The organism is Photorhabdus sp. CRCIA-P01 (assembly GCF_003545805.1).
In the GTDB taxonomy this organism is placed as follows: domain Bacteria; phylum Pseudomonadota; class Gammaproteobacteria; order Enterobacterales; family Enterobacteriaceae; genus Photorhabdus; species Photorhabdus antumapuensis.
Genome location: NZ_NMQR01000021.1, coordinates 1 through 57,671 on the forward strand (window position 1 = coordinate 1; position 57,671 = coordinate 57,671).

General features: G+C 44.6%; 40 protein-coding genes, 1 pseudogene and 1 other annotated feature (1 of these 42 running past the window's edge). Of the genes and pseudogenes, 24 read left to right on the forward strand and 17 right to left on the reverse strand.

Annotation, left to right across the window (positions count from 1 at the left end):
- Together D3222_RS26740 and D3222_RS13480 are read right to left on the reverse strand one after the other, a co-directional pair.
- Positions 1–221: DUF6572 domain-containing protein (locus tag D3222_RS26740; RefSeq protein WP_369973520.1), on the reverse strand; the 221-nt coding region annotated here is incomplete at its 3' end.
- Positions 222–315: 94 nt separating this feature from the next.
- Positions 316–1,344, reverse strand: a complete 1,029-nt coding sequence (locus D3222_RS13480; protein ID WP_232832520.1) for a hypothetical protein — start codon at positions 1,342–1,344, stop codon at positions 316–318.
- On the opposite strand from D3222_RS13480, the gene D3222_RS26005 reads away from it, so the two are divergent.
- Entirely contained in the window at positions 1,316–1,387 is a 72-nt protein-coding gene (locus D3222_RS26005; protein WP_232832519.1) for a hypothetical protein, read from the forward strand. The genes D3222_RS13480 and D3222_RS26005 overlap by 29 nt on opposite strands.
- A gap of 50 nt (positions 1,388–1,437) precedes the next feature.
- Here the strand turns inward: D3222_RS26005 and D3222_RS13490 are convergent, their stop codons facing one another.
- Together D3222_RS13490 and D3222_RS26010 are read right to left on the reverse strand one after the other, a co-directional pair.
- On the reverse strand, positions 1,438–1,755 hold the full coding sequence (locus D3222_RS13490) for a hypothetical protein (RefSeq protein WP_049584805.1): 318 nt from the start codon (positions 1,753–1,755) through the stop codon (positions 1,438–1,440).
- Between the two features lie 265 nt (positions 1,756–2,020).
- Entirely contained in the window at positions 2,021–2,434 is a 414-nt protein-coding gene (locus tag D3222_RS26010) for a hypothetical protein (RefSeq protein WP_232832517.1), read from the reverse strand.
- On the opposite strand from D3222_RS26010, the pseudogene D3222_RS26745 reads away from it, so the two are divergent.
- Together D3222_RS26745 and D3222_RS26015 are read left to right on the forward strand one after the other, a co-directional pair.
- Positions 2,369–2,578, forward strand: a pseudogene (locus D3222_RS26745) (reverse transcriptase domain-containing protein); the annotation flags it as partial. The gene D3222_RS26010 and the pseudogene D3222_RS26745 sit on opposite strands and share 66 nt — an antisense overlap.
- Positions 2,579–2,634: 56 nt before the next feature.
- Entirely contained in the window at positions 2,635–2,805 is a 171-nt protein-coding gene (locus D3222_RS26015) for a hypothetical protein (RefSeq protein WP_157975396.1), read from the forward strand.
- Between the two features lie 243 nt (positions 2,806–3,048).
- On the opposite strand, the gene D3222_RS13505 is transcribed toward D3222_RS26015, so the two are convergent.
- The 4 genes from D3222_RS13505 to D3222_RS13580 form a co-directional block, all read right to left on the reverse strand.
- Positions 3,049–3,387: a DUF6572 domain-containing protein gene (locus D3222_RS13505; protein ID WP_049582794.1), complete on the reverse strand. Its 339-nt coding sequence runs from the start codon at positions 3,385–3,387 to the stop codon at positions 3,049–3,051.
- A gap of 13 nt (positions 3,388–3,400) precedes the next feature.
- Positions 3,401–18,313: a hemagglutinin repeat-containing protein gene (locus D3222_RS26750; protein ID WP_157975328.1), complete on the reverse strand. Its 14,913-nt coding sequence runs from the start codon at positions 18,311–18,313 to the stop codon at positions 3,401–3,403.
- 58 nt (positions 18,314–18,371) lie between these two features.
- A complete protein-coding gene (locus D3222_RS13575) occupies positions 18,372–20,036 on the reverse strand; it encodes a ShlB/FhaC/HecB family hemolysin secretion/activation protein (protein WP_118986636.1) in 1,665 nt (554 codons plus the stop codon).
- A gap of 549 nt (positions 20,037–20,585) precedes the next feature.
- Positions 20,586–21,230, reverse strand: coding sequence for a YtjB family periplasmic protein (locus D3222_RS13580; RefSeq protein ID WP_118986637.1), 645 nt, complete (start codon positions 21,228–21,230; stop codon positions 20,586–20,588).
- Positions 21,231–21,345: 115 nt separating this feature from the next.
- Here D3222_RS13580 and serB point away from each other — a divergent pair, with 115 nt between their 5' ends.
- The 4 genes from serB (at position 21,346) to D3222_RS13600 (ending at position 26,398) form a co-directional block, all read left to right on the forward strand.
- Positions 21,346–22,323, forward strand: coding sequence for a phosphoserine phosphatase (gene serB, locus D3222_RS13585; RefSeq protein ID WP_118986638.1), 978 nt, complete (start codon positions 21,346–21,348; stop codon positions 22,321–22,323).
- 21 nt (positions 22,324–22,344) lie between these two features.
- Positions 22,345–23,727 carry a DNA repair protein RadA gene (gene radA / locus D3222_RS13590; protein WP_118986639.1) on the forward strand — a complete coding sequence of 461 codons (1,383 nt, stop codon included), beginning with the start codon at positions 22,345–22,347 and terminating at the stop codon, positions 23,725–23,727.
- Positions 23,728–23,740: 13 nt separating this feature from the next.
- Positions 23,741–24,976, forward strand: a complete 1,236-nt coding sequence (gene nadR, locus D3222_RS13595) for a multifunctional transcriptional regulator/nicotinamide-nucleotide adenylyltransferase/ribosylnicotinamide kinase NadR (RefSeq protein ID WP_118986640.1) — start codon at positions 23,741–23,743, stop codon at positions 24,974–24,976.
- A 675-nt stretch (positions 24,977–25,651) separates the two neighbouring features.
- Positions 25,652–26,398 carry an ABC transporter ATP-binding protein gene (locus tag D3222_RS13600; protein ID WP_118986641.1) on the forward strand — a complete coding sequence of 249 codons (747 nt, stop codon included), beginning with the start codon at positions 25,652–25,654 and terminating at the stop codon, positions 26,396–26,398.
- 38 nt (positions 26,399–26,436) lie between these two features.
- Here D3222_RS13600 and ettA read toward each other — a convergent pair whose 3' ends face one another.
- Complete coding sequence (gene ettA / locus D3222_RS13605) at positions 26,437–28,104, reverse strand: energy-dependent translational throttle protein EttA (protein WP_118986642.1); 1,668 nt, start codon at positions 28,102–28,104, stop codon at positions 26,437–26,439.
- Between the two features lie 371 nt (positions 28,105–28,475).
- Here ettA and sltY point away from each other — a divergent pair, with 371 nt between their 5' ends.
- Both sltY and trpR read left to right on the forward strand, forming a co-directional pair.
- Entirely contained in the window at positions 28,476–30,392 is a 1,917-nt protein-coding gene (sltY, locus tag D3222_RS13610; protein WP_118986643.1) for a murein transglycosylase, read from the forward strand.
- A 55-nt stretch (positions 30,393–30,447) separates the two neighbouring features.
- Entirely contained in the window at positions 30,448–30,768 is a 321-nt protein-coding gene (trpR, locus tag D3222_RS13615; RefSeq protein ID WP_118986644.1) for a trp operon repressor, read from the forward strand.
- Positions 30,769–30,803: 35 nt separating this feature from the next.
- Here trpR and yjjX read toward each other — a convergent pair whose 3' ends face one another.
- A complete protein-coding gene (gene yjjX, locus D3222_RS13620; RefSeq protein WP_118986645.1) occupies positions 30,804–31,334 on the reverse strand; it encodes an inosine/xanthosine triphosphatase in 531 nt (176 codons plus the stop codon).
- Positions 31,335–31,388: 54 nt separating this feature from the next.
- Here yjjX and gpmB point away from each other — a divergent pair, with 54 nt between their 5' ends.
- Positions 31,389–32,036 (forward strand): 2,3-diphosphoglycerate-dependent phosphoglycerate mutase GpmB, encoded by a 648-nt coding sequence (gene gpmB / locus D3222_RS13625; protein WP_118986646.1) that lies wholly within the window; start codon positions 31,389–31,391, stop codon positions 32,034–32,036.
- Here gpmB and robA read toward each other — a convergent pair.
- Positions 32,033–32,908 (reverse strand): MDR efflux pump AcrAB transcriptional activator RobA, encoded by an 876-nt coding sequence (robA, locus tag D3222_RS13630; RefSeq protein WP_118986647.1) that lies wholly within the window; start codon positions 32,906–32,908, stop codon positions 32,033–32,035. The two genes, gpmB and robA, sit on opposite strands and share 4 nt — an antisense overlap.
- A gap of 383 nt (positions 32,909–33,291) precedes the next feature.
- Between robA and creA the strand changes: the two genes are divergently transcribed.
- Complete coding sequence (creA, locus tag D3222_RS13635; protein ID WP_118986648.1) at positions 33,292–33,777, forward strand: protein CreA; 486 nt, start codon at positions 33,292–33,294, stop codon at positions 33,775–33,777.
- Positions 33,778–33,844: 67 nt separating this feature from the next.
- Here the strand turns inward: creA and arcA are convergent, their stop codons facing one another.
- Positions 33,845–34,561, reverse strand: a complete 717-nt coding sequence (gene arcA, locus D3222_RS13640) for a two-component system response regulator ArcA (RefSeq protein ID WP_118986649.1) — start codon at positions 34,559–34,561, stop codon at positions 33,845–33,847.
- Between the two features lie 657 nt (positions 34,562–35,218).
- Here arcA and thrL point away from each other — a divergent pair.
- The 4 genes from thrL to thrC all read left to right on the forward strand — a co-directional run bounded on the left by thrL (position 35,219) and on the right by thrC (position 40,064).
- Positions 35,219–35,287, forward strand: coding sequence for a thr operon leader peptide (gene thrL / locus D3222_RS13645; RefSeq protein WP_118986686.1), 69 nt, complete (start codon positions 35,219–35,221; stop codon positions 35,285–35,287).
- Positions 35,226–35,345 (forward strand) — a sequence feature (Thr leader region). (Overlaps the previous gene by 62 nt.)
- A 25-nt stretch (positions 35,346–35,370) precedes the next feature.
- Entirely contained in the window at positions 35,371–37,830 is a 2,460-nt protein-coding gene (gene thrA, locus D3222_RS13650; protein WP_118986685.1) for a bifunctional aspartate kinase/homoserine dehydrogenase I, read from the forward strand.
- Between the two features lie 2 nt (positions 37,831–37,832).
- Complete coding sequence (gene thrB / locus D3222_RS13655; RefSeq protein WP_118986650.1) at positions 37,833–38,762, forward strand: homoserine kinase; 930 nt, start codon at positions 37,833–37,835, stop codon at positions 38,760–38,762.
- Positions 38,763–38,765: 3 nt separating this feature from the next.
- Positions 38,766–40,064 (forward strand): threonine synthase, encoded by a 1,299-nt coding sequence (gene thrC, locus D3222_RS13660; RefSeq protein WP_118986651.1) that lies wholly within the window; start codon positions 38,766–38,768, stop codon positions 40,062–40,064.
- Positions 40,065–40,112: 48 nt separating this feature from the next.
- Here thrC and yaaA read toward each other — a convergent pair whose 3' ends face one another.
- A complete protein-coding gene (gene yaaA / locus D3222_RS13665; protein WP_118986652.1) occupies positions 40,113–40,889 on the reverse strand; it encodes a peroxide stress protein YaaA in 777 nt (258 codons plus the stop codon).
- Positions 40,890–41,395: 506 nt separating this feature from the next.
- Here yaaA and D3222_RS13675 point away from each other — a divergent pair.
- The 3 genes from D3222_RS13675 (at position 41,396) to mog (ending at position 44,484) form a co-directional block, all read left to right on the forward strand.
- Complete coding sequence (locus D3222_RS13675; RefSeq protein ID WP_118986653.1) at positions 41,396–42,607, forward strand: MFS transporter; 1,212 nt, start codon at positions 41,396–41,398, stop codon at positions 42,605–42,607.
- A gap of 267 nt (positions 42,608–42,874) precedes the next feature.
- On the forward strand, positions 42,875–43,828 hold the full coding sequence (gene tal / locus D3222_RS13680; RefSeq protein ID WP_118986654.1) for a transaldolase: 954 nt from the start codon (positions 42,875–42,877) through the stop codon (positions 43,826–43,828).
- Between the two features lie 80 nt (positions 43,829–43,908).
- Positions 43,909–44,484, forward strand: coding sequence for a molybdopterin adenylyltransferase (gene mog, locus D3222_RS13685; RefSeq protein ID WP_118986655.1), 576 nt, complete (start codon positions 43,909–43,911; stop codon positions 44,482–44,484).
- Positions 44,485–44,522: 38 nt separating this feature from the next.
- On the opposite strand, the gene D3222_RS13690 is transcribed toward mog, so the two are convergent.
- Positions 44,523–44,855: a sodium:solute symporter family transporter gene (locus D3222_RS13690; RefSeq protein ID WP_232832518.1), complete on the reverse strand. Its 333-nt coding sequence runs from the start codon at positions 44,853–44,855 to the stop codon at positions 44,523–44,525.
- A 188-nt stretch (positions 44,856–45,043) separates the two neighbouring features.
- Between D3222_RS13690 and D3222_RS13695 the strand changes: the two genes are divergently transcribed.
- Together D3222_RS13695 and galK are read left to right on the forward strand one after the other, a co-directional pair.
- Positions 45,044–46,096, forward strand: coding sequence for a UDP-glucose--hexose-1-phosphate uridylyltransferase (locus D3222_RS13695; RefSeq protein WP_118986656.1), 1,053 nt, complete (start codon positions 45,044–45,046; stop codon positions 46,094–46,096).
- A 61-nt stretch (positions 46,097–46,157) separates the two neighbouring features.
- Complete coding sequence (gene galK / locus D3222_RS13700; RefSeq protein WP_118986688.1) at positions 46,158–47,318, forward strand: galactokinase; 1,161 nt, start codon at positions 46,158–46,160, stop codon at positions 47,316–47,318.
- A gap of 122 nt (positions 47,319–47,440) precedes the next feature.
- Here galK and satP read toward each other — a convergent pair whose 3' ends face one another.
- The gene (satP, locus tag D3222_RS13705; protein ID WP_118986689.1) at positions 47,441–48,010 is read right to left on the reverse strand and encodes an acetate uptake transporter; all 570 of its coding nucleotides are present in this window, start codon (positions 48,008–48,010) and stop codon (positions 47,441–47,443) included.
- Between the two features lie 313 nt (positions 48,011–48,323).
- Here satP and dnaK point away from each other — a divergent pair, with 313 nt between their 5' ends.
- Positions 48,324–50,234 (forward strand): molecular chaperone DnaK, encoded by a 1,911-nt coding sequence (gene dnaK, locus D3222_RS13710; RefSeq protein ID WP_118986657.1) that lies wholly within the window; start codon positions 48,324–48,326, stop codon positions 50,232–50,234.
- 113 nt (positions 50,235–50,347) lie between these two features.
- On the forward strand, positions 50,348–51,463 hold the full coding sequence (dnaJ, locus tag D3222_RS13715) for a molecular chaperone DnaJ (RefSeq protein WP_118986658.1): 1,116 nt from the start codon (positions 50,348–50,350) through the stop codon (positions 51,461–51,463).
- A 320-nt stretch (positions 51,464–51,783) separates the two neighbouring features.
- Here dnaJ and D3222_RS13725 read toward each other — a convergent pair whose 3' ends face one another.
- Together D3222_RS13725 and D3222_RS13730 are read right to left on the reverse strand one after the other, a co-directional pair.
- Positions 51,784–53,205 (reverse strand): glycoside hydrolase family 1 protein, encoded by a 1,422-nt coding sequence (locus D3222_RS13725; RefSeq protein WP_118986660.1) that lies wholly within the window; start codon positions 53,203–53,205, stop codon positions 51,784–51,786.
- 75 nt (positions 53,206–53,280) lie between these two features.
- A complete protein-coding gene (locus D3222_RS13730) occupies positions 53,281–54,723 on the reverse strand; it encodes a PTS transporter subunit EIIC (protein WP_118986661.1) in 1,443 nt (480 codons plus the stop codon).
- A 443-nt stretch (positions 54,724–55,166) separates the two neighbouring features.
- Here D3222_RS13730 and D3222_RS13735 point away from each other — a divergent pair, with 443 nt between their 5' ends.
- The gene (locus D3222_RS13735; protein ID WP_118986662.1) at positions 55,167–56,021 is read left to right on the forward strand and encodes a PRD domain-containing protein; all 855 of its coding nucleotides are present in this window, start codon (positions 55,167–55,169) and stop codon (positions 56,019–56,021) included.
- Between the two features lie 104 nt (positions 56,022–56,125).
- Positions 56,126–57,671: the 5' portion of a beta-glucoside-specific PTS transporter subunit IIABC gene (locus D3222_RS13740; RefSeq protein ID WP_118986663.1), read on the forward strand. It continues 302 nt past the right edge of the window; the window shows 1,546 of its 1,848 coding nt (coding positions 1–1,546); its start codon is at positions 56,126–56,128; its stop codon lies off the right edge, out of view.

Sequence of the window (57,671 nt, forward strand, 5' to 3'; positions counted from 1 at the left end):
CAGTTAATGGAAGATAATATTTCGTTTACTCTCTCCATAAAATCAATACATTCCTGAGGAATCTTGTACTGGAAAAACACTTTAAACGTTATATTCCTACCCTGAGCGTCTGGGAGTTTTTCGTATATTTCTCCGCTTTCAACAAATGCAATATATCTATTAATTTTTTCTTGCAATTTAAAGAGGTGTTCATTAATACAAGATGACCTGCAAATGATCAGTTATAACCAAGATTACCTGCTGGGAARCTATATCCTCTTGGGTCATTGTAATTAAATCAATTTTATTTATATCTTCTACAGACATATAGCCTCCTTAATCATCCTTTGCTTTTGGCCTTACTATTTCAACTTCTGTCGGTGGTATCTTAGTTCCACTTTCAAATCCCGGCCTACCTTTCCCAACAACTGTACCTCCGCCCTCTTTGAGTTCTGGAAAACCTGTCTTTTGATTCTTTGTTAATGGTGCAGTTTGAGAGCTTTTACATTCTATGCACTTGATAGATCCATCTCTATCTTTAGCCATAATATCAACCCTAACTTTTGTCCCTTTGTTTGTCTCTATGGTAACTTCCCTAACCGGGGTTTTTAATTTAGGGTCTTGTTTTAACTTATCGTAAACAGATTGTTCAAACTCCTTACCTTTCTCATAATTCTGCCGTATTTGTGAATCAGAGTTAGGTGATTGAACTTTTGTTTTCACGCCATTTTCAAACGTATAGTACCCACCGTTGTTACTATAAATCGTGTTTCCTGAGGCATCTACTTTTCCTGTATTGCCATAAACACTACCTTTTGGCCTGATAACTGAATTCCCTTTTGGGGTATAACCAGTAGGTAATATTGCGCCTTTTCCGACTATATTTATAGAAGTTCTATTAGCTTTTGCCCCAATAATCCCGGTCGCAGTCTCTAGCAACATCAGGTTCCGCTGCTCTTCCTTAACGTACTGTGCCGCATCCGCTTTAGATAATCCGGCGTTCTCCAGCTCTTTCTGCCTCAATTCCGTGTTGAAGAACCCGGAGAGTGGCCCACCGCCGCCATTTAGCCAACTACTCTGCTCTGAACGACCTAGCTTGTCATTGGCACGATAGCCCGAGACCGCCAGTTCTTTACCCAGTTTATGGTTGATAAAGGCCAGCTCTTCGCGACTCAACTCCATTTGTTTCAGGGTGTTGATGGTGGCATCACTGGCCTGCCGATATTCCGTCCAGACCCCTTTACGGCAGCTGTCATCCTGACAAGAGGCCAGTTTTTCCCGCTGTGCCCTTGTCAGTGTGCATCTTAAGGGCAACTGGCTGGAAGAGGCGGGATTTGTGACTGGGCAGCCGGGGCGGGTCAGCATTGAGCACGGGCTGTTGATTATCCGGCTTGTTGAGAACAGTTGACAGCTAAAAGAAGGAAGATCCCGGCCATTTCAACTGACCGGGACGCCTAATTAACAAAAATCCTGTTCTATATTGCCTTCCGCCTTTAGGATTTCCAAAAAGCGTTGATAAGCTGTTTCATCTAACTCAAGTAGATCATCCAATAATTGTTCTTCTATTAATGCCCAATGATGCACACTTTTAGCATCATCATTCGAGAAAAAAATAGTTCTAAAATCTATCGTTGTATCAATAACTGAGACTTCATTAGATTTATATGCCTGTAGACCTCCATAATTTGGTGGTAACCCATAAAAATATGTTTCATCACCAAACCAATATATGGCAAAAACATCAACCATAGAGCCATCTGATTCTTTTATTTTCATTTAACATTATCCTTTATTGAATCTATTACCTTTTTTGGATCCTGTTGGATTCTCTGAGGAGTAGTAATTTTCATGTCATAGGCTTTACCAGTATTTGAGTTGTACTGGTAATGTATAGTTATTGTTTGTCCATTAGGGAGCCTATGTTTCGCCTCCATTTTCTGAAAACCAGCTGCTGTCGGAAAACGGGGATCTTTATTCATACCTAACAATTTACTTCCCTGTAACGGATTTGATTTAACTTGTTTCCAGAAAGTTTGTTCATTCAGCTCCCTTGGTGCGGCAACTTGTTGTCCTGGTTTTGCCGTTGATATCTTCTCAGTATTTTTAATAAACTGCTGATGATAAACAGTATTAGCCGATTTATCACCCAGATTCGTTGTTTTTGCCCAATCTTTTTCAGCGCCGCTTTCTCTGTATTAACAACCGCATCTGTGGTCCCTTTTGTCGTTGGCGATGATTTCGGCCCTTTGCTGCCTTCAACAATAACAGGCAGCGTCATCGTCATCGCAGCGGCAGTCTCCTTACTCATGCCCATCGCTTCAAAGCGTTTTGTCCAGCCGAGTTTGCCTACTTTGCCTGTGGCCGCCTGGACGCGCTGAATGTGGCAATTATGGAGAGGAAAGTCAATTGGGTGCTGGATCTGGACATCAGTCGGTTCTTCGATACCGTGGAGCATGACTGGCTCATCCGGTTTATTCAGCACAGGATAAGGGACGGTCGGATGTTGCGATTAATCAGGCAGTGGGTCACGGTGGGGATAGTTGATGAACACGGTCACCGACAGAAGTCGCATTGTGGCACGCCGCAAGGTGCTGTCATATCGCCACTGCTGGCGAATATCTATCTGCACTACAGCTTTGACCTTTGGCTCAACGCATGGCTGAAACGAGTGATAGAAGGGCACATCAATTACTATGGCGTCCCCTTCAACAGCAGAGCATTGTGTCAATTTGTGGAAGAAGTGAAGCGGATGTGGTTGAAGTCACTGAGACGGCGAAGCCAGCGGCACAAAATGACGTGGTCGCGTTACAGTCAGTTGGTGACTAAATGGATACCGTCCCCCCGAATTGTACATCCTTATCTTTTGCAGCGCTTTTACGCCAAACACCCGAGGTAGGAGCCGGATGCGTTAGTAGCGCACGTCCGGATCTGTGCGGGGGGTAGCCGGTAACGGCTATTCCTACCGCGACCAGTTTGCAGCTGGAAAGTTAAAAAGGATCGAAATTAGCGCAGTGAGCAAGCCTTCTGCGCTAATTTAGTCATTGAGATCACATAGTTAATACATCTATTTTAAGCAATATCACCTTCTTCATATCTTAACTGAATATTAACAGGTGCAAGAATTTCCCCAACCTTTTCCAAAAAATCAGCACATTCATGTGGGATATAATACTTAAAATAAACTTCTATTAATATTTCACTTTTTCCACAAGAAGCAGGAAAGCTTTCGTATATCTCTCCGCTTTCAATAAAACGAATATAACTATTTATTTTTTCTTGTAGTTTTAGTAAATGTTCTTCTATCGAACCACTCCACGATAAATGATCAGTTAATCCCAGAACAACTAAGTTTTCATTGTCATTAGGTATACCTATCATATCTATTTTGTTCACATCTTCTATAGACATATTAACTCCTTACTTAATCTTTAGAAGTGGGCCTGATAATGTCAACCTTGGTTGGCGGTATTTTGCTCCCTTCTTCAAAACCCGGTTTTCCTTTTCCAACGACAGTGCCCCCCTTGGTTTCAAGTTCAGGAAAACCTTTCTTTTGATTTGTTGTTAATGGAGCAGTTGATGAGCTTTTACATTCAACACAGATAATGTTTCCTTCTTTATCTTTGCCTATCATGTCAACCCTTATTTTTGTATTACTATCTGTTTTGACAGTAATTTCTCGTGCTGATTCAACTTTATCAACTTTGAATTTATCGTAAGTAGATTGTTCAAATTCTTTACCCTTCTCATAATTCTGCCGTATTTGTGAATCAGAGTTAGGTGATTGAACTTTTGTTTTCACGCCATTTTCAAACGTATAGTACCCACCGTTGTTACTATAAATCGTGTTTCCTGAGGCATCTGCTTTTCCTGTATTGCCATAAACACTACCTTTTGGTCCGATAACTGAATTCCCTTTTGGAGCATAACCAGTAGGTAATGTTGCGCCTTTTCCGACTATATTTATAGAAGTTCTATTAGCTTTTGCCCCAATAATTCCCGTCGCTGTTTCCAGCAACATCAGGTTCCGCTGCTCTTCCTTAACGTACTGTGCCGCATCCGCTTTAGATAATCCGGCGCTCTCCAGCTCTTTTTGCCTCAATTCCGTATTAAAGAACCCGGAGAGTGGTCCACCGCCACCATTTAACCAACTGCTCTGCTCTGAACGACCTAGCTTATCATTGGCACGATAGCCCGATACTGCCAGTTCTTTACCCAGCTCGTGGTTGATAAAGGCCAGTTCTTCACGGCTCAACTCGCCATTCAACGCCATCTGTTTCAGGGTGTTGATGGTCGCATCACTGGCCTGCCGGTATTCCGTCCAGACCCCTTTACGGCAGCTGTCATCCTGACACGATGCCAGTTTACCGCGCATGTCCTCCACTGACGGCAGACCTTTATCCAGAATACGCTGGCTCAGTTCTTTGGCCTTGCCACAGGCTTCCGGTGACAGCGTACTGCAATCCCCCAGATTTCGGGAAGCCAGCGCATTATTCTCCACCGCATTCTTCCCGGCCTGGGCTCCGGTGACGGCGCTGCCGGTGGAGTCACCGGTAATCCCACCGGCTAGTCCCGCTGCTAGGGTAGAAAGAGTGCTGATGGTCTGTTTTTCTTCTTCACTTAAGTCACTGACTTTAGCATTTTCGCCGTGAATGTGCTTCATCAGTTCCCTGGCGGCCAATTCCCCGCCCGCCGCACCTGCTGCACCGGCTAGCGCATTGTTACCACTGACTTCAGCGGCCACTGCCCCCAGAATCGCATGGGCCAGGGTATTGCTCACGACATCCACTTGATGGGTTTTCGGGTCGGTGGTCAGGTCTTTAATCACTCCGGCGAGGTAAGGGGAAGCGCCGCCCGCCAGTGCCTGACCAATGTTCCCGCCCGCAAGTCCCTGAATGGCGGCAGTGGCCGCCTGTAAAGCGGTGTGGTATTTCCCACCGGTGCCAAGGCCAGATTCATTCAACGCCTGATTATAGGCGGTTTTGTAAATCTGGTCTTGAATGAGTTCCGGGGTGATGTCGGTTTTACCTTTATCCTCCAGGACTTTTATGGCCGCTTTTCTGTCCGGTTCACTGATGTTCTCCAGTTTAGCGTTAGCCGCCTTGGTGGCGATAATGGCCCCTTCGGTACTGGCGATGTCAATCACCTGCGCACTGATTTCGCCAATTAGTTGGGCCTGTTTCAGTCGTTGTTGCTCTTTCTCTTTGTCAAAGATAGGGCTGAGAGCATTGTTAGCATGGTCGGTATCCCGGCTCAGGGGGGTGATGTCCTGCTGCTGGTTGTCTTTATCCCGGATAATCAGGGCGCCGTCACTGACTGCGGCATGGGTGGTGCTTTGAGCATGGCCTTCCCGGTTAGCGCCACCCAGGGTATTGGCCGCCATGTTACTGAGCAACATACCGCCTGCTGAACCCCCGGTGCTGATACTGACGCTGTGGTGTTCGGTTTTAAAATCCGCTTTGTTTTTTATATCGCCAAAGCCGAGAGTGCCGGTATCGAGGGTGTTTTTGTCTTTGTCTGCGGTACTGGCGATAACCGCGCCATCAAGTTGAGTATGTTCACCCACTTTCACTTGATAGCCGCCTTTGCCGGCAAACAGTCCGGTTTGTTCCTGTACGGAATCAAAGTTGCTGTGGATTTTGTCGCGGCTGGCGCTGAGGTTTAATGAACCGCCTGAACCGAGGCCGACAGTGGCACTGATGCCGGCACTGACGTTCTGTTGCTTCATATCGTAGCGGTTGCTGTCCTGCTCGCTACTGAGCGTCAGGTGACGTTTCACGTCGGCGGTAATCTGTTCGCCGCTGACCTGAGCGCCTTTGAGCGTGGCATCCCGGCCGGCGCTGAGGGTGAGGGTTTGCCCCGCATCCAGCGTGGTTTCGTTATGGCTGACGCCGTTGCCGCTTTCACGGCCTTTGCCGTGGTTAACACTGGCGGAGAGATTGAGGCCCGTGCCTCCCGGTCCGGCGGTGAAACCGACCCCCAGTGAGCCTCCGCGACTGCTGTTTTTGCCGGTGGTCTGTTCGGTGTTCTGGCTGGATGAGAGCTGGATATCCCGGCTGGCATTGAGTTGCAGGTTTTTACCTGCCTGCAACTGGCCGCCCTGAATACGGATATCGCCGTTCTGGTCTGGTGTGCCGGCAGCGGTGAGGGTGAGATTATCCCCGGTCATCAGGCTGCTGCCCTGTTGAGTGGTCTGGTGCTGTTTCTGCTCTGACCGGGAGGACTGGCTGCCGTAGGAGAGATTGACCCCTACCAGATTGTTGTTGGCTTTGTCATCGCCGCCTTTAGCATCGGCCAGACGGGCTGCCTGAACCGCCTGTACCCCGCTCAGGGCGGCTTTGGTGCCTTGTAAAGCTTTAATACGGCTGTCACTTTCATTGCTGGCGGCTTGAACCGTTTGAACGGCATTATTCAGGGCCCCGCCTGCGGTGCCGGACAGGGCCACGGTCAGGCCGCTTTGTTTCTGTTCGGTTTTGGTGATAGCGGTGTGATTGTTTTCCGCACTGGTGATGTTAATGTTTTGGCCGGAAAGTTGCGTATCGCGGCCCGCCACGACATCACTGCCGTGAAGGTTAAGCTGTTGTCCGGCGCTGAATGTCACATTGCCCTGGCTGCTGCCCACGGTGCTGCCTTTGTTGAGGTTACCGTCGATGTCGGTGGTGGATTTTTGGCTGGCTTTGCCGACGGTGAAGCCGATACCCCCGGTGCCCATCAGACCGGATTTTTTCTCTTGTTTGAAGTGCGTTTCATGACGGGCTTCATCCGCGGTAGTGATGGTGAGCTGATTGCCCGCGGCCAGATTAACATCCTGAGTGCCGGCCACGTTACTGCCGATGATATTCAGGTCATTCCCGGTTTGTACGGTCACCCGGTCGCCACTGAGCGTGGTGCTCTGTGCCCGGCGTTCATGCACTTCATCGTGGGTTTCAACGGAGGATTTGGAGAGTAAGCCTTTACTGGTCTGTTTGCTGTGTTCTATCAGGTCTGATGAAGCGGTACCGGCATCCAGGGTGATGTTGTTCCCGGCTTGGGCGGTCAGTTGTTGACCGGCATTGACAGTAGCGGCGGTAGCGTTCAGGTTATTGCCTGCCCGGAGTGCCAGGTTACCGGCGGTGGTTATCTGGCTGCCAGTGTCACGCTCCTGAGTGAGATGGCGATAGTTGTCGCTCCCCCAGTCACTGTTTTCCGTGCGATGAGTGCGCAGGGTGTCCAGAGTCAGGTCGAGGCCCGCGGTTATCTCTGTCTGACTGTCTTTACCCGCGTTATCTACTTCACTGGCAGTGAGATGGATGTTGTTGAGGGCTTTCAGCGACAAGGTGCCGTTGTCATTCTGGACATAAATGCCCGCCGGCCGATCCAGCCAGCGGTCAATATTATCTCCGCGCAGGGTAGAGGCGCTGGTGATATCCCGGTTTGCCCGTGCAGAAACGCGGTCACGGCCCTGAATTTGTCCGCCGAGGTTGGTGATGTTCTGCCGGGCGGTTAAATCCACTTTGCCGCTTTGGATAAAGCCGCTATTGGTCAGATTGTTCGCTGTCAATTGGGTGACTTCACGTCCGCGGATAGTGCCGCTGTTGGTGATATCGCCCCGGCTATTTATTGTCACGTTTTTACCGGAGAGCAGGGCACCGTCACCGGTCAGGTCGCCTTTATTCACGCGAGCGTAGACTTGCGGCACGGCGACCACCTGCGTTGTGCCGTTCGGCAGGGTCACGGTGCGGTTGGTCAGCCAGATAATGTCCGAGGTGAGCAGCGCCATTTGCGATGGGCTTAAGGCAATGCCGGGGGTGAGTTGTTGCTGTTTGCTGAAAGCAACGCCGGCTTCCATGAGCGCTTTGAATTGGGTTTCATCATTGTTGTGGCTGGCCAGATAACGCTGACCGGTCAGTTGGGTAATTTGATCGCGCACCAGACGCTGTTCGTAGAACCCATCTCCCAGGCGTTTGTGTGCCAGTGCCGGGTCGCGGGTTAACTGTTGTTGCATGTAATCCGTGCCCAGCCACTTTTTATACTGAGTAAATTGAGGGTCGGTCTCCACTAAATAATGGCTGTCACTGCCCGGCTGTACGACAAACAGGCTGTTGTCCGGCAGGCGGGTATCTGGAGCAACGATGCGGATAAGGGGTTCGATGCGTTGACCTTTGACGGTATCAGACGGTAGCGTCAGTTCAAATTGTTGGCCTGTCGGTAACACCAGCGGGCGATCATCTAATGTGCCACTGTTTGGTAAGCTGACAGGGGCAGGAGGCAGCACCCGTTCAGTTTGTTGAGCCGGTGAAAGTACCGGGTGTTCAGTCAGTGCATCTCTGTTTGGTAGTGCCACTGTGCCGGAGGGTAATACCTGCTCGGTTTGTTGGCCCGTAGGAGAAAGTAATGGGTGTTCAGTCAGTGCGTCTCTGTTTGGTAGAGCCACTGTGCCGGAGGGTAATATCTGCTCAGTTTGTTGGCCCGTAGGAGAAAGTAATGGGCGATCAATCGGTATGTCCCTGTTCGGTAGTGTGATGGTCTCTGTAGGGATAGCGACAGTAGTTCCTGGGCCATTAACCTGCAATGACCGGTCGTCAGTCCGCGTTGGAACGTTGAGAGGGATGGCGTTAATAGTGGCGTTTGTCAGCATGACATCACCTGCTTCCGCCATTCTTGAGAACAGGCTAATTCCGGCAGGTGCACTCTGAACACTGCTTTCCTGCCGGTCACCTATCGTTATGCCGGTGGCGTCAGGACGGGTATTGCCTTTCCAGGCCAAGGCTTTCAGGTCGATGGTTTCGGTTATCGGTGCCGGGTTATAATCGTCCCAATCTTTTCCCTGGGAGGTTTTGGTTCCTCTGAATCGACGTTTTTTCTTTTTGGCATACCAGCGGATTTCACTGCCTTCATCCGTGATAATACGTTCGCCTTTGGTGGCGTTATTGTGCAGTTCGTCAATATCACCGCCCAGGGTTGCGCCTGCCACGATTTGGCTGTCGTTGTTGGTCAGTATTGTGCTGTTCAGGGTCATATTACCCCCGGCCAGGATTTTACCCGGATCACTCTCTTTTATCTGGGTTTCATTGATGGTGCGGGTATATCGGTACTCGTAAAACTCATCATCGCCGTTACCATCCGGCATAACAGCGGTGTGTACGCCGTATTTGTTGCTGTAGGAAGTGTCTACTTGTGACCAGTCATAGCGGGTGGTGTAGCCGCTCAATACCCCTTCATGCCGCTGGGATTTTTCTGTTTCCACGATGTGTGTCACTAGGCGGTCGTTGGTATTTTTGATAATAGCGGCATCAATGCTTAGGTTACCCCCGGCCTCAATGGTGGCCGCGTGGTTGCTGAGTCGGCCAGCTTGACTCGTCGCCGTCAGGTTCTCATCCAGTTGTCCGCCGATGCGCATATCACCCACGCTGTAAATCTGGGCATGGTGACTGTTGTTGAGGGTTCCGGTGCCAATATCTAATCGGTCCCGGGCAGCAATGACGGCGGCTTTGCCATCTTGCGCCGTGTTATTGAGAGTCCCTGTTTCGAGGGCTATTTGATCACCGTAAATACGTCCGGTGCCGGTATTGTTCAGTGTCTTAGTGGTGAGATGGGTGAGATCACCGTCAATGAGTCCCGTGTTGGTCAGTGTGTCTCGGATGCTGACCTCGGTTTTCTTGGCACTGATTTTTGCTGTTTGGGTGTTAGTGAGGTTTTTGGCCTCCAGATGTAATGTTTGCCCGGTTTTTATTGTATTGTCGTTGGTGATATTGCCCGCGGTTTTTAGGGATAAATGACCGTTGGCAGTGATCTTGCCGGTGTTGTGGAAGTCCTGTTTTAAGGCGATCGCCATATCGCCTTGCGATAATACCGGTCCGCTACCACCCAGGGTGCCCGCTTTGATGTGGGCATTTTCCCCCGCAATCAGGGTGCCTTGTTGATTGTCAATGGACAGTTGTTGTGTTTCGTCCTCGATAATGAGCTGTTTGCCACCCGAGATCAGCCCTTGTGTATTATTCAGCGTTTGGCTGACATGAGTTCGCAGGCTGTTGTCTCCCCGTAATGCGCCCTGGGTGTTATCCACCTGTTGAGCTTCAATTATCAGGTTTTGGGCTTCGGTACCTTGGTCGGGGTGATGAGTCTCCCGGTTAATGAGTTCTGCTGTTTTGAGTGTCAGTTGCTGATTACTGTGGATAAAGCCGCCGGTATTGTCGGTTTTTGTCTGGATATTGAGCGTGGCATCCCCAAAGGCTTTGACCTGCCCGCGGCGGTTGTCGAGCTGTTGGGTATTCAGGTGCATGGTGTCTGTTGACAACAATTTACCGTCTTGGTTATCCGTATCGGCTTGCCCGGTGTTGATGGTGAGTTTTTTACCCTGAATATGTCCGTGTTGGTTATTCAGTTTGCCGCTGGTGACGGTAGTGTTGTCATCGCCAAGAATACGGCCATGCTGGTTGTCCAGTCGCTGCCCGTTGGTGTCAATATTGACGGTTTTCGCTGACTGTAATGCACCATTGTGGTTGGTGAGCTTCTGGCTATGAATGTCCAGTCCACTGTTGCCGGCAATTTTTCCCTTGTTATTGGTGAGGGTTGTGCTGGTTATGTCGGTTTTGCCGTCAGCGGCGATAAAACCGGTATCGTTATTTAATTCACCGATATCTAGCGTTAAATCTCCCTGGGCAGAGAATTCACCTGATTTATCTTTGTCACCGTTGTTATCCAGGCGTTGACCTTGGGTATTGAGGTTCAGATTGCCATCAGCGTGGACGGTGCCTTGTTGGTTGTTGAATGCCTGGGTGATCAGTTTTATCTGTTGAGTGCCAACGATGGTGTCCTGGGTGTTATTCACGGCGTCGGTGTTTAGGGGAGCGATTTTACGACTGGCAATCGTGCCCGCTTGATTATGTAAATCACCGCTGGTAATCAGCATATCGCCCTGGCTGTGGATACCGCCTTTATCACCACTGTTTTTATTAGTCAGGGCATGGCCGTGCGTATCGAGAGTCAGTTTGCCCGCGGATTGCAACAGACCGCCGCTGTTGTCGGTTTGGTTCACCGATAGTGTCAGTGCACTGGTTTCGCTGGAGAGTATTCCGCGTTGGTTGTTCAGTTCACCGCCAGTCACGAGGGTTGTTCCCGTCCCTTTGATAAAACCCTCCTGGTTGTCGATTTCTCCGGTGGTGAGGGTTAATGTACCTTGACTGATAACGCCCCCGGTTTTGCCGCTTTTGGCGGTGGTCAGTTTTTCTCCGTGAGTATCCAGCGTCATATCGCCGGTAGACTCTATTCGTCCGCCGGTACTGTTAAGTTCTCCACTGTCGAGTTGCAGGTTTTTCTTACTGAATAGGGTGCCGGCCAGATTGTTTAATGTCTGTTGATGAGTATCAATGTGAGTTTCATCACCACGGATATAGCCGAGTTCGTTGGTGAATTCACCTGTAAGCAGTTTTAGGCTGTCCTGTGCGATGATCCCATCAAGTTCACCGCTATCGGTATTCGTCAGTTTTTGCTGTTGGGTATCCAGTTTCAGACTGGATGTGGATTGTATCAATCCGCTTTGGTTGTTAACCGCCTTCGTTGTTAGATCTGCCTTGCCCTTCGAGAGGATTTTACCCCCGATGTTTTTGAGGTCCTGGCTAGTCAGTGTGGTTTCACCTTTTGAGCCTATCACACCAGCAGTGTTATCGATTTCACCGGCTTTTAAGGTCAAATCACTGCCGCTGCGTATGCCGAAGTCGTCTCCGCTTTGCGTATTAGTCAGCTTTTGGCCGTGGGTGTTAAGCCAAAGGGTTGTTTGGGATTTCAGCAAGCCGCCAGTGTTATTCAGTTCACCGGTATTCAGTGTCAGTTGCTGATGCTGGCTGACCATTTTACCGTCAGTGTTATTAACGGTTCCTGATGATGTCACTTCAAGTTGTTGGCTGGCAGCCACAATTCCCTTATGGTTATCGAGGGTACCCGCAGTCATTGTCAGCGTTCCCTGGCTTGATATGCCTTGTTTAGGTTGGCTGTTGCGGTTGATTATTTTGCCTTGTAGTCCATCAAGGCGGAGATTTTTACCTGCATGGATAAAGCCAGCTTCATTATTGATGCCTTGAGCGGTCAGCTTGACATTGCCTGCACTGATTATGCCTCCGGTCTTGCCGCTGTTGAGGTTAGTCAGTAGTTCACCTTGCGTATTGAGTGTCAGGTCACCGGCGGATTTTAGTAAGCCGCCGCTGTTATCCGTTTGGTCCACCGTTAATGTTAGCGCCCCCTTTTCGCTGGCAAGGGTCCCCCCTTGGTTTTTCAGTTCGCCACCGGTAACGATCGTTGTTCCTATCCCTTTGATAAAACCCTCTTGGTTGTCGATTTCTCCGGTGGAGAGGGTTAATGTACCTTGACTGATAACACCACCCGTTTCGCCGCTTTTGGCGGTGGTCAGTTTTTCTCCGTGAGTATTCAGCGTCATATTGCTATCAGACTTTATTAGCCCGCCGGTACTGTCGAGTTTCCCACTGTCGAGTTGCAGGTTTTTCTTACTGAATAGGGTGCCGGTTAGATTGTTTAATGTTTGTTGATGAGTATCAATGTGGGTTTCGTCGCCACGGATATAGCCACGGTCATTGATGAGTTCACCTGTAAGCAGTTTTAGGCTATCCTGCGCGATGATCCCACCAAGTTTACCGCTATCGGTATTCGTCAGTTTTTGCTGTTGGGTATCCAATTTCAGGCTGGATTTGGATTGTATCAATCCGCTTTGGTTATTAACCGCCTTCGTTGTTAGATCCGCCTTGCCCTGTGAGAAGATTTTACCCCCGATGTTTTTGAGGTCCTGGCTAGTCAGTGTGGTTTCACCTTTTGAGTCTATCACGCCAGCCAAGTTATCAATTTCACCCGCTTCCAGGGTCAGGTCACTACCGCTGCGTATGCCGAGATCATCTCCGCTTTGCGTATTAGTCAGTTTCTGACCGTGAGTGTTGAGTAAAAGCGTTGTTTGGGATTGCAGCAAACCACTCGTGTTATTCAGTTCACCGGTATTCATGGTGAGTTGTTGATGCTGGCTGAGCATTTTACCGCGGGTATTATCAACGGCTCCTGTTGATGTCACGTTGAGCTGCTTATCGGCGATAACTCTTCCCTGTTGATTATCGAGGGTACCCGCAGTTATTGCCAACTCTCCCTGGCTTGAGATCCCCTGTTTAGGCTGGCTGTTGCGGTTGGTTATTTTGCCTTGTTGCCCATCTAGAGTCAGGTTTTTATCCGCATGGATCCAGCCCGCTTCATTATTGATGCCTTGAGCGGTCAGCTTGACATTGCCTGCACTGATTATGCCTCCGGTCTTGCCGCTGTTGAGGTTAGTCAGTAGTTCACCTTGTGTATCGAGTGTCAGATCACCCGCGGATTTCAACAGGCCGCCGCTATTATCGGTTTTTTTCACGGTCAATGTGAGTGCGCTGGTTTCACTGGCAAGGGTTCCGCCTTGGTTGTTCAGTTCGCCACCAGTCACAGTGGTTGTTCCTGTAGCGATAATCACACCGTCTTGGTTGTCAATTTCACCGGTGGTTAGCGTCATATCGCCGGTAGACTCTATTCTCCCGCCAGTACTGTTGAGTTCTCCGCTATCGAGTTTTAGATTTTTTTGACTGACTAGGGAGCCCGCCACATTGTTTAGCGCTTGCTGATGGGTGTTAATGTGGGTTTCATCGCCCCGGATATAGCCGCGGTCATTGATCAGTTTACCGGTCGTCAGTTCCAAAGCCTCTTCCGCGACGATCCCGCTGTTTTTACCGCTATCGGTGTTGGTGAGTTCGTGCTGTTGGGTATCTAATTTCAGACTGGCTAAGGATTGTATCAGCCCACGTTGGTTGTTGACCGCTTGTGTTGTCAGATCGGCTTTTTTCCGCGAGAGGATTTTACCGTCGGTATTGTTGAGGTTTTGGCTGGTCAGCAAGGTTTCGCCTTGTGAATCTATCACGCCAGCGGTGTTATCAATTTCACCGGCGTCCAGGGTCAGATCACTGCCGCTGCGTATGCCGAGATCATCTCTGCTTTGCGTATTAGTCAGCTTTTGGCCATGGGTGTTGAGTAAAAGCGTTGTTTGGGATTGCAGTAGACCACCGGTGTTATTCAGTTCGCCGGTATTCAATGTCAGTTGCTGATGCTGGCTGACCATTTTACCGCGGGTATTATCAACGGTTCCTGTTGATGTCACGTTGAGGTGTTGATTGGCGACCACCGTCCCCTTATGGTTATCGAGGGTTCCCGCAGTTATTGTTAACTCGCCCAGGCTTGATATCCCCTGTTCAGGCTGGCTGTCGCGGTTGGTTATTGTGCCTTGTTGCCCATTCAGAGTCAGGTTTTTATCCGCACGGATCAGGCCCGCTTCGTTATTGATACCTTGAGCGGTCAGGTTGACATTGCCTGTACTGATTATGCCACCGGTTTTGCCACTGTTGAGGTTGGTCAACAAGCCACCTTGCGTATCCAGTATCAGGTCACCGGCGGATTGCAGTAAGCCGCCGCTGTTGTCAGTTTGGTTCACCGTTAATGTCAGCGCCCCTGTTGTGCTGGTAAGGGTCCCACCCTGGTTGTTCAGTTCACCGCCAGTCACGAGGGTTGTGCCTGTCCCTTCGATAAAACCCGCCTGGTTGTCGATTTCGCCGGTGGTCAGGGTCATTGTCCCTTGACTGATAATGCCACCGGTTTTACCGCTTTTGGCGGTGGTCAGTTTTTCTCCGTGCGTGTCCAGTGTCATATCACCAGCAGACTCTATTCTCCCGCCAGTACTGTTGAGTTCTCCGCTATCGAGTTTTAGATTTTTCTTACTGGCTAGGGTGCCCGCCACATTGTTTAGCGCTTGCTGATGGGTGTTAATGTGGGTTTGATCACCCCGGATAGATCCGCGGTCATTGATCAGTTTACCGGTCGTCAGTTCCAAGGCATCTTCCGCGATAATCCCGCCGTTTTTACCGTTATCGGTGTTAGTCAGTTCATGCTGTTGGGTATCCAGTTTCAGACTGGCTGCGGATTGTATCAGCCCACGTTGGTTGTTGACCGCTTGTGTTGTCAGATCGGCTTTTTTCCGCGAGAGGATTTTACCGTCGGTATTGTTGAGGTTTTGGCTGGTCAGCAAGGTTTCGCCTTGTGAATCTATCACGCCCGCGGTGTTATCAATTTCACCCGCTTCGAGGGTCAGGTCACTGCCGCTGCGGATACCGCGTTTTTCTCCGCTCTGTGCGTTAATCAGTTTCTGACCTTGGGTGTTGAGTGACAGGGTTGTGCCGGATTTCAGCAGACCACCGGTATTGTCAACTGTCCCGGATGTCACGGTGAGTTGTTTATCCGCTTCTACAGATCCTTGATGGTTATCAAGACCACTTGCCGTCAGTGTCAAGTTTCCTGAGCTACGGATACCCTGATTAGGCCGGCTGTTGCGGTTGGTGACGGTTCCCTTTTGCCCGTCAAGGATCAGGTTCTTACCCGCATGGATTAGGCCCGCATCGTTGTTAACGCCTTCGGTCGTCAGCTTCATGTTGCCTGTGCTGATGATGCCCCGGTCTTTGCCGCTGTGGGTGTTGGTAAGCAGCCCACCTTGCGTATCCAATGTTAGGTCACCGGCGGATTGCAGTAAGCCGCCGCGGTTGTCGGTTTTGTTTACCGTTAATGTCAGTGAGCCGGTTTTGCTGGCCAGTTTTCCGCGTTGGTTGTGGAGTTCTCCCCCGGTTATCGTTGTTGTTCCGGTACCCATGATGGTGCCGCTTTGGTTGCTTAGCCGCTGTTCATGAGTGTCGAGGTGAATGCCGTGACCAAGGATAACGCCCGCGTCATTGGTCAGTTTACCGCTGGAAAGGCGTAATGCGTCTTTGGCAATAATCCCGCCCGTTTTGCCACTGTCGGTATTGGTCAGGGCCTGGTTTTGGGTATCCAACAACAGGCTTGACTCTGATTGGATCTGTCCACGCGTGTTATCTAATGCCTGTGTGGTCAGTTCCGCCCGCTGTTGTGATAAGAGTTGTCCATCGGTATTGTTAACCTGACCGGCGTTAAGGGTGGTTTTTCCTTTAGCGGAAATGGTGCCGGCGGTGTTGTTGATATCACCCGTGCGGAGTTCCAGATTACCGTTGCTTAATATGATGCCTTTTTTGATCTCTGTTTCGTCATCATTTTTAGTGTCTTTGGTGTTTTTAATATTAGTCAGTTTCTGCCCATGAGTATTCACTGTCATGTCACTGTCGGATTGTAATAGACCGTCAGTGTTATCCAGTTCACCGCTGTTTAGGGTGAGTTTTTCTCGGGCAATCACCTGTCCCGCGGTGTTGGTGAATTTATGTCCTTTTGTCTGGCTGTCTATTTGCTGAGCCAGTAATAAGCCTTGATGGTTATTCAGCGCCTGACTTTTTGTGGTGAGCGCTGTTTTGGCTTCGATTCGGCCGTCAACGTTTTCAATGTCTTTTCCAATGATCAGTGCTGTGCTACCCCCGGTGGCCGCGATTTTGCCTTTGCGGTTATTCAAGGTGGCGGCATCGATTTTCAGGGTGCCATTACCTTTAATCTCGCCATTGTGGTTATTCAGCGTATTGGCAGTCAGGGACATGTTGTCCTTGCCCTGTTGCTGCATTATGCCGCTCTGATGGCTTAATGTGTCTGCTTTTATTGTAATTTTGTCGGCGGTGGTGACTGCGTTTTGGTTCAGTTGCAGGTTGTGGGCTTGTACATCCAGTTCACCGTTGGAGAGCAGTTTGCCTCCGTCGCCTATCCACTGAGGGGTGTTGAGTGACAGTTTACCTTTGCCGGCGAGTTGAATTGTCCCGCCTTCCGTGTTGTTTGCTTCCTGGTGGACGGTTAGGTTCAGGTCATCCCCATTATTGGCGATTTTTCCATAACGGTTGTCCAGATTGCTTGTGGTGATAGCCAGTCGTTTTCCTTCATTGAGAAGGGTCCCGCTGTGGTTATTCAGTGTTTGGGTGTTGAGTACCAGCTCGCCTTTGCCGGTTTGATTAATTTTCCCCTGATGGTTGGATAAGTCTGGGGTCGTTAAGTTGATTTCCCGTGCGACCAGTGTGCCGCCGTCATTGTTAAATTGTCTGGGTGTTTTCGCTGTAAAGCGGTCAGCGGTGACCGTGGCGTTGGCGGTGCTAATCTCTTGCTGACTGGCAGTGAGTTGAATGTGGTTGGCAGAAGTTTGGCTGCTGCCGAGATCAATCTTTTTACTCTGTACTTCCAGAGTATGGGTTGTCAGATTTTTTCCGTTGGCCTGAATGTGCTGTTTGGCGGTCAGTGTCAGCGATCCGGGTAGCGTGGCTTTTCCTTTATCATCAATTCCGGCAGCCAGGGTACTGCCGCTGGCGCTCTGTATCGATTCCGCCTTGATTGTGGTATGACTGCGTGCCGCAACCGTGCCGCTATTCTCAATCTGCCCATCAACCGTGAGACGGACTTCGCCCGCGGTTGCGCCGATGTGGCCGGCGTTACGTACCCCTACGCCAAACTCGGTGCCCACCAGCACGATTTTATTGGCATACATGCCACCGAGTGCGGCTACATCCAGCGTAAATGAGGGATTCTTGCTGCCGTCAGCCGATTTTTTCTCCATGTTCTGGTGAGCGGCATCAACGATATTACGTCCGGTGGTGACTTTCAGATCTTTCGCGTGCAGTTTACCGTTGATGACTACCGAGCGGGCAATAATTTCGGTGTAATTTTGTTGTGAGCTATCCATTCCCAGGTCTTCAATGCGCACTTCTCCCCGCTCAATATCAAAGCCTTTCAGTCGGCCTTGTTCCATCATGGCCTGCCCTGTGGTGAGTGTTGCGCGATGGGCGTTAATGAATCCACAACCGTTGCAGGTGATACCTGCCGGGTTGGCAATAATCACGTCGGCTTTTTGTCCGGCGACTTCTATCCAGCCATTAAGTTTACTGGCGCCGACGCTGTTCACTTCATTGAGAATGATTTTGGCTTCCGCTTTGGCAAGCCACGGATTGCCGGCCACCATACCGCCCAGTTGAGTTTGGACCGCATTGTGACTGTTGTTAAGGATAACACCTCGTTTATCGATATCAAATTGGCTGTAGGTATTATGCGAGATACCCGCGGCGTTAGGGGTTTGAATATCGATTTGTGGCGTACCGTTTGCGCTGTTCAGGACAGTCGGTTGTTGGTTACCCGGTGCTTGTCCGTCGGCCACAATATTGGCTTGCGCTGTTAGGGAGATGCCGCCGGTTGCCAATAACACACTCAGTCGTAACGCCGTCAGTCGGCAAAGGCATTGGGGTGATTGCCGACGACTGCGGCGGCGTACCGTACTACCTTGCCCGGAAGTTGCAATATCGGCCACGACCATCAGCATGTTCCGGGCTTTGTTAAAGATAATACGATACAGATGCTTGTTCATTGTTTCTCTCCGCTAACACTTTTTATCTACTACGCTTTGGCAACGTTGTTATTTTGAATTAGTACTGCCAGTACAAACTGAATCCGGTTGTGACTGATGAGGTTTGAAAGCCATCCGGTTTGGATAGAGGGATACCGGCAAACAGGTCATAGCTCACGCCTTTAAGACTGCCGCGACAGCCCAGAACGCCACCTGCCAGGTGTTTTCCCAAGCGTTGCTCATTTCCCGGCCCGCCAATTTCGCCATAATCCATGCCCATATACAGGGAGTGACCATTCAGTGGCGTTTGCCATTCCAGTTCGTTACGGCTGTACCAACCATGATCTCCATTTAATGTGCGTTCACCGTCAAATCCGCGTACGGTCCAGCGGTTGCCAATTGAAAATTGATCCTGTGGCGTCAGCGTTCTGGCGCTTATTTGGCGCAGGTATTGGGTTTTGTAGATGAAGGGCTGAGAAAATAGGGTAAATGGCGCAGCAAGTGCCGCAGAAAACTGGGTTGTTTTAAGTAAGGCGGTTGCTTCACCCCTGACCTCTTCTGGTGCGGGCTGAGCCCCAAACCAACGGGTTCCCTGTTGGTAAGTCACTCCGGCATCCAGGGTCGCACTACCGATGTAGTGGCGATGGGATAATCCCAATTTCCAGCCAGCTGTTTCCCGGCGTTGTACGCCGATTTCAAAGTCATTAATGAAACTCTTGGATGTGCGACGATAAATTTCACCGTTAACCAAAGTTTTCTGACTGGCGTTACGATGCAGGATTCGGCTGAGTTGGACATTCAGGTTTTTGCTTTCGCCGCTGTATTTGTCGTCTTTATTTGGCCTGGCTACCTTTTGGTCGTAATCGTAATTACTGGCAGTGATGCCCGCCATCCAGTATCCCACCGGTAGGGAGTAGTGGAGGGTGTAGTTTTTGCTGCTGCGACCGGAAGGGGAGCGAATATCGCGTCCACCGGAGAGATAAAATAGATCACTCAACGCAAGAGGATTATCCAGATATAAAGTTAATCCGCCTTGGTAACGCCCAGTACTTTTAGAACCTGAATCGTCCAGGTAGCTAGCCAGTCGCCAATGTCTTGACTGACGCCAGTCCAGCACAATGTCGCTTTCTCCTAACTGTTCATTCGGTACAATTTCCATGTTGGCTTGAACGGTAGGAAAACGTTGTAGATTTTCTAATCCCTGCTCGATATCCCGTAAGTCAAGCAGCTCTCCTTCGCGGGGAGGGAATGTGGTTATCCGTTGAATATAATTGCCGCTTTCAGCGGTATAGCGAATATGCCCAATTTTGCCCGGTAAGATCATGAGTTTTAATGTTTTGGAATTAAGGTTCTGACTGGGCGCTAATACTCTGCTAGTGACATAGCCATGATTAATTAACCGGTTTTGTATCCGAGTCATTAATATATTAATCCCCTGGGTGCCCAGACATTGGTTTTCTCCCTGTTGGGCTAAACGCTTTAAAGGTAACCAGTGAGGAAAATGTTCCGTGCCTTCAAGGACGACACGTGTAATGGGAAAACAGGGCGTCTCGACGGGAAATTTAGAAGGTACTGCTGTTTCAGCAACAGACAGACGAATATCCGCCGGTGGCGGTGCTAATTGAGCTTCCAGCGCTTTCTGACGTTCCTGTTGATTAATGAGTTGCTGGTCTGAAATTTCGGTGGCTTTAACACCCGTAGTAACAATAAGAAAGCTAGTAAAAATAATAACCTTTTTTTGCATTATTCTTTGGCATCCCGCCCGCTTCGTATAATTTGGGGGGCGTATTAGCCATGAATTTGACTTAATAATCAATATGTAAGTATTACTTACTGCTAAGATTGAGAAATACGGAATGTTATAAATATCCAATAAAAACAACCGGATAGTATTTTGTTATAAAATGAGTAATAATAAAAAATACTTTATTAATTAATGAGTTATGTGGATATTGTCAGATATTCTAATTTAATTCTATATATTGATAAATATGTGATATATGTCACTAAGAATATTATTATGTAATTAAAGTTAAAGTAACTAAATGAACTATTACCTTGATTATTAAATAATGGGAGAGCTTGTTTCTTTCAGTTAAGGTTGATAATTTTTTATTAGTTACAGCGTGTTTATTCGGCTATGAAATTTCTTGGTAAAGGAGGCTCTGGCAACAATTAAATGTTCGGAGCCATGTCTTAATTCCATCTGCGAAGTGACTGAGATAATGGGATGGTAGAAATAATCGCTTCTATTAGTTTCGATATCAAAATGATTTAGCGAGCAGTTTTCACCTTATTTCTCTTCTTCTTCACTTTCACTTGATTTGCTGTTGGCTGTCAGCAAATAGGGCGATTGTTGCCAGCGGCTTGGGGCTAATTGCAATAAGTTATGTGCCAGAATAAAACCAATTGCTAAAGCGAGTAAAATCATGATCCTGAGCAGGTTAGTGGTGTTGTCCACCTGTTTGGACTCTGTTGCCAATTTGTGGGTATCCAGCGTCAGACGCAGAAAACCTTTTGGCTCATCTTTTCCAGGGATGGGGACGACTATCTGGTAGTTAAAATAGCTGCCCGCTTTTTTACCATCCAGAGATAGACGATCTCGCACCGAGACATTCTCTCCGCTATGGGCAACTTGTGTTCCATTGTTAAGATAAACACTGGCATCAAGTATGCGGCTGTTTGTCGTCAGATGATGCAAATTAGCCAGTATCCGCTCATTATTAAGATCTTTGCTGCCACTCTCCATATAATCAGATAAGCTGAATGCGACTTGTTTTGCCAAAGTTTTTGCCAATTCTTCAAATTGATCCATCTGGGCTTGTTGGTGAGAACGGCTAAAATAAGAAACGCCCTGCATTAAAAATACTAATAAAGCAATGCAAATCAATATAATAGCTGTTTTATGCAGTCGGAATTTTAATTTAGCTTTGATCATGGTTATCTCTTCCAAGCTTTGGTCAACGCAATGTTGCCAGATGCAATACAGAGAGGATAGTTTGAAGCGCAATTTTTTGCTGTCAAATCATGTGGGATTACAGGAGTAGGGATTAATGTCTAATAACCTGGCTTATCACTATTTGCCGGAAGAGGTCCATAAGTGGCCGGGATTACCACTTTCATTGAGTGGTGAAGAGGTTATGCCATTGGATTATCGGGCTGGTGACAGTGGTTGGTTGATATATGGTCGTGGCCTGGATAAACAACGTATTAGTAATTTTCAACATCGGCTTGGCGCTGCTATTGTCATCGTTTCTTCATGGCGTATTGATGACTATCAGGTAGTACGTATTGCCGGAAATTTGACTGCTCGTATTAAACGGCTAGCTGATGAGTGTCGGTTGGATGTGGTTCCTTTGGGGCAGATCCCTCGGTTGCGGTCACCAGGTTTGCTGGTGATGGATATGGATTCAACGGCAATTCAAATTGAATGTATTGATGAAATTGCCCGTTTGGCTGGCGTAGGTGACAAAGTGGCCGAAATTACCGAGCGGGCAATGCAAGGAGAGCTGGATTTTTCTGATAGTCTGCGGGAGCGAGTTGCTCAGTTGGCAGGGGCTGATGCTGATATTCTGCGACAGGTTGTAGAAAATTTACCACTTATGCCGGGGCTGACCAGTCTGGTGCGTAAGTTACAATCCTTTGATTGGCATGTGGCAATCGCATCGGGTGGTTTTACCTATTTTGCTGACCATTTGCGCCAGAATTTACGTTTGGTGGCTGCGGTAGCCAATCAGTTAGAAGTAAAAAATAGCAAGTTGACAGGTAAGGTTATAGGACCAATTGTTGATGCTAAATATAAGGCTGTCACATTGGTGAAACTGGCGAAAAAACTGGATATCCCATTGGAGCAAACTGTCGCGATTGGTGATGGTGCTAATGACTTGAAGATGATCCGCAAAGCAGGGTTAGGTATTGCTTACCATGCCAAACCGAAAGTTTATGCACAGTCGAAAGTGACCATCCGTCATGCTGATCTCATGGGAGTATTGTGTGTGTTAAGTGGTGGTCTTAAACACGAAGAGCGTTAATAGAGTTTTTAGGAGTGCAGAGTGGTGAAAGCAGCAAAGCGGGCATTTGTCTGTAATGAGTGTGGGGCGGATTATCCGCGCTGGCAGGGGCAATGTAGTGCGTGTCATGCCTGGAATACCATTACTGAGGTGCGCTTAGCCGCAGCACCTTCCTCCCGTAATGACCGGTTCAGTGGTTATGCGGGAGATGCTGGTGTTAGCAGGGTTCAGAAATTATCTGAGATTAGTCTGGAAGAACTGCCTCGTTTTTCCACGGGATTTAAAGAGTTTGATCGGGTGCTTGGCGGTGGTGCTGTTCCCGGTAGCGCGATTCTGATTGGCGGTAATCCGGGAGCAGGAAAAAGTACCTTACTGTTACAGACGATGTGTCAGTTGTCTGCACAGATGAAAACTTTATATGTCACTGGGGAAGAGTCGTTACAGCAGGTTGCAATGCGTGCGCACCGGTTGGGATTGCCGACTGATAATCTGAATATGTTGTCAGAAACCAGCATTGAACAAATTTGTCTGATTGCAGAGCAGGAGCAGCCAAAGTTGATGGTGATTGACTCCATCCAGGTGATGCATATGGCGGATATTCAATCTTCGCCGGGGAGTGTCGCTCAGGTCAGAGAGACTGCCGCTTATCTTACTCGGTTTGCTAAGACTCGTGGTGTTGCCATTGTTATGGTTGGTCATGTGACCAAAGATGGCTCGTTGGCGGGTCCGAAAGTGTTGGAGCACTGTATTGACTGCTCAGTGATGCTTGATGGTGAAGCGGATTCCCGCTTTCGCACTTTACGCAGTCATAAAAATCGGTTTGGGGCCGTTAATGAGCTTGGCGTATTCGCCATGACAGAACAAGGATTGCGTGAGGTTAGTAACCCATCAGCGATTTTCTTGAGCCGTGGTGATGAAGTTACCGCTGGCAGTTCTGTCATGGTGGTGTGGGAAGGGACTCGTCCTCTGTTGGTAGAGATTCAAGCGCTGGTGGATCATTCTATGATGACCAATCCACGGCGGGTGGCTGTGGGTTTGGAGCAAAACCGGTTGGCTATTCTACTGGCTGTCCTTCATCGTCATGGTGGTTTGCAAATGTCCGATCAGGATGTGTTTGTGAATGTTGTGGGTGGGGTTAAGGTAGCGGAAACCAGTGCGGATCTCGCTTTACTGCTCTCTTTAGTCTCCAGTTTTCGGGATCGGCCATTACCCCGTGATTTGGTTGTATTTGGTGAAGTCGGGCTGGCAGGAGAAATCCGTCCTGTTCCCAGTGGGCAGGAGCGCATATCCGAAGCCGCTAAACATGGTTTCAAACGGGCGATAGTGCCTTATGCTAATATGCCGAAAAAAGCGCTGCCAGGAATGGAAGTTTTTGGTGTGAAAAAGTTGGCGGATGCGTTATCTGTTATGGAAGATTTTGGTTAAGTAGGGAGGAGATATGGGGCAATTTGACTACCTTAAAGAAGCGATTAAACAGACAGGTTATACGTTGCAACAGGTTGCCGATGCAAGTGGTATGACCAAAGGTTATCTCAGCCAATTAATTAATGACAAAATTAAAAGTCCCAGTGCCCAAAAATTGGCTGCTCTCCATCACTATCTGAGGTTGCAATATCCTGTGCAAAATAAAACGGTTGGAGTGGTATTCGGCAAGTTCTATCCATTGCATACTGGGCATATCTATCTGATTCAACGAGCCTGTAGTCAGGTGGATGAGTTGCATATTATCCTTTGCCATGACGAGCCTAGAGATCGGGAGCTGTTTATGAGCAGTTCCATGTCTCAGCAACCAACGGTGAGTGATCGCTTGCGCTGGTTGCTTCAAACATTTAAATATCAGAAAAATATTCATATTCATTCTTTTGATGAACAGGGAATTGAAGCTTATCCACATGGTTGGGATGTGTGGAGTGACGGCATGAAAGCCTTTATGTCAAAAAAAGGCATTAATCCAACTTATATATATTCCAGCGAAACTCAGGATGCTCCCCGATATAAAGAGCATTTAGGAATTGAGACAATTCTTATTGATCCACAGCGCTCGTTTATGAAAATCAGTGGCCGGCATATTCGCCAGGACCCATTCCGCCATTGGGAATATATCCCTACGGAAGTGAAACCTTTCTTTGTTCGTACCGTAGCGATTCTTGGTGGAGAATCCAGTGGTAAATCTACGTTAGTTAACAAATTGGCAAATATTTTTAATACGACAAGTGCTTGGGAATATGGTCGTGATTATGTTTTTTCTCATCTGGGGGGAGATGAGATGGCGCTACAATATTCGGATTATGACAAGATTGCATTGGGGCAAGCCCAATATATTGATTTTGCTGTAAAATATGCGAATAAGGTTACATTTATAGATACCGATTTTGTCACTACCCAAGCATTCTGTAAGCGATATGAAGGACGTGAGCACCCGTTTGTTCAGGCATTAATTGATGAATATCGATTTGATTTAGTCATTCTACTGGAAAACAACACTCCTTGGGTTGCTGACGGTTTGCGTAGCCTTGGCAGCGAGCAGGATCGTCAAGCGTTCCAGCAATTGCTGGAGGATATGCTGAAAAGTAATAATATTGAATATGTCAATGTGGATTCACCCGATTATGATCAGCGTTTCCTACGTTGTATTGAACTCATTCAGCAACTTTTAGCGGCTAATCCTAAATGACACGTCAGTTGAATCGTTTATAATTAGATTTGTATATAATATTTTATATGATAAATTAATAAATATATATCTAATCACAATATGCATTGTGGCTAGATATTTTTATTTCCTGTAAGTAATAAAATATATAACAGCTATTAATATTTTTGATACTTCTATTGATTATTTATTTCTTGAATAAAAACAAAATTAATAATTAAATACTTCCCAGTTGATTTTTAAATAAAAGTTTTTGTGTTTTTGAGTGGTGGGGGAATAAGAGAAGTTTGATTTTTTTATTAATAATTTAATGTTCGATGTGTCACTGTTATTATGATAATTAAACATTAGTTTTAACGTGTTGTTATGATATTAAGGTGTTTTTATCTATAAAAAATTATTTGTCTGATGTTATTTTTTTATTTGTGCTAACAAGGTAATGGCCTGTTGTTAATGAATGGTTGATAGGAATGGGTTGATCTTGTTTAGTAAAATTTTGATTTTAGCATACAGATAGTCATTTGAAATAGTCACTGGTAGAAATATTGATATACTTTCAATTGAGATATTTCTTATATGATTTTCCCTCGTTTGTGTAATCTTATAATGATGAATATCTGTATTTTTACGGATTGCTCTGGCTGTAAGAGTTACTGATAATGCCAGATTTCTTACACTATTAATTATGCTGAGATAATGAATTTGAATCAAATCGCTACGATTGAAGCCATTGATATTTCATATGGTTTTTCGAACAGTAAAGCCAACCAGAAAATGATTTCAGACATCACTCTTTCTATTTTTCCAGGTGAATTTACTTTGATTAATGGGGATCTCTGTTCAGGAAAAAGTACTTTGCTGGCAATGATTTCTGGGTTATTGCCTCTCGACGGAGGAAAAATATTAATTGCTGATAACGAGCTGGGAAGGCTGAATAACTTCGAGTTAGATAGATTCCATTTGATGAACTGTGGTTTTATCTTTCAAAGAATTAATTTATCTAATGAACTTACGGTCTTGGATAATTTGCTATTATCTCTCTCTTGTGGAATCACGGCTTCTCATCAGGAAGCAATAGTCAGGGCAGCTAAGGCCCTCAATATTGTTGGTCTGAAACACAAGAAAGATATCTATCCCAAGGAATTACGTGATAATGAAAAACAACGGGTGGCAATAGCCTGCGCCATTGTGAAAAGCCCTCGGTATTTGTTTGCTGACGAGCCAACCCGTCATCTTAATAATTATGAATGCCAAACAGCTATTGATATCTTAAGTTTTATTGCTCATAACCAAAGAGGTACGGTTGTTGTGGCTTCACAGGATAATAGGTTTATTAAACATGCAGATCGTATTATTACTTTGAAAGAAGGAAAGATTATCCATGATACATATCTTACACATAGCATAATGAATAAGACTATGAGTTTATATCTAAATAATTGAGCGGAAAACGGCCTGTTGCCAGGCCATTTTCAATATGATTATTTGCTGATTTTCTTATATTTAATGCGATGCGGTTCCAGTGCTTCTGCTCCGAGAGTCCGCTTCTTATAGTCTTCGTATTCACTAAAGTTACCTTCAAAGAAAGTGACTTTACCTTCATCTTGATAATCAATGATGTGGGTTGCAATACGGTCAAGGAACCAACGATCGTGGGAAATAACCATTGCACAACCTGGGAACTCCAACAAGGCGTTTTCCAGTGCACGCAAAGTTTCAATGTCCAGGTCGTTGGTTGGTTCATCGAGCAACAGCATGTTACCGCCGACTTGCAGCAGTTTAGCCAAATGCAGCCGTCCCCTTTCACCACCAGACAGTTCACCGACACGTTTACCTTGATCAACACCTTTGAAGTTAAAACGGCCAACATAGGCGCGACTTGGTAGCTCGAAGTTACCGATACGCATGATATCCTGGCCGCCGGAGATCTCTTCCCAAACGGTTTTCTTATCATCCATGTTGTCACGGAACTGATCTACAGAAGCGAGTTTGACGGTTTCACCTAACGCTATGGTGCCGGAATCGGGTTGTTCTTGGTTGGAGATCATACGGAAAAGGGTAGATTTACCTGCTCCGTTAGGCCCGATAATCCCAACAATCGCCCCTTTGGGCAGAGAGAAGTTCAGATTATCAATCAGAACCCGGTCGCCATAGGATTTGGTTAGATTTTCCACTTCCAGAACTTTGTCGCCCAGGCGTGGCCCAGGTGGAATGAACAGTTCGCTGGTTTCATTACGTTTCTGGTATTCAACGCTATTTAATTCTTCAAAACGGGCCAGACGTGCTTTACCTTTTGCCTGACGGCCTTTCGGATTTTGGCGAACCCATTCCAGCTCTTTCTGAATGGATTTACGGCGTGCGGCTTCGGTTGCGGCTTCTTGAGCCAGACGAGCATCTTTCTGTTCCAGCCATGAAGAGTAGTTACCTTCCCACGGAATGCCTTCACCACGGTCAAGTTCCAGAATCCAGCCAGCAACGTTATCAAGGAAGTAACGGTCGTGGGTAATTGCAACAACGGTACCTTCGTAATCGTGCAGGAAGCGTTCTAGCCAGGCGACAGATTCGGCGTCAAGGTGGTTAGTGGGTTCGTCCAGTAGCAGCATGTCAGGTTTTTCTAGCAGTAAACGGCAGATTGCCACACGGCGACGTTCACCCCCGGATAGATGCTCGATTTTTGCATCCCACGGCGGCAGACGCAGGGCATCAGCGGCGCGTTCAAGCTGGTTATCAAGGTTATGACCATCGTGGGACTGAATAATCGCTTCCAGCTCACCTTGCTCTTTAGCCAGTTTGTCAAAATCAGCATCAGGATCAGCATAGGCTGCGTAGACTTCATCCAAACGGGTCAGCGCATGTTTTATCTCGCTAACCGCTTCTTCCACTGCTTCGCGGACAGTTTGCTCAAGGTTTAATTTAGGCTCCTGTGATAGATAGCCAATTTTAATTCCTGGTTGTGGTCGGGCTTCTCCTTCGATATCTTTATCAATGCCGGCCATAATGCGCAGTAAGGTCGATTTACCGGCGCCATTAAGACCAAGAACCCCAATTTTTGCTCCCGGAAAGAAACTCAAGGAGATATTTTTCAGAATGTGACGTTTCGGGGGGACAATTTTACCGACCCGATGCATGGTGTAGACGTATTGAGCCACGTTGCTATAAGCCTCGCTATCTCTGATGATGATAATGCCTGTATTGCGAAGCAAGTCGCATGGACAGGGCGCGTTGATACCTGATTATATCCGTTTAGGTTATTGATGTTCATCTGAACACGATTTGTCACAGTTTACCCGATTTAAGTTAATAAACTCTATAACCCAATTGCTCGAATAAGATGATCTTAGGTTGAATTTGTTAAAGTGAATCAATTTGTTGGATAAACAACTTACCTGATTCTGATATGTAGTTATATATATCATCATAGGGTAAATTAATGTGGTAATCCGTGATGGTTATATTATTATGCTGTTTATGCATTCGTAATATTAACCTATTTGATTTGATCTCCGGGAGGAGCGTGATAATGGCTAAATGGCAATGCCTTGCGATGGCTATAGGATTGGTTTTTATCTCTGTAGCAGCAAACGCTGATTCTCGGGAAAATCAGCGGCAGAGATATCAGCAGATTAAGCAAGCGTGGAATGTCAGCGATAGGGCTGAAATAGCAAGACTGATGCCAACATTGAAAGACTATCCTCTTTATCCTTATCTGCAATACCGGGAACTGACTCAGGATCTGTCACTTGCTACGCCAGCGCAGATCCATGATTTTATTGATCGTCACCCTAATCTGCCTCCCGCACGTTCTTTATCATCCCGGTTTATCAATGAGCTTGCACGCCGCGAAGACTGGCGCGGGGTACTGGCGTTCACTCCTACTGCACCGAAATCTATTACCGCCCGTTGCCATTACTATTTTGCTAAATGGGCTACAGGTGAGAAACAGGCTGCCTGGCAAGGAGCGAAAGAAGTTTGGTTGAATGGTCGTTCTTTACCAGACAGTTGCGATAAATTATTTGATGTTTGGCAACAAACAGGCCATTTATCAGTGAAACTAATATTACAGCGTATTAGTCTCGCGTTAAAAGCGGGCAATACGTCACTGGTCGGTTACCTCGCTAAACAGTTACCACAGGGATACAAAAGTATCAGTGAAGGTCTGATTAAGTTGCAGAATGATCCGGTTACCGTAGCGGATTTTGCTGATCATACCGGACCGACTGATTTTAGTCGTGTAGCCACTTTAGCGGCTTTTGCGCGTTTCGCACGTCAAGATCCGGAGCAGGCAAGAGTGATCATCCCATCAATTGTCAAAGTGCAAAAGATGAATGCAAGTGAACATCAGCGATTAAAAGATATTGTTGCCTGGCAGTTAATGGGTGAGGTGAGTGATGAACAGGAAAAGTGGCGTGATGATGCGATCCGCGATAGTCAATCTGTTGCATTGCTTGAGCGTCGTGTTCGTTTGGCGTTGGGCCATGCAGATGAGCGTGGTGTGGCTCGATGGATAAAATTGCTACCGTTAGAGAACCAAGACAAAGAGGAATGGCGTTATTGGCGAGCTAACATTCTATTGGCACAGGGTAATAAAAGCGAAGGTGAGGCAATATTGCGTAAACTGGCAGAAGGCCGAGGTTTTTATCCAATGGTTGCTGCGCAGAAACTGAATGTCAGCTATCCGCTGATGATGAATAGCGCAAAAAAGCCAGATGCTGCTATTGCTTCAATACCCGAGGTACAGAGAGTAAGAGAGCTGCTATATTGGCAAATGGATAGTCTTGCTCGCATCGAGTGGAGCTATCTGGTTGCCAGCCAAGATAAATTAAAACAACAGCAACTGGCGCGTTATGCTTTCGATCAAAAATGGGCAGCGCTTAGTGTACAGGCGACAATAACCGGAAAAATGTGGGACTACCTTGAAGAGCGTTTTCCATTGGCATGGCGGCGGGAATTTAGTCATTTCACTGCAAATAAAGGCATTTCTCAAAGTTATGCCATGGCGATAGCCCGTCAGGAAAGTGCCTGGAATCCGCAAGCTAATTCGCCAGTTGGGGCAATTGGGTTGATGCAGGTAATGCCAAAAACGGCGGAGGATACGGTTAAACAAAATGGTATTCAGGGATATGTAAACAGTAGCCAACTTATAAACCCGCTGACGAATATCGAAATCGGTACTGCTTATCTCGAATCGGTTTATCAGCGCTTTGGTAATAATCGGATACTTGCCAGCGCTGCCTATAATGCCGGGCCAACTCGTGTAGATCGCTGGTTATCTAACAGTGGTGGACGGCTGGATGCGATAGCCTTTATTGAAAGCATTCCATTTTCTGAAACCCGCAATTATGTCAAAAATGTTTTGGTTTATGATGTCTTCTACAGTCATTTCATGGGCAAGTCATCAAATGTGTTGACTAACGCGGAATGGCAAAGGCGTTATTGATTTATAGGAAACTATGTTATGCTGCCGTACTAGTTAAATAGTATAATGATTGATTATGACGACAAATCATCTGACAGACCCGGCACTTTCGCCGCAAGATCATGAAGATTGGCAATGTTTCGTGATATTACTCCAGCAGGCTTTTGCTGAAAATCTACAGCATCCGATTTTGCAGTTATTATTGACACCAGATGAACGGACAGCACTGGCTACCAGGGTACGCATTATCAAGGAGTTGATGAGTGGAAAAATGAGTCAACGTGAGCTGAAAAATGAACTTGGGGTAGGTATTGCGACGATTACGCGTGGTTCTAATAGCCTGAAATTTGCCTCAAACGATGTGAAGGCTTGGTTGGAACAGCAATTACTGCAATAGCAGGCCGCCAATTGCGGCCTAGGCGGAATGCTTGTTTAACGGGCGTTCAGCTCTTTATAAATTTCATGACGTACAGGCACTAAAGCCAATATCAGAGCTTGGTGGTACACGCTGGTACGAGTCAGGATGCCATCAGTGAAAAAGCCAATTGCACCATCTTTCTGCTTGATGTTATCAATGCCTGTAAGGTGAGCCATTTCATGGCCTAATTCCCGACCTTCGCGGATACCATCAAGAATTTTTTCTGGTAGCATCAGGCTGGCTGAACGAGATTCTCCGCGAATTTGCTGATATTCCACGACCATCCAGGCAAATGTCATATCGTCTTCAATACCCGCTTCCACACCTACCCAAAAGTTTGCTTCAGGGCGAACTTGTCTGGCAGCCATGACACGCTGGCGGGCGCCAGTGCGGGTTTCCGTGTTACCAATAGGCTGTTGTGGGACGCTACTGTCTACATTGATATCTTCGATCCGATAAGTACCTGGCCCAAAAACATCATCAAAGGCGAGACTAATGGCTTTAATTTTTGCAGGGTTGGTGGTTGCAGCAATAACGTGATACATAATAGATGAGTTATCCTTTGAACGAGTATTTACGCAGTATAACGGAAAATGAAAATGTTACAGGTATATCTTGTTCGTCATGGGGAGTCTGAATGGAACGCAGCACGTCGTATTCAGGGACAATCCGACAGCCCTTTGACTGAAACAGGCGAACATCAAGCCAGATTAGTGGCGCAAAGAGTAAAAGCTGAAAGTATTACCCATATTATTACCAGTGACCTTGGGCGTACACGCCGAACGGCGGAAATTATTGCTGAGGTTTGTGGTTGTGAAATTATTCTGGAGCCACGTTTGCGCGAGTTGCATATGGGGGTGCTTGAACGCAGAAATATTGATTCATTAACATCGGAAGAAGAGAACTGGCGTAAGAAAGTCCTTGATGGCACACCTGGGGGACGTATCCCCAAAGGCGAATCTATGGATGAACTGGCTATGCGTATGAAGGCAGCGCTGGAAAACTGTCGTAATCTGCCTGTTGGTAGCCGGCCCTTATTAGTCAGTCATGGCATCGCTTTGGGATGTTTGGTTGGCACAATATTGGGATTGCCCGCACATGCTGAACGCCGTCTTCGCCTGCGAAATTGCTCTCTGTCCAGAGTGGATTATCAGCACAGTCCGTGGCTAGCGTCGGGCTGGATTGTAGAAACGGCAGGCGATATCACACATCTGGATACGCCCGCACTGGATGAATTACAACGTTAATGCTGGATAGGAATGAGATACTGAAATTCGATGATATGATTCGCCGCTTCCTTTTCTCTATCATTGGTATTGGTAAGATAATATCGCTCGATGTCGTATCCCTTCCTACGTGTCAGGTTTAGCATTGGCAGGCAAATGCCATAGACGGTAAACAGGAAATCCTGTAAGCCATCTTTGGTACCGTAGTAACTAAATGAGACGTATTCTCCAGCCGGTAATGTAACAGGCTGGCTGGCTGCCACATTAAACTGAGCATATTGGGGTTCTACCGCTGTTGTGTACAATACGGTTTGTTCATCTTCTTTTTCTGGATTGGGAGTCGCATGATGAAGGCCATAAAGTACAGGAGGTAACACTTCTGCATTTTGCAGATAGTATGTCCAGAAATTGTGGCGCATTTCAGTACAAAAACTAGACCATTGTTCCAGCGTATAGGAACAGGTCTGTTCTATACCCACCAGTGGCTGTTCCTCTAGTGTGAGATAGGTTGCTTCGGGAATATACCTTTTATCCAGCAATATGGGCGGGCAAATACCCGTGGCGCACCACTCCTCACTGAGTCGATAAAGTGCTGGTGTTTTATTGAATTGTTTTTTAAATGCGCGAGTGAAAGTTTGTTGGGAGTCAAACTGGTACTGTAAAGCAATATCCAGAATAGGGCGGCTGGTTAAACGCAAAGCAACGGCTGCCCGCGATAACCTCCTGGCACGGATATAGGAGCCAATAGCCTGGCCGGTAATGTCTTTAAACATACGTTGCAGGTGCCATTTAGAATAGCCTGCTTTAGCTGCAACATTATTGAGTGATAATGGTTGATCCAGATGATTATCTAGCCAACGTAATAAATCACGAATGATGCCGGTTTGATCCATACATCTCCTTAGTCATTAAGACCAGAAAGAACAACATAAGAACCTATACTACTAGGCTATTTTGTTTGCCACTTGAACAGTCCCACAGAGTGGTAAAACGAATTATTCCTTGTGTGTCGTATGTCTGTTCTGATTTCTGAGTACTGTTCGTGTTCATAATTTATTGACAAGCGGGGCATTCAACAATAACTCTACTGGATATAAGCACTAAGTGTAAAACAAGTCTTATATTTACAATAGGATACTTATTCGTATTATTATTTCACTCATTACTTTGTGAAATTATATTAATGATTAATTGTTTCTATTAATGGTATTACCGTTCTATTTGGTATCTCGGCGGTGAAATTTTACGCTGAATTAATTAAGGTATGAGACTATATATGTTAAAAATCATAAAGATACTCGTAGCAACAACATTGTCGTGCCTACCTGTGGCGGCTCTGGCTGAAGAGATTGGCTCGGTGGACACTGTTTTTAAATTTATCGGGCCTGATCACAAAATTGTCGTGGAAGCGTTTGATGATCCTGATGTTAAAAATGTGACTTGCTACCTGAGCAGGGCAAAAACAGGCGGAATAAAAGGGGGTTTAGGACTTGCGGAAGATACTTCTGATGCTGCTATTTCTTGTCAGCAGATTGGAGAGATTGAACTAACAGACAAGATTAAAAAGAGTAGCAAAAAAGGTCAGGTGGTTTTCCAGAAACGAACCTCACTGGTGTTTAAAAAACTTCAAGTCGTTCGCTTCTATGATGTAAACCGTAATGCCTTAGTCTACCTGACATATTCCGATAAGATGATCGATGGTTCACCGAAGAATGCGATCAGTGCTGTACCTATTATGCCGTGGAAGACAGTGGAAAATTGAGGGGCAGGATGGGTTCCTACAGGGATATCCCATCCTGTCATTTTTAGAGGCTTACCGATAGTTCAAGTTAGGCTTCCAAATCACCACAGAAACGATAGCCTTCACCGTGAATGGTGGCGATAATTTCCATCGTATCTGGCGTCGATTCAAAATGTTTACGGATACGACGAATCGTTACATCAACGGTACGGTCATGGGGTTTCAATTCACGACCCGTCATCTTTTTCAGTAAATCCGCGCGCGTTTGGATTTTGCCTGGATTTTCACAGAAATGAAGCATGGCGCGGAACTCGCTGCGTGGCAATTTATACGGCTCACCAGCCGGGCTGATCAGAGAACGGCTATTGATATCTAATTCCCAACCGTTGAATTTATAACTCTCAACCTGGCGACGTTCCTCGTTGACATTACTCAGATTCATGGTACGAGAAAGCAGGTTGCGGGCGCGAATGGTCAATTCACGCGGGTTAAATGGTTTGGTGATGTAATCATCCGCACCGATTTCCAAGCCAAGGATTTTGTCTACTTCGTTATCACGGCCAGTCAGGAACATCAAGGCAACATTTGCTTGCTCACGCAGTTCGCGGGCAAGTAACAAGCCATTTTTGCCTGGAAGGTTAATATCCATAATTACCAGGTTAATGTCGTTGTTTGACAGAATATGGTGCATTTCTGAACCATCGGTGGCTTCATAAACTATGTACCCTTCAGCTTCGAAAATGCTTTTTAGGGTATTGCGAGTGACAATTTCGTCTTCAACAATCAAAATGTGCGGGGTTTGCATGGTTGCTACCTAGAATCGCTTAAAAATAAATCAGAATGATTCAAACTACTCTTATCTCAGGATATTTACTGGTTATTATTTGTCATCACTGAAATTATAGTTTAAATCAGTAATAACATTTATTGATATGTTTTACACTGAAAGTAAAAGTTGCTTTTCCTTTGGTGGGTATGTACCCAAAAAACTGGTTAAACAGTGTTATGTTAGTCCATTAACAGCAATATAACAGCTTGCAATGCATTTACCATCTAAAAAAACTACCTTTTATTGACGTACATCAAAATTGATTGTAGCACGTTAATATTATTTATATTGGTTATTTTATACCTTGTATTCTGTCATGCAAATGACAAATTCTTGTTAACGTACAGAGTGGTTTTGTACGAAAAATAATCCCCCATGAGCTTGGTGGTGAATAAAAATAACTAATTTTTACGAAAAGATAAAATATATTGTTAATTTTGTTAAAAATGGATTTAACAACTAAAAGATTGGGATCAGTAAGAAATATTTGTTTGTCTTTATGACCATGAAATGAATTATTCCAATGTTAAAAATATCAAAAGCATAAGGTTATTTAGAGAAAATGTTTGACTTTGCGCACAAATTCATTTAACCAATATAGGGTCGAACCCATTAAATGACAGGCAGGAACCTATGCGAACTATCAGCCTGAAAACCACACTTATTACCACCACCGGAACCACAGGTTACGGGGCGGGCTGACGCATATATAAAACAGAGAAAAAAGCCCGCATCCAAATCAGATGCGGGCTTTTTTTTGGCGCGGAATCAGGAGAAAAATGTTAATGCGAGTGCTTAAATTTGGAGGAACTTCGGTCGCTAATTACCAGCGTGTATTGAGCGTTGCCGATATTGCAGAAAAAAAACTTTCTCAAGGAGGGGTTGCGTTGGTGCTTTCTGCGCCGGCAAAAATTACCAATCATTTAGTGGCGATGATTGAGAAAACGGTAGCCGGGCAAGAGATCATTACCCATATGCACGATGCTGAGCAGATCTTTGTTGATTTATTACAGGGGGTGGCACAGGCCCAACCCGGTTTTGCTTATGAACGGTTAAAAATGATGGTTGAGCAAGAATTTGCTCAATTGAAACAGGTTCTGCATGGTATTTCGTTACTGGGCCAATGCCCGGACAGCATTAGCGCTTCCCTGATTTGTCGTGGGGAAAAACTCTCTGTCGCAATTATGGAGTCTGTATTGCAGGAGCGTGGTCACAAGGTCACGGTGATTGATCCGGTAGAAAATTTGTTGGCGCAAGGTCATTACCTTGAATCTACGGTAGATATCAACGAGTCTACGAAGCGCATTGCTGCTCTGAATATTCCTGATGACCATATTGTCCTGATGGCTGGATTTACGGCTGGAAATGATAAAGGGGAGCTGGTTGTCTTGGGGCGTAATGGTTCTGACTATTCTGCTGCGGTTTTAGCGGCTTGCTTGCGGGCGACATGTTGTGAAATCTGGACTGATGTGGATGGGGTTTATACCTGTGATCCCAGAGTTGTGCCGGATGCACGGTTATTAAAAGGCATGTCCTATCAGGAAGCGATGGAACTCTCTTATTTCGGCGCCAAGGTATTGCATCCACGGACCATTGCTCCAATTGCTCAATTTCAGATCCCTTGTTTGATTAAAAATACCGCCAATCCAGATGCACCGGGAACACTAATTGGTGACGGGCAGAAAGATGAAAGTACGCCGGTAAAAGGGATTACCAACCTGAGCAATATGGCAATGATTAACGTATCAGGTCCTGGTATGAAGGGGATGGTTGGTATGGCGGCAAGGGTATTTGCTGTTATGTCCCGTAAAGGGATCTCTGTTGTGCTGATTACTCAGTCATCTTCAGAATACAGCATCAGCTTCTGTGTCCCTCAACGTGAATTGGAACGTGCGCGTCAGGCGCTGAGTGAAGAATTCTATCTTGAACTGAAAGAGGGAGTTCTTGATCCTTTGGATGTGATGGAAAATCTTTCCATTATCTCTGTTGTTGGCGATGGTATGCGTACCCTGCGTGGCATCTCTGCCCGTTTCTTCTCTGCATTGGCGCGCGGTAATATCAATATTGTTGCCATCGCACAGGGATCTTCTGAGCGTTCTATCTCGGCGGTTATTGATAATGAAGTGGCAACGACAGCCGTTCGCTTGTGCCATCAGATGTTATTCAATACCGATCAGGTGATCGAAGTTTTTGTTGTCGGCGTTGGGGGAGTTGGTAGCGTTTTGATTGAGCAGATCCGTCGTCAACAAACTTGGTTGAAGCAAAAGCACATTGATTTGCGGGTATGTGGTATTGCTAATTCACGGGCTATGTTAACGGACATGAGAGGTATTTGCCTTGATAATTGGCAGCAATGTTTATCAGAGGCCAAAGAACCTTTTAGTTTGAGCCGCCTGCTCCGTTTGGAGAAAGAGTACCATTTGCTGAACCCGGTGATCGTGGATTGTACCTCTAATCAGCAAATTGCTGATCAATACGCTAGTTTCCTGAGTGATGGTTTTAATGTGGTCACGCCGAATAAAAAAGCTAATACTGCGTCAATGGCTTATTATTATCAGATTCGTAAGGCGGCAGAAAAATCTAAACGTAAATTTCTGTATGACACTAACGTAGGCGCTGGTCTGCCTGTTATTGAGAACTTACAAAACTTGCTTAATGCGGGTGATGAACTGGTTCAGTTCAATGGCATTCTTTCCGGTTCTCTCTCTTTTATTTTCGGTATGCTGGATGAAGGAATGTCATTATCTCAGGCGACGTTACTGGCAAAAGAGAAAGGCTATACCGAACCCGATCCGCGTGATGATCTGTCCGGTATGGATGTTGCCCGTAAGCTGTTGATCCTCGCTCGTGAATCAGGTTATGAACTTGAACTGGATGATATTGATGTAGAATCTGTGTTGCCAGTCTCCTTTGATAACAAAGGGGACGTGGATGTTTTCCTTGAACGTTTACCCTCTCTTGATCAGGTTTTCAACCAGCGTGTGGCGGAAGCAAAAGAACAAGGGAAAGTGTTGCGCTATATTGGCGTGATTGAAGATGGCTGTTGTAGAGTGAAAATCGCGGCAGTAGACAGCAATGATCCGCTTTATAAAGTCAAAAATGGCGAAAATGCGTTGGCATTCTACACGCGTTACTATCAGCCGATACCGCTGGTACTGCGGGGATACGGAGCGGGGAATGATGTTACTGCCGCAGGTGTTTTCGCAGATATGCTGCGTACTTTGTCCTGGAAACAGGGAGTTTAATTGTGATTAAAGTCTATGCGCCTGCATCTATTGGCAATGTCAGTGTTGGATTTGATGTACTGGGCGCCGCGGTCTCTCCAGTTAATGGTGCTTTATTAGGTGACTGCGTTACTGTCCGGGCAGCGAAGAGTTTCAGTTTGCGTAATGAAGGGCAGTTTGTGGGGAAGTTACCTGAGAAGCTGGAGCACAACATCGTTTACCAATGCTGGCAATTATTCTGCCAGCGTTTGGGCAAACAATTACCCGTGGAGATGACGCTGGAAAAAAATATGCCAATTGGTTCTGGCCTTGGCTCCAGTGCTTGTTCTGTTGTTGCAGGTTTGATGTCACTGAACGAGTTTGCAGGTCTCCCATTTAATGAAAGCCAACTACTGGCAATGATGGGGCAACTGGAAGGACGTATTTCCGGCAGTATTCACTATGATAATGTTGCTCCATGTTATCTCGGTGGTTTGCAACTGATTATGGAACAAGGGGATATTATCTGTCAGCCAGTACCTTCGTTTGATGAATGGTTATGGGTGATGGCCTATCCGGGTATCAAAGTTTCTACCGCAGAAGCCAGAGCAATTTTACCTGTAAAATATTTGAAGCAGGATGTTATCGATCATGGACGTTTCCTTGCTGGTTTTATTCATGCCTGTTATACACGGCAACCAGAGCTGGCAGCCAGATTGATGAAAGATGTGGTTGCGGAACCGTATCGTACCCAACTGTTACCGGGTTTTGCCAAGGCGCGTGAAACAGCAAAACAGGCAGGGGCATTGGCGTGTGGTATTTCTGGTTCTGGCCCGACATTGTTCTCCATTTGTAATGATATGGCTACCGCAGAGGAAATGGCTGAGTGGCTGCAACAGCATTATGTTCAGAATGATGAAGGTTTTGTACACATTTGCCGTCTGGATCTCGCAGGCGCACGACAAATAGGGTAACTAATGAAACTGTATAACTTGAAAGACAACAGCGAGCAGGTGAGTTTTGCGCAAGCAGTCAAACAGGGGTTAGGAAAACAGCAAGGGCTTTTCTTTCCGCAAGATTTACCCGAATTCAGTCGTGAAGAAATTGACCAACTGTTGAAACTGGATTTTGTCACTCGCAGTGGTTGCATTCTTTCAGCATTTATTGGTGATGAAATTCCGCCAGAACAACTGATGATTCGAGTTAAGAGCGCTTTTACTTTTCCGGCACCTGTGGCAAAAGTGGAAAATGATGTTGCAACGCTAGAATTATTCCACGGCCCGACTCTGGCATTTAAGGATTTTGGTGGCCGTTTTATGGCGCAAATGTTGGCACAAGTTGCTGGTGAACAGCCAGTAACTATCCTGACTGCGACTTCTGGCGATACGGGGGCGGCGGTAGCACATGCTTTTTATGGGCTGAATAATGTACAGGTGGTAATCCTCTATCCACAGGGCAAAATCAGCCCATTACAGGAAAAACTGTTTTGTACATTGGGCGGTAATATTCACACGGTGGCGATTGATGGCGATTTCGATGATTGTCAGGCATTGGTTAAACAGGCGTTTGATGATCAAGAATTGAAACAAGCTCTGTATCTCAATTCAGCCAATTCAATTAACATCAGCCGCTTGTTGGCACAAATTTGCTATTACTTTGAAGCAGTTGCTCAGTTACCAGAAGATAAGCGCGAACAACTGGTTATCTCTGTACCGAGTGGGAATTTTGGTGATTTGACTGCGGGTTTATTGGCAAAATCGATGGGATTACCGGTAAAACGCTTTATTGCTGCCACGAATGTTAACGATACGGTTCCACGTTATCTGGAGGATGGAAAATGGTTGCCTCATCGGACCGTTGCCACGCTTTCCAACGCAATGGATGTGAGTCAGCCAAACAATTGGTCACGGATTGAAGAACTATTTCACCGTAAATCCTGGCCGTTAAGTGAATTGGGATATGGTGTAGTCAGTGATGAAGTAACTAAAGAGACCATTAAGGAGCTGGCTAAACTGGGTTATATTTCTGAACCTCATGCAGCGGTTGCTTATCGTGTTCTGCGTGATCAATTACAAGAAGGTGAATACGGGTTATTTCTTGGTACAGCTCATCCAGCGAAATTTAAAGAGAGTGTGGAACAGATTCTGGGTGAGGAATTACCATTGCCCAAAGCGTTGGCTGAACGGGCTGATTTAGTCTTGTTATCCCATCACTTACCGGCAGATTTTGCTAAATTGCGATCTTTTTTGATGGAAAGAGCACCTAAGTCTTTATGAAAGTGGGCGCCGCACAGATCATGCGGCGTATATTTTGAGAATAAGGTCTTAGTGTTGTTCAGGGCGTTTAAATACCAGTTCATTCCCTTTGGATAACGATTCATCGAAAGCGTAGCCATCCAGATTAAACTCCACCAGACGGTCAGTTTGCGTTAATTGATTCTCAATAATAAACCGGCTCATTAGCCCACGAGCTTTTTTCGCATAAAAACTAATGATTTTATACTTACCGTTTTTCTCATCGAGGAATACAGGTTTAATGATTTTACCGGCTAACTTTTTCGTATTCACGGATTTGAAATATTCATCGGAAGCCAGATTAACCAGTACATTATCGCCTTGTTGTTCCAGAGCTTCATTGAGCTTTTCTGTGATTAGATCTCCCCAGAAAGCGTAGAGATCTTTACCGCGTTTATTTTCCAGTTTGATCCCCATTTCCAACCGGTAAGGTTGCATTAGATCCAAAGGACGAAGCACACCATAAAGGCCAGACAGGATACGCAGATGATCCTGAGCAAAATTAAAATCTTTATCAGAAAAAGCTTCAGCTTGCATACCGGTATAAACATCACCTTTAAATGCCAGGATAGCCTGACGGGCATTTTCTGGAGTGAAATCAGCATGCCATTCGCCAAAACGGGCTGCATTCAGGCCGGCAAGTTTATCGCTAATACCCATCAGGCTAGCAATTTGGACGGGTGTCAGTTTGCGACAAATACTGATTAACTGCTCTGATTGGCCGAGTAATACTGGCTGGCTATGTTTTTCCGTGGCAAGCGGGCTTTCATAATCAAGGGTTTTTGCAGGTGAAATAGTAATAAGCATAATATCGTCCCGGTTGTTCAGATGAGGTTACTTTAACAAAAGATAGGATAATAAAGAATTAATAATGACGATAGTGGAAACTGTGTGCGTGATATCTGTCGGGTAACAAGCTGATAATTTTGCACTCCATTTTGTTGATCGATATTGCTATTAATATTAAAAATATTTAAATAATTTATAAAGGTATATTTTAATTTAAATTTACATATAAATTTAAATTAAGTTTTGGTGAATTATTTAAATGTCAGATTTTGTGCGTTTGATCGATTTTTTTTGAATTGTAATAGAGTAATTATTATAAAAGTAAGCGGCTGTATTATATTTCCAGTTTCTTATTTGATTGAAATCGATTGGATAAATAAAATATACCTAATAGATTTCGAGTTGCAGCGCGGCGGCAAGTGAATGAATCCCCAGGAGCATAGCTAACTATGTGACTGGGGTGAGTGAAAGCAGCCAACAAAGCAGCAGCTTGAAAGATGAAGGGTATATAAGTGGGATAAGATATGGAGAATAAAAATAAGCTATTATCCTCTGATATAATATCTATCTTTGGTACAGGAATAAGTGAAATAGCGCTTCTTTCACTTGTATATTCAATTACCAAGTCGGAGATAGATACGTCTTTAATGGTATCTGTAAGGTTAACTGCGAGTATATTAGTTTTTGTGGTTATTGGTTGGCTAACTGCTCGGTTTAATATGCGGGCTATTTGTATTTCTTCGGATTTCTTCCGGGCAGTAACAATATTTCTTGCTGTATTTGTCGATAATATATATTTATTGTTTTTCATATCTTTTCTTCTATCATTTTTTTCAGGTTTGAATATATCGATAAGGTCAGTAGCATACCAGGTATTTATCAGCTCAGAAGAAAGAGTGGCTTTTATATCAAAGCAACAATTCTATTATGGATTGCTCTCTATATCTTCTCCATTGATAGCTGGTTTTTTGATAAATATGATTTCAATACGCTCCTTATTTCTTATTGAGTCAATGTGCTTTATTTTATCAATTATATTTCTCTTTTTTATCGGCGATTGGGGAACTAAAGTAAAGGAAAAAGATATTTCTATGAAATATGGTGGTTTAGGATATATTATCAAAAATAATACTCAGAGAAATATATTATTATTCAGGATAAGTATTTTGACTGCAATGGTGTCATACCAAGTGATTTCGACCTATATAGTGACTTCTAACTATATAACAATTTCCTCTTTATTTAGTGGGTCATATTCGTTTTCTTTTTCTGATCTGATTGCTTATTTTTCCTTTTTAGCTTCTGTTTCAATGTTATTTTGGGCTTATTTGTCTGGTTGTTATTTTACTATAAGTAGAATAAAAAAATCTTTCTTCCTTGGTTCTCTATTGATTGCGATTGGGAGTATTCTTTGGGCTATGCCTTTATCAAAAATTGTCCTGTTATACTATACACTGGGAACCATGCTTATTTTTATCGGACTTTCTTTTTTAAGAATCTCTCTCTATACATCAGGACAAGAGCTGACGCCAGAAAAATATTTTGCGAGAATAATATCGTCTTCGGATGCAATTTCAAGAAGTTACCAATCAGCCTTTGGTATTATAATAATATGGTTAATCCCTTTGCTAGGAAGTAGTGTTTTATTTGTCTTTTTTGCAATGTGTTCTTTGAGCTCAGTTTTCGTTTCAAAGAAAATAAGCACTGACGTTGAGAATAAACTAACATTAAAGTAATTTATTTTGTATGAAATTATTGGCAATGGTTTTAATTTACTGAATTTTTATCTCTATGATGAGATCCTCAAACCAAGAGACTTTGTTAGCGGGAAGTCTGTAATGATGCCCTAAAGTTTGAAGGATTTTCCATCGAAAACGTTTGCAAATCAACCAAACACCCTCAATTGTTTTTACTGTCTTGCAGCAAGATCTGACCATGTTATTATCAACGGATGGCTCAGAAACAATGCCACAATTTCACGCATAACGATGAGATATGACAAAATGACCGATAAACTAACCTCCCTGCGTAAACTGACAACAGTCGTGGCAGATACCGGGGATATTGCGGCGATGAAACTTTATCAGCCACAAGATGCGACAACTAATCCATCTCTGATCCTTAACGCTGCACAGATTCCTGAATACCGTAAATTAATTGATGAAGCAATTGCGTGGGCGCGTGAACAGAGCGATTCCCATGAGCAGCAAATTATGGATGCTAGCGATAAATTGGCGGTGAATATTGGTTTGGAGATTCTGAAGCTGATCCCTGGCCGTATTTCGACAGAAGTTGATGCCCGTTTGTCTTATGACACCGCACGCAGTGTTGCTAAAGCTAAGCGCCTGATTAAGTTGTATAACGAGGCAGGTATCAGCAATGATCGGATTCTGATTAAATTGGCTTCAACCTGGCAGGGTATCCGAGCGGCTGAACAGCTAGAAAAAGAAGGTATCAACTGTAACTTGACACTACTGTTCTCGTTTGCCCAAGCGCGTGCTTGTGCGGAAGCCGGGGTTTATCTGATTTCGCCATTCGTTGGTCGTATCCTTGACTGGCATAAAGCGAACAGCGAGCAGAAAGAGTTCGCTCCACACGAAGATCCCGGCGTCATTTCTGTGACTGAAATCTACCAATATTATAAACAACATGGCTATGACACGGTGGTTATGGGAGCAAGTTTCCGTAACGCGGGTGAGATTTTGGAATTGGCGGGTTGCGACCGTTTGACTATTGCCCCTGCGCTGTTGAAAGAGTTGTCTGAAGCTCAGGGTGAAGTTGAACGTAAACTGGGTTATTCCGGTGAAATTAAAGCGCGTCCAGAGCCATTGAATGAAGCTCAGTTCTACTGGGAACATCATCAGGATGCAATGGCAACAGAAAAACTGGCGGATGGTATCCGTAAATTTGCTATTGATCAGGGCAAACTTGAGAAGATGATCGCTGATCTGCTGTAATGATAGGTTATAAGCTATTCTTTTAGCGTTAAAGGCGGCATAATTAGCCGCCTTTTTGCTATCAGTTAATTGAGGTTTGTATGAATGAATTGCGTATTGGCTTGGTATCCGTCTCTGATCGTGCATCGAGCGGTGTTTATCAGGACAAAGGGATTCCGGCATTGGCGGAGTGGTTGAAAAGCGTGATTACCACCCCTTTTCAGATAGAGACTCGTCTGATCCCGGATGAGCAAATCATCATTGAACAAACCTTGTGTGAGCTGGTGGATGAAATCGGTTGTCATCTGGTTTTTACCACCGGTGGAACCGGTCCCGCACGTCGGGATGTGACGCCTGATGCCACATTAGCGGTTGCAGACCGTGAAATGCCGGGCTATGGCGAGCAGATGCGTCAGATTAGTTTGCAATTTGTTCCAACGGCAATTTTATCCCGTCAGGTTGGCGTTATCCGCAAGCAGTCTCTTATCTTGAATTTACCAGGGCAGCCAAAAGCAATCGCGGAAACGCTAGAAGGCTTGAAAGACGAAAATGGCAACGTTCTGGTATCCGGCATTTTTGCCAGCGTGCCGTATTGTATTCAATTGCTGGATGGCCCATATGTGGAAACCGATAATAAGGTAGTCGTGGCTTTTAGGCCGAAGAGTGCTCGGCGTTGAATGAATTTATCGAATTAATGGCTTCCTGAATGTGCCCACTAATAATGATTTCGTAAGAAACGTCGGCCTTTTGTGACAGCCACAATGCCTTTAGGATCATCGTCGTTAGCCGATGTACTTAAACTCGTCAATGCAATAATGACCAGTGTAAAGAGTAAGGTATAGAGCATTTGATCCATAAATGGCATCGAAAACGGCATAAATTTCAGGAATAAGGCAAAAGGTATTGATAAAACCACACCAATTATTGCCCCCTTACTGGTTGTTTTTTTCCAGAATAAGCCAAGTAAAAACACGGCTAAAATACTTGGGCTGACAAGGCCGGTATATTCCTGAATATATTGGAATGCTTGGTTAATGCCACCAAGCATTGGCGCGACAAAACAGGTGATGGCAAATAAAATAGCTCTATTGGGATAGGCATTTAGTGTAATCGTTTACATTTGCGTGATTGATATCTCAGATTAGCATTAATGCCCGTTGTTAAACTGTGTTCAGCCTGAGTATTAATAAAGATTTTCATAATCGGTGTTGAAGAATATAAAAAGTAGAGACTGCTATGCCTAATAAGATAACATTCAATCCTGTTGAACATCCCCATCGTCGTTATAATCCGCTAACCGGGCAATGGGTTTTGGTTTCTCCTCATCGGGTGAAGCGGCCGTGGCGTGGGCAGGATGAGCAGACATTGATAGATAATATTCCTAACTATGATGAGCAATGTTTTCTTTGCCCATCAAATACACGCATTTCCGGTGATAAAAATCCTGCTTATCAAGGAACCTTTGTTTTTAATAATGATTTTTCGGCTTTAATACCCGACTCACCTGATGTTCCCCAATCGTCTCACCCGTTATTTAAAATACAAGGAGTACGAGGATTAAGTCGTGTGATCTGTTTTTCTCCTGATCACAGTAAGACATTGCCGGAATTGACAGTTGAACAAATTCGTCAATTGATTGATACCTGGAATGAACAACTTGAGATATTGGGTAAAGAGTATCTCTGGGTACAATTATTTGAAAATAAGGGCGAGATAATGGGGTGTTCTCAGCCTCATCCGCATGGACAAATTTGGGCGAATAGTTTTTTACCCAATGAAATTGAACGTAAAGATAAACAGCTACGTAACTATTATCAAGAAAATGGTTCCAATTTACTGATGGATTATGTTCAGGCTGAATTAGCTGATGGTGAACGGGTGGTGGTCGATACAACCCATTGGTTGGCAGTTGTGCCTTATTGGGCAGCATGGCCCTATGAAACTATGTTGTTACCAAAAGTTCATGTTCGTCGTATGAATGAATTAACGGATGAACAGCACGATGATTTGGCTGTTGCGCTTAAAAAGCTGACGAGTCGTTATGACAACTTATTTCATGGCTCTTTTCCCTATTCGATGGGTTGGCATTTTGCGCCGTTTTTTGAACAAGGCAGCGATATTGAACATTGGCAACTGCATGCACTTTTCTATCCGCCATTATTGCGATCGGCCACTGTGCGAAAATTTATGGTGGGCTATGAAATGCTTGCTGAAACACAACGTGATTTAACGGCAGAGCAAGCAGCTCAGTTTTTGCGTGCGGTGAGTGATGTACATTATAAGGAATAACAATATAAAGAGTAATAATGCTCATTATCGAGTGGCTGATACCATATTTGAGAATAAGGTGATGAAAAATTTAATTAAGCGTGTTAAAGATGTTTTTGATTTAGTATTTCATTATATGCCGACACATATTATTCAAGCGCCCGGTCGGGTGAATTTAATTGGAGAACACACGGATTATAATGACGGCTTTGTATTGCCCTGTGCTATTAATTACCAAATTATGGTTGCTGCCGCGAAGCGTGAGGATAATATTATCCGTGTTGTTTCGGTTGATTATGATAATCAGTTAGACGAGTTTGATATTAGCCAATCTATTACATTTCATGAAAGTAATATGTGGGCTAATTATATTCGCGGTGTTGTAAAATGTCTGCTCAGTCGTGGGTATATATTTAACGGGGCAGATATTGTGGTAGCAGGTAATGTGCCGCAAGGGGCGGGGTTGAGTTCATCGGCTGCATTGGAAACAGTTATTGGTCAAACAATTAAAAATCTTTACCACTTAGATATTAGCCAAACGGAAATTGCCTTAAATGGGCAGCAAGCTGAAAATGAATTTGTCGGTTGTCATTGTGGCATTATGGATCAATTAATTTCCGCGCAAGGTAAGAAAAATCATGCGTTATTAATTGATTGTCGTCATTTAACCACGCAAACCGTATCTATGCCGAAAGATATTGCAGTTATGATTATTAATTCAAATAAAAAACGGGAATTGGTTGGAAGTGAATATAATATTCGTCGGGCCCAATGTGAACAAGCAGCGGCATTATTTGAGGTTAACGCTTTGCGGGATGTGGCATTAGATGAATTTGAAAAACGGAGTGTTGAGCTTGATAGCATCGTGGCTAAACGTGCACGCCATGTCATCACAGAAAATGAACGTACACTTCTGGCAGCAAAAGCGTTGGCAGAGGGAAATATGCCATTAATCGCGGAACTTATGGCGCAATCACATCAGTCAATGCGTGATGATTTTGAAATTACCGTACTTGAAATCGATACTTTGGTTGATATTGTGCAGCAAGCCATTGGTAAACAGGGAGGAGTGAGAATGACCGGTGGCGGGTTTGGTGGTTGCGTAGTGGTTTTAGTCCCACAAACTTTGGTTGATGTGGTTAAGGCAGCGGTAGAGCAACACTATTTTGCGTTGACAGGTCTGAAAGAGACTATTTATGTGTGTCAGGCTTCGGACGGGGCAAGTCTGGTTGAAACAGGGTAGGCAATAAAATGGCAGATGCTTACTTTGAATTATTGAACATTGAAAAAAATAGGATAGCAATACGTTGGTAACGGACTGGAAGAGGGGAAGAAAAAATTTTCCTTCTCCCAATCCACGATTTATTACTGTTTTATCTCGCCAATAGGCAGAATGGTGCGGCCATACTGTTCATTCAGTACTTCCGCCATTGCCAAATAAAATGCGCTGGCGCCACAAATTATCCCTTCATAACCGGCAATCGTTAGAAGAGCGGTATTGCCGGTAAAGTTGCCAATAGCTAACAAAGCAAATAACAGCGTCAGACCACCAAAGATAAACTGTAGTACGCGGTTAGCCTTGAAGGTGCCAAAGAACATAAACAGAGTAAACACACCCCACAGGCCAAGATATACCGCTAAATATTGGCTGCTGGTAGCTTCCGCCAGTCCCATTTTGGGTAGAAATAATAACCCGACTAGACTGAGCCAAAACAGGCCATAAGAGGTGAAAGCAGTTGCGGCAAAGGTATTGCCTTTCTTATATTCAAAAAGCCCTGCCAGTACTTGAGCCAGGCCGCCGTAGAAAATGCCCATGCTCAGGATAACGGATGCCAGTGGAAAGAAACCTGCGTTATGCAGATTAAGCAAAATAGTTGTCATGCCAAAGCCCATCAAACCCAAGGGGCCGGGATTAGCCAATTGATTAGCGCTCATATAAGTCCTCTGAAAGAAAATCGCAAAAGTCATAAATAGCAAAGGTGGCGAATCATAATGATCTGTCAGCAAGGAAACAATGACCTGTGAAATAATAAAAAGGTTTTTTTTTCTCATCCCCCTTGATGATGGCTTTAACGGCCCCATCTTATAATCAACCGCAGTTGCTAATCGCTGTCCTATACAGCCGGTGTATAAAGCAAAGGTGAGGAATCGTGTAGAGGCATAAAAATGGGTGCCATTGAAAAGCAGAGAGTTATCCTCATATTGATTAGCAACTTGACTGATTACGAATTTCTTTGGAGGCGTTTAGATGGGTAAAATTATTGGTATCGACCTGGGAACTACCAACTCTTGTGTAGCTATTATGGATGGCACGACAGCTCGTGTGCTGGAAAACAGCGAAGGTGATCGCACAACCCCTTCCATCATTGCTTATACCCAGGATGGTGAAACTCTGGTTGGTCAACCGGCTAAACGTCAGGCTGTTACTAACCCGCAAAATACGTTGTTTGCTATTAAGCGTCTGATTGGACGTCGTTTCCAAGACGAAGAAGCGCAACGCGACGTAGCTATCATGCCATACAAAATTATTGCGGCAGATAATGGCGACGCATGGCTGGAAGTGAAAGACCAGAAAATGGCTCCTCCTCAGGTTTCTGCTGAAGTTTTGAAGAAAATGAAGAAAACAGCGGAAGATTATCTGGGTGAGCCAGTGACTGAAGCGGTAATCACCGTACCTGCATATTTTAACGATGCTCAGCGTCAAGCAACCAAAGATGCTGGCCGTATCGCAGGTCTGGAAGTAAAACGTATTATCAACGAACCAACCGCGGCTGCACTGGCTTATGGCTTGGACAGAGAAGTGGGTAACCGTACTATCGCGGTTTATGACCTCGGTGGTGGTACTTTCGATATCTCTATTATCGAAATCGATGAAGTTGACGGCGAAAAGACGTATGAAGTGCTGGCAACCAACGGTGATACTCACTTGGGTGGTGAAGACTTCGACAGCCGTATGATCAACTATCTGGTTGACGAATTTAAGAAAGATCAAGGCATTGATCTACGTAACGACCCATTGGCAATGCAACGTCTGAAAGAAGCGGCGGAAAAAGCAAAAATTGAGCTCTCTTCCGCACAACAGACCGATGTTAACCTGCCATATATCACCGCGGATGCAGCCGGTCCTAAGCACATGAACATCAAAGTGACTCGTGCGAAACTGGAATCACTGGTAGAAGACCTGGTTAAACGTTGTATGGAGCCTGTACGGGTTGCATTGCAAGATGCTGGCCTGTCAGTTTCTGATGTGAACGATGTCATTCTGGTGGGTGGTCAGACCCGTATGCCAATGGTACAGAAAGTGGTTGCTGACTTCTTCGGTAAAGAGCCACGTAAAGACGTGAATCCTGACGAAGCGGTAGCAATGGGTGCTGCGGTACAGGGCGGTGTTTTGGCCGGTGATGTGAAAGATGTCTTGTTGCTGGATGTTACACCACTGTCTCTGGGTATCGAAACGATGGGTGGCGTAATGACTCCCCTCATTGTGAAAAACACCACGATCCCGACCAAACATAGCCAAGTGTTCTCTACGGCGGAAGACAATCAGTCTGCGGTAACTATCCATGTGTTGCAGGGTGAGCGTAAACGTGCCGGTGATAACAAATCTCTGGGCCAGTTCAATCTGGATGGTATTCAGGCAGCACATCGTGGTATGCCTCAGATTGAAGTGACTTTTGATATTGATGCTGACGGTATTTTGCATGTATCCGCTAAAGACAAAAACACCGGTCGCGAACAGCAGATCACCATTAAGGCATCTTCTGGTCTGAATGAAGAAGAAATTCAACGGATGGTTCGTGATGCAGAGGCTAACGCTGAATCTGATCGTAAATTTGAAGAATTGGTACAAACACGTAACCAAGCAGATCAACTGGTTCACGGTACTCGTAAGCAAGTAGAAGAAGCGGGTGACAAGCTGCCAGCAGAAGATAAAACTGCGATTGAAAGTGCTATCACTCAGCTAGAAACCGCAGCGAAAAGCGAAGATAAAGCGGATATTGAAGCGAAAATTGAGGCTTTGGTTCAGGTTTCCGCTAAGCTGTTGGAAATCGCTCAGCAGCAGGCTCAGGCTGGTGCAACCGCAGACGCGGGTGACAGTGCGAAGAAAGATGACGACGTTGTAGACGCTGAATTCGAAGAAGTTAAAGATAAAAAATAATAGCCCTTAGCGGGCGCGGTGACAGTTAGATGATGACAACTGTTGCTGATTAACCGGCACGGGCGTCGAGGGAACTCTGCGCCCGTGTGCGCATGTTAAGGGTAAAATAAGAGATGGCGAAAAGAGATTATTACGAAGTTTTGGGGGTTTCCAAAACAGCGAGCGAAAAAGAGATTAAAAAAGCCTATAAGCGGCTGGCGATGAAATATCATCCTGATCGTAATCAGGGTGATAAAGAGGCGGAAAGCCAATTCAAAGAAGTTAAAGAAGCTTATGAAATTCTGACGGATGACCAGAAACGGGCTGCTTATGACCAATATGGTCATGCTGCTTTTGAACAAGGCGGCATGGGCGGTGGCGGTGCTGATTTTAGCGATATCTTTGGTGACGTTTTCGGTGATATCTTCGGTGGTCGTCGTCAGCAGCGTCCAAGCCGCGGTGCTGATTTGCGTTACAGCATGGAGTTGACGCTGGAAGAAGCGGTTCGTGGTGTGACCAAAGAGATCCGCATCCCGACACTGGAAACTTGTGATACTTGTCATGGTAGCGGCGCTAAAGCAGGAACCAGCCCTGTAACCTGCTCAACCTGTCAAGGTGCTGGTCAGGTTCATATGCGGCAGGGGTTTTTCACCGTTCAGCAACCTTGTCCACATTGTCATGGCCGTGGTCAGATCATTAAAGATTCTTGCCATAAATGTCATGGTCATGGGCGAGTTGAAAGATACAAAACCCTGTCTGTTAAGATCCCGGCGGGTGTGGATACCGGTGACCGCGTTCGTTTGAGTGGTGAGGGTGAAGCAGGAGCTAAAGGTGCTCCCGCAGGTGATCTGTACGTTCAAGTACAGGTGAAATCGCACCATATTTTTGAGCGTCAAGAAAGTAATCTCTATTGTGAAGTCCCGGTTAACTTTGCAATGGCGGCACTGGGCGGAGAAATCGAAGTACCAACCCTTGATGGCCGTGTGAAACTGAAAATACCTGCTGAAACCCAGACAGGTAAAATGTTCCGCATGAAAGGCAAAGGTGTTAAATCTGTCCGTGGTGGCATTCAGGGTGATTTACTGTGCCGGGTAGTGGTAGAAACGCCAGTTAAATTGAATGAAAGACAGAAAGAGTTACTGCGCGAATTGGGTGAATCTTTCGGTGGTGCCGGCGAAGAAACGAATAGCCCACGTTCTAAAAGTTTCTTCGATGGCGTAAAGAAATTCTTTGATGATTTGACCAAGTAACAGTCGATATCTCCACATATATAGAGCTGGATTGCTAAATAAAGCTCGAATTACTGGCAAAAAGTCCTCGTTTCAAATGAGGACTTTTTGTTTGAATTGGAAATTATAAACTAACAGTAATTTGTGTGAGTAAGTTATAAGCATCCTCCTCTTTCGGTGCCACTGATGGGTGATGAGTATACGATAAACTATTAGTCCAATAGATTCCGTTGTAAACACGATAGGTATCTGGTCCTCTTGGTAAAAGGGCATAGTCATTTTCTGCGGCCACAGTGATATTGTTATAAAGCAAAATAAGTGGAATCGTGAGTAAAAGAAATTTATTGGTTATTCTCATTTTTTTCCTCCGGGGCTTGAAGGATATTGCCGTGACTGCTTATCACCTTTTTGTACCAACTAAAACTTTTTTTACGCCGCCGTTCCAGTGTTCCATTGCCTTGGTCATCGCGATCGACATAAATAAACCCGTACCGTTTTGACATTTCCGCTGTAGAGGCGCTGACCAAATCTATTGGCCCCCATGAGGTATATCCTAATAATTGAACGCCATCTTCAATGGCTTCTCGTATCTGAAATAAATGATCGTTGAGATATTTAATACGATAATCATCAATAATAGAGCCATCGTCTTGAATAACATCTCTGGCACCCAAACCGTTTTCAACAATAAATAGGGGTTTCTGGTAACGGTCATATAGCATATTGAGAAGATAGCGAATACCTTGGGGATCGATTTGCCATCCCCATTCCGAGCTGGACAGATAAGGATTTTTCACTGGATTAATGATATTCCCCGAAGTCTTGATAATCTCAGGATTTGTCGTCGCACAGCTACTCATGTAGTAACTGAAAGAGAGGAAATCAACGGTTTCTTTGAGTGCTTTTTTATCTTCATCTGTGATATCAAGTGTAATATTTTGCTCTTCAAATAGACGGGACATATAGGATGGGTAATATCCACGAGCTTGTACATCAAAGAAGAACAACCATTCGCGATTCTTTTTCAATGATTCTAATACATCATCGGGATGACAAGTTAATGGATAATATGGTGCCGCTGCCACCATATTACCTATTTTTGCATCAGGAATAATTTCATGGCAGGCTTTAACTGCTTTAGCACTGGCAACTAATTGATAATGTAGCGCCTGATAAATATCTTGAATTTTACTTTTTTCTGGTAATCCCGCGCTGGTAAAACAAGAGAATAGAGACATATTAATTTCATTGAATGTCAGCCAATATTTTACTTTATGTTGGTAACGTTCAAAAACAGTTCTGGCATAATGGTCAAAAAACGCAATGGTTTCACGATTTCCCCAACCACCATATTTTTTTACTAAGCCATAAGGCATTTCAAAATGGGAAAGCGTAATCAATGGTTGAATATTATATTTTATCATTTCGTCAAACAGGTGATCATAAAAAGCCAAACCATTTTCGTTCGGTATTTTCTCATCTCCTTCAGGAAATATACGTGTCCAGGCGATAGAGGTTCTCAGGCATTTAAAGCCCATTTCAGCAAATAGCGCAATATCCTCAGGATAACGATGGTAAAAATCGATGCCAATATCCTTAATATGAAAATAACCTAAATTGCGTTCCAGGCTGTGACTAATGACTCCATAGGGTTGCATATCTGAGGTTGATAACCCTTTGCCATCTATTTGATAGGCTCCTTCAACTTGATTTGCAGCCAGTGCTCCTCCCCAAAGGAAGTTCTTTGGAAATTGTTTTTTCATGATTTGCCTCTTGTTAATTGCTCGTTAAACTTGGAAGATATCCTCTTAATATGATTCTTCCTCTTAGAGTTTAAATTAATTTTTTGTACGGGATGTTATTGGTGAAGCTTTTACTTCTGATGGTAAACCGAATAAATAGGTTGCGATACAGGAGAAGATAAATGAACCTAACGAACCTAATATGACACTCCAGAAAGCACTATCCATGCCGGAGGGAGAAATGAATGAGGTAAACGCAAAGATACCCATGCCGCCAACGTTATATGCTGTTCCTGAATAGAAACCGACAATGGCTCCGCCAAGTGCCCCGCCAATACAACCGATAATAAATGGGCGTTTTAGTGGCAGTGTGACACCATAAATAGACGGCTCAGTGATGCCAAAGAGGCTTGATATCAGTGCGGTACCTGATAATGTTTTCATATTCTTATCTCGTGTACGCAAAAATACCCCCAGAGTTGCACCTGCTTGACCAAATATTGCTGGCTGGAGCAGTGGAGAGAGCATATCTTTTTTCTGGGTCATCATATTATTGATCATTATTGGGATAAGTCCCCAATGTAGACCGAAAATGACACAAACTTGCCACAATGCGCCCATCAAGAGTCCAGCAATGACCGGATTTAATTGATAGAAAAAGAGATATCCCGCTGCCAGGCTATCACTAAGCTCTGTTGCTATAGGGCCAATAACTAGAAAAGTCAAAGGAACCGTAATCAATAGACATAGGAAAGGTGTGGCAAACATTTTGAAGGAGGAATGAAACCAACTGTTAAACTTCTTTTCCAGTAAGCAGCTAAACCATGCTGATAAAATAATGGGAACAACGGTTGAGCTGTAATTAATGAAAGTAATAGGAACACCAAGGAAATTGAGATGAATAGCGGGAGTTTGCGAAAGTTTAAATGCCTCAGTCATGGTTGGATAGGTTAAAGCTGCCCCGATAACCATAGTAATAAAAGGGTTGCCTCCGAACCGTTTACCTGCGGTATACCCTAATAAAATAGGCATGAAATAGAGCATTGCATCGCCGGTAGCATATAAAATTTTATAGGTACCGCTGTCTATGCTCATCCAATGGAATACGTTGGATAAAGCGAGAATGCCTTTAATTAATCCGGCTGCGACCAATACACCTAATAGGGGGGTAAAAATACTGGAAATAATATCAATGGCGACATCAAGAATACGTTTTAAGCCTCTGGAGTTATCTTGTTTTATCTCTTGCTGTGAAGTTGGGTTTTGTTTAACCTCGGCTTCTTCTGCATCATCTTGTAAATATTTACGATCAATATCGTCGTAAACATCGCCTACATGGCTACCAATGACCACCTGATATTGCCCACCACTCTCTACTACAGTAATAATTCCCGCAGTCTGTTTGAGTAATTCGCTATTGGCCAGGCTACTATCTTTAAGTTTAAACCGTAAACGAGTGGCACAATGGACCAGGCTAGATATATTCTCTTTCCCGCCTATTGCGCTGACTATTTTCTCAGCCAGACTTTCGTATCTCATTGGACTTCCTCTTCATTTAATACGCTGAAAACAGCGAAAGGCCAAATTCAAGCCAAAAAAAAACCTAACCCACCATCTACAATAGCCTTGGGAATAAGGGGACTGTAGCGTGATGGATTAGGTTTTGCCCGACATCAGTTACAACTAAGTCGGTAACAAGCCTATATCAATAGGCTAAAAACTAATTACTCATTGTAACATTTGCAAGTCATTAAATGTAATTTTGGTTAAAATGTGATGTTTATCATAAATATCCTAAGCAGGTTGAATACGTTGCTGTGTCGTTGACTTTATAAAAATTATGCCTTAGCCTGAAAGATAACATAATGAATATAGTGTACAGGAGTGCTACTGAGCAGATCAGGCACAACCAGGTCACAAATATATTTCACCTATTTCTATAGGTTGGTGTAGATAATGGTTTATCCTGTAAGGTATCTCTTTTGTTAACGATAGTAAAACTCATAAATAATAATGTCGTTCTTGCCATTGATGAGAATAATAATGAAGTTATTCTAATGGACAAGGGCATAGGCTTTAATAGAAAAAAAGGTGATAGGCTGAATATTCAAGATGTTGCAAAAGTTTTCACTATTGAAAAGCACGATAAAATTAATCAAATTCTTGCGGCTATTCCAATCTCAGTTATAGAGCTAACCGAGAAAATTATCGCATTAGGGAAAGATCTTCTTGGCAAATCTCTCAACGATTCATTACTCATTACTTTGTCGGAACATTTAAACTTTGCATTTGAGCGTATGAGTAAAGGATATCAGATTGGTAATGTCTTACAATGGGAGATCCCTCACCTTTACCCGTTAGAATATGAAGTCGGTAAACAGGCGCTTATCCATATTAATGACCAGATTGAAAAGCCATTACCGCCGATAGAAGCCTCATTGATTGCCTTGCATTTTGTGAATGCGCAATATGAAGGGCAAACGATGGGAGATACATTAAAATTAACGAATTTGATTAATAAAACGGTTAAACTCATTCACTACTATTTTCATGTTAACCTTGATACAACATCTGTGAATTACTCTCGTTTTATTACGCATTTGCGCTATTTCCTGATTAGACAAAATAAAAATGAGCATTCTTCCGCGATTGAGATGGATTTTTCTCTGCAAGAGTTGATCGAAGAAAAGTATTTCAAAAGCTACAACTGTGCAGTTAAGCTCATTAAATATCTGAGGGGAAAATACCAATGGAAAGTGCCCGATGATGAATTGATTTATTTAGTCATTCATATAGAACGGGTGGTTAATGATAGTTATAAGAGCAGAGATTTATAATTAAGTGGATCATCAAATAAGGGGCAATCTCCAGTAGTATTAGATGAGAGTATATTTATGTGATTTGGATTTTTTTTGGTAATAGATTAGAGGTGGGGGATAAGATGAATGATGAAGATTTTGCAGAAGAGATCATTATGTTTCTTGGCGGAGGAGGAAATATAAATAAAAGTTGGCATTGTGTTACCCGATTGCGTTTTAATATTATAGATGATAGTAAAGTAGATATTGCAGCGATAAAAAAAATGCAGGGAGTTATGGGGGCACGTTTTCACTGCGGGCAATTACAGATAATTATTGGTAATAGAGTTGTTGAAATATTTAGTGAAATAATTAAGCAATTAAAAGAAAATAAAGGAAATCCTGATGGTTCAAAAAAGGGTTTCATTAGTCATATTCTTGATATCATTTCAGGCATATTTGTTCCGATATTGCCAGCAATTGTAGGGGCGGGTTTACTTAAAGGTGGATTGATTTTTTTATATATGATGGATTGGGTTTCAGAGCAGAGTAATGAGTATAAACTATTATATATTCTTTCTGATACACCTCTCTATTTTTTGCCTGTTCTTTTGGCTTTTTCAGCGGCAAGAAAATTTAAAACAAATGAATTTATTGCAGCCACGTTAGCGTGTATTTTAATTTATCCAACATTGTCCGACCTTGTGAGCAGTTCTGGTAGTGGATATTTTAGTGTATTTGGTATTACTGTTCCCGCTATTCATTATAGTTATACTGCCATTCCAATTATTTTAGGTGTTTGGCTGCTCAGTTATATTCATCGATGGGTCGATAGGTTTATTCCGACGATATTAAAGATAATATTTACACCATTATTGGTCTTATTAATTTCTGCACCTATTCTATTGATTATTGCTGCCCCGTTGGGAAATACAATGGGTTTGTATCTTGAAAAGTGGCTTTTAATATTATTTTCCGTGGCTGGGCCATTTGCGGGATTATTGTTAGGCGGATTAATACCTATTTTAGTTATTACTGGGGTGCATTATGCTTTTTTGCCGAGTGTTTTTGCTAATTTTAAATCTCTCGGATACGATTTTATGTTATTACCCATCAGTTTTGCTAGTAATATTGCACAAGCTGGTGCGACATTAGCAGTTGCAATTAAAACTAAAGATAGACAAATGAAATCATTAGCTTATTCAGCTTCATTCTCTGCTTTTTTAGGCGTAACTGAACCCGCAATGTATGGTGTTACACTTAAATTAAGGAAACCTTTTTATGCCGCATTAATCGGGGGCGCAGTTGGTGGGGCTATTGTGGGTATTTTCTCTGTGAAAATATTTGCTTTTAGTGTACCAGGATTAGTGTCATTACCTTTTTATATGCAAAGAGGTAGTAATAACTTTATTTTTATTTTGCTTGGCATTGTTAGTAGTTTCTTAGTGGCGTTTATATCCACTTTATTTATGAAGTTAGAATCTAATGTTGATTCTATAGTATTAATAAAGCCACGCTTTTCAAAAAAGAAGAAAATCACATTACGTTCTCCGATGACTGGTACAATAAAACCTCTCTCAAGTGTACCTGATGATACTTTTTCTGAAAAAATTATTGGTGATGGTATTGCTATTATTCCTACCGAAGGTGTGGTTAAGGCGCCTTTTAATGGCAAGGTTTCAATGATTA

Excerpts from the sequence above, each read along its gene's own strand:
- D3222_RS13480 (WP_232832520.1), bottom strand. The coding sequence starts at position 1,344 with ATGCTGACCCGCCCCGGCTGCCCAGTCACAAATCCCGCCTCTTCCAGC.
- D3222_RS13490 (WP_049584805.1), bottom strand. The coding sequence starts at position 1,755 with ATGAAAATAAAAGAATCAGATGGCTCTATGGTTGATGTTTTTGCCATA.
- D3222_RS26010 (WP_232832517.1), bottom strand. The coding sequence starts at position 2,434 with ATGCTCCACGGTATCGAAGAACCGACTGATGTCCAGATCCAGCACCCA.
- D3222_RS26015 (WP_157975396.1), top strand. The coding sequence starts at position 2,635 with ATGGCTGAAACGAGTGATAGAAGGGCACATCAATTACTATGGCGTCCC.
- D3222_RS13505 (WP_049582794.1), bottom strand. The coding sequence starts at position 3,387 with ATGTCTATAGAAGATGTGAACAAAATAGATATGATAGGTATACCTAAT.
- D3222_RS26750 (WP_157975328.1), bottom strand. The coding sequence starts at position 18,313 with ATGAACAAGCATCTGTATCGTATTATCTTTAACAAAGCCCGGAACATG.
- D3222_RS13575 (WP_118986636.1), bottom strand. The coding sequence starts at position 20,036 with ATGCAAAAAAAGGTTATTATTTTTACTAGCTTTCTTATTGTTACTACG.
- D3222_RS13580 (WP_118986637.1), bottom strand. The coding sequence starts at position 21,230 with ATGATCAAAGCTAAATTAAAATTCCGACTGCATAAAACAGCTATTATA.
- serB (WP_118986638.1), top strand. The coding sequence starts at position 21,346 with ATGTCTAATAACCTGGCTTATCACTATTTGCCGGAAGAGGTCCATAAG.
- nadR (WP_118986640.1), top strand. The coding sequence starts at position 23,741 with ATGGGGCAATTTGACTACCTTAAAGAAGCGATTAAACAGACAGGTTAT.
- D3222_RS13600 (WP_118986641.1), top strand. The coding sequence starts at position 25,652 with ATGAATTTGAATCAAATCGCTACGATTGAAGCCATTGATATTTCATAT.
- sltY (WP_118986643.1), top strand. The coding sequence starts at position 28,476 with ATGGCTAAATGGCAATGCCTTGCGATGGCTATAGGATTGGTTTTTATC.
- trpR (WP_118986644.1), top strand. The coding sequence starts at position 30,448 with ATGACGACAAATCATCTGACAGACCCGGCACTTTCGCCGCAAGATCAT.
- yjjX (WP_118986645.1), bottom strand. The coding sequence starts at position 31,334 with ATGTATCACGTTATTGCTGCAACCACCAACCCTGCAAAAATTAAAGCC.
- gpmB (WP_118986646.1), top strand. The coding sequence starts at position 31,389 with ATGTTACAGGTATATCTTGTTCGTCATGGGGAGTCTGAATGGAACGCA.
- robA (WP_118986647.1), bottom strand. The coding sequence starts at position 32,908 with ATGGATCAAACCGGCATCATTCGTGATTTATTACGTTGGCTAGATAAT.
- creA (WP_118986648.1), top strand. The coding sequence starts at position 33,292 with ATGTTAAAAATCATAAAGATACTCGTAGCAACAACATTGTCGTGCCTA.
- arcA (WP_118986649.1), bottom strand. The coding sequence starts at position 34,561 with ATGCAAACCCCGCACATTTTGATTGTTGAAGACGAAATTGTCACTCGC.
- thrA (WP_118986685.1), top strand. The coding sequence starts at position 35,371 with ATGCGAGTGCTTAAATTTGGAGGAACTTCGGTCGCTAATTACCAGCGT.
- thrC (WP_118986651.1), top strand. The coding sequence starts at position 38,766 with ATGAAACTGTATAACTTGAAAGACAACAGCGAGCAGGTGAGTTTTGCG.
- yaaA (WP_118986652.1), bottom strand. The coding sequence starts at position 40,889 with ATGCTTATTACTATTTCACCTGCAAAAACCCTTGATTATGAAAGCCCG.
- D3222_RS13675 (WP_118986653.1), top strand. The coding sequence starts at position 41,396 with ATGGAGAATAAAAATAAGCTATTATCCTCTGATATAATATCTATCTTT.
- tal (WP_118986654.1), top strand. The coding sequence starts at position 42,875 with ATGACCGATAAACTAACCTCCCTGCGTAAACTGACAACAGTCGTGGCA.
- mog (WP_118986655.1), top strand. The coding sequence starts at position 43,909 with ATGAATGAATTGCGTATTGGCTTGGTATCCGTCTCTGATCGTGCATCG.
- D3222_RS13690 (WP_232832518.1), bottom strand. The coding sequence starts at position 44,855 with ATGCTTGGTGGCATTAACCAAGCATTCCAATATATTCAGGAATATACC.
- D3222_RS13695 (WP_118986656.1), top strand. The coding sequence starts at position 45,044 with ATGCCTAATAAGATAACATTCAATCCTGTTGAACATCCCCATCGTCGT.
- galK (WP_118986688.1), top strand. The coding sequence starts at position 46,158 with ATGAAAAATTTAATTAAGCGTGTTAAAGATGTTTTTGATTTAGTATTT.
- satP (WP_118986689.1), bottom strand. The coding sequence starts at position 48,010 with ATGAGCGCTAATCAATTGGCTAATCCCGGCCCCTTGGGTTTGATGGGC.
- dnaK (WP_118986657.1), top strand. The coding sequence starts at position 48,324 with ATGGGTAAAATTATTGGTATCGACCTGGGAACTACCAACTCTTGTGTA.
- dnaJ (WP_118986658.1), top strand. The coding sequence starts at position 50,348 with ATGGCGAAAAGAGATTATTACGAAGTTTTGGGGGTTTCCAAAACAGCG.
- D3222_RS13725 (WP_118986660.1), bottom strand. The coding sequence starts at position 53,205 with ATGAAAAAACAATTTCCAAAGAACTTCCTTTGGGGAGGAGCACTGGCT.
- D3222_RS13730 (WP_118986661.1), bottom strand. The coding sequence starts at position 54,723 with ATGAGATACGAAAGTCTGGCTGAGAAAATAGTCAGCGCAATAGGCGGG.